This is a genomic window from Microbacterium commune, assembly GCF_014836945.1.
GTDB classification, from domain to species: Bacteria; Actinomycetota; Actinomycetes; order Actinomycetales; family Microbacteriaceae; genus Microbacterium; species Microbacterium commune.
In genome coordinates this window covers 1,026,630-1,082,141 of the sequence record NZ_JACSPX010000001.1, presented here as the reverse complement: position 1 = coordinate 1,082,141, position 55,512 = coordinate 1,026,630, and the positions used below count along the sequence as shown (strand labels likewise).

General features: G+C 70.0%; 55 protein-coding genes and 1 pseudogene (2 of these 56 running past the window's edge). 20 read left to right on the top strand and 36 right to left on the bottom strand.

Annotated elements, in window-relative coordinates:
- Positions 1–758, bottom strand: partial view of a SulP family inorganic anion transporter gene (locus H9633_RS04985; protein WP_191712309.1) — the 5' portion only. The gene continues 739 nt to the left of window position 1, outside the view; the window shows 758 of its 1,497 coding nt (coding positions 1–758); it begins with the start codon at positions 756–758; its stop codon lies beyond the left edge, outside the window.
- A 143-nt stretch (positions 759–901) separates the two neighbouring features.
- Positions 902–1,276, bottom strand: a complete 375-nt coding sequence (locus H9633_RS04980) for a DUF4186 domain-containing protein (RefSeq protein WP_191712308.1) — start codon at positions 1,274–1,276, stop codon at positions 902–904.
- Between the two features lie 95 nt (positions 1,277–1,371).
- On the opposite strand from H9633_RS04980, the gene H9633_RS04975 reads away from it, so the two are divergent.
- Entirely contained in the window at positions 1,372–1,608 is a 237-nt protein-coding gene (locus H9633_RS04975; protein ID WP_191712307.1) for a DUF3072 domain-containing protein, read from the top strand.
- Positions 1,609–1,647: 39 nt separating this feature from the next.
- Here the strand turns inward: H9633_RS04975 and H9633_RS04970 are convergent, their stop codons facing one another.
- The 4 genes from H9633_RS04970 to H9633_RS04955 form a co-directional block, all read right to left on the bottom strand.
- A complete protein-coding gene (locus H9633_RS04970; RefSeq protein ID WP_191712306.1) occupies positions 1,648–1,857 on the bottom strand; it encodes a hypothetical protein in 210 nt (69 codons plus the stop codon).
- 126 nt (positions 1,858–1,983) lie between these two features.
- Positions 1,984–2,205 (bottom strand): helix-turn-helix domain-containing protein, encoded by a 222-nt coding sequence (locus H9633_RS04965; protein ID WP_191712305.1) that lies wholly within the window; start codon positions 2,203–2,205, stop codon positions 1,984–1,986.
- On the bottom strand, positions 2,206–2,691 hold the full coding sequence (locus H9633_RS04960; RefSeq protein WP_191712304.1) for a DUF2975 domain-containing protein: 486 nt from the start codon (positions 2,689–2,691) through the stop codon (positions 2,206–2,208). It abuts the gene before it with no gap.
- A gap of 239 nt (positions 2,692–2,930) precedes the next feature.
- A complete protein-coding gene (locus H9633_RS04955) occupies positions 2,931–4,505 on the bottom strand; it encodes an SDR family oxidoreductase (RefSeq protein WP_191712303.1) in 1,575 nt (524 codons plus the stop codon).
- Positions 4,506–4,817: 312 nt separating this feature from the next.
- On the opposite strand from H9633_RS04955, the gene H9633_RS04950 reads away from it, so the two are divergent.
- A complete protein-coding gene (locus tag H9633_RS04950) occupies positions 4,818–5,936 on the top strand; it encodes a Fic family protein (protein WP_191712302.1) in 1,119 nt (372 codons plus the stop codon).
- Between the two features lie 109 nt (positions 5,937–6,045).
- On the opposite strand, the gene H9633_RS04945 is transcribed toward H9633_RS04950, so the two are convergent.
- The gene (locus H9633_RS04945; RefSeq protein WP_191712301.1) at positions 6,046–8,223 is read right to left on the bottom strand and encodes a malate synthase G; all 2,178 of its coding nucleotides are present in this window, start codon (positions 8,221–8,223) and stop codon (positions 6,046–6,048) included.
- Entirely contained in the window at positions 8,220–8,651 is a 432-nt protein-coding gene (locus H9633_RS04940; RefSeq protein ID WP_191712300.1) for a GlcG/HbpS family heme-binding protein, read from the bottom strand. Before H9633_RS04940 ends, H9633_RS04945 begins: the two co-directional genes overlap by 4 nt.
- A 154-nt stretch (positions 8,652–8,805) precedes the next feature.
- Between H9633_RS04940 and H9633_RS04935 the strand changes: the two genes are divergently transcribed.
- The 3 genes from H9633_RS04935 to H9633_RS04925 all read left to right on the top strand — a co-directional run bounded on the left by H9633_RS04935 (position 8,806) and on the right by H9633_RS04925 (position 11,881).
- Complete coding sequence (locus H9633_RS04935; protein ID WP_318247200.1) at positions 8,806–9,546, top strand: IclR family transcriptional regulator; 741 nt, start codon at positions 8,806–8,808, stop codon at positions 9,544–9,546.
- 74 nt (positions 9,547–9,620) lie between these two features.
- Positions 9,621–10,199, top strand: a complete 579-nt coding sequence (locus H9633_RS04930) for a PadR family transcriptional regulator (RefSeq protein WP_191712298.1) — start codon at positions 9,621–9,623, stop codon at positions 10,197–10,199.
- Positions 10,200–10,222: 23 nt separating this feature from the next.
- Positions 10,223–11,881 carry an ABC1 kinase family protein gene (locus tag H9633_RS04925; RefSeq protein WP_318247199.1) on the top strand — a complete coding sequence of 553 codons (1,659 nt, stop codon included), beginning with the start codon at positions 10,223–10,225 and terminating at the stop codon, positions 11,879–11,881.
- A 38-nt stretch (positions 11,882–11,919) separates the two neighbouring features.
- On the opposite strand, the gene H9633_RS04920 is transcribed toward H9633_RS04925, so the two are convergent.
- Together H9633_RS04920 and H9633_RS04915 are read right to left on the bottom strand one after the other, a co-directional pair.
- Entirely contained in the window at positions 11,920–12,915 is a 996-nt protein-coding gene (locus tag H9633_RS04920; protein ID WP_191712296.1) for a CNNM domain-containing protein, read from the bottom strand.
- Complete coding sequence (locus H9633_RS04915) at positions 12,912–14,303, bottom strand: hemolysin family protein (RefSeq protein ID WP_191712295.1); 1,392 nt, start codon at positions 14,301–14,303, stop codon at positions 12,912–12,914. The genes H9633_RS04920 and H9633_RS04915 overlap by 4 nt, the downstream gene beginning before the upstream one ends.
- Before the next feature lie 206 nt (positions 14,304–14,509).
- Between H9633_RS04915 and H9633_RS04910 the strand changes: the two genes are divergently transcribed.
- Both H9633_RS04910 and H9633_RS04905 read left to right on the top strand, forming a co-directional pair.
- Complete coding sequence (locus tag H9633_RS04910) at positions 14,510–14,887, top strand: ArsR/SmtB family transcription factor (RefSeq protein WP_191712294.1); 378 nt, start codon at positions 14,510–14,512, stop codon at positions 14,885–14,887.
- A gap of 1 nt (position 14,888) precedes the next feature.
- Entirely contained in the window at positions 14,889–15,869 is a 981-nt protein-coding gene (locus H9633_RS04905) for an SRPBCC family protein (RefSeq protein ID WP_191712293.1), read from the top strand.
- A gap of 21 nt (positions 15,870–15,890) precedes the next feature.
- On the opposite strand, the gene H9633_RS04900 is transcribed toward H9633_RS04905, so the two are convergent.
- Genes H9633_RS04900 through alr form a run of 3 tightly spaced genes read right to left on the bottom strand, consistent with a single transcriptional unit; the run spans position 15,891 to position 18,474 of the window.
- Positions 15,891–16,274, bottom strand: a complete 384-nt coding sequence (locus H9633_RS04900) for a DoxX family protein (protein ID WP_191712292.1) — start codon at positions 16,272–16,274, stop codon at positions 15,891–15,893.
- Positions 16,271–17,317, bottom strand: coding sequence for a D-alanine--D-alanine ligase family protein (locus H9633_RS04895; RefSeq protein ID WP_191712291.1), 1,047 nt, complete (start codon positions 17,315–17,317; stop codon positions 16,271–16,273). Before H9633_RS04895 ends, H9633_RS04900 begins: the two co-directional genes overlap by 4 nt.
- On the bottom strand, positions 17,314–18,474 hold the full coding sequence (gene alr, locus H9633_RS04890; RefSeq protein WP_191712290.1) for an alanine racemase: 1,161 nt from the start codon (positions 18,472–18,474) through the stop codon (positions 17,314–17,316). The genes H9633_RS04895 and alr overlap by 4 nt, the downstream gene beginning before the upstream one ends.
- Positions 18,475–18,641: 167 nt before the next feature.
- Between alr and H9633_RS04885 the strand changes: the two genes are divergently transcribed.
- Positions 18,642–19,673, top strand: a complete 1,032-nt coding sequence (locus tag H9633_RS04885; RefSeq protein ID WP_191712289.1) for a mechanosensitive ion channel family protein — start codon at positions 18,642–18,644, stop codon at positions 19,671–19,673.
- A gap of 3 nt (positions 19,674–19,676) precedes the next feature.
- On the opposite strand, the gene H9633_RS04880 is transcribed toward H9633_RS04885, so the two are convergent.
- The gene (locus tag H9633_RS04880) at positions 19,677–20,057 is read right to left on the bottom strand and encodes a DoxX family protein (RefSeq protein WP_191712288.1); all 381 of its coding nucleotides are present in this window, start codon (positions 20,055–20,057) and stop codon (positions 19,677–19,679) included.
- Between the two features lie 45 nt (positions 20,058–20,102).
- A complete protein-coding gene (locus H9633_RS04875; RefSeq protein WP_191712287.1) occupies positions 20,103–20,813 on the bottom strand; it encodes a ribonuclease H family protein in 711 nt (236 codons plus the stop codon).
- A 54-nt stretch (positions 20,814–20,867) separates the two neighbouring features.
- Between H9633_RS04875 and H9633_RS04870 the strand changes: the two genes are divergently transcribed.
- Entirely contained in the window at positions 20,868–21,176 is a 309-nt protein-coding gene (locus H9633_RS04870) for a hypothetical protein (protein WP_071643240.1), read from the top strand.
- Between the two features lie 22 nt (positions 21,177–21,198).
- On the opposite strand, the gene H9633_RS04865 is transcribed toward H9633_RS04870, so the two are convergent.
- The 4 genes from H9633_RS04865 to H9633_RS04850 are packed head-to-tail and all read right to left on the bottom strand — an operon-like array spanning position 21,199 to position 23,797.
- Entirely contained in the window at positions 21,199–21,429 is a 231-nt protein-coding gene (locus H9633_RS04865) for a hypothetical protein (RefSeq protein ID WP_071643242.1), read from the bottom strand.
- Between the two features lie 39 nt (positions 21,430–21,468).
- Complete coding sequence (locus H9633_RS04860; protein ID WP_191712286.1) at positions 21,469–22,371, bottom strand: VOC family protein; 903 nt, start codon at positions 22,369–22,371, stop codon at positions 21,469–21,471.
- 18 nt (positions 22,372–22,389) lie between these two features.
- Positions 22,390–22,743, bottom strand: coding sequence for a protealysin inhibitor emfourin (locus H9633_RS04855; RefSeq protein WP_191712285.1), 354 nt, complete (start codon positions 22,741–22,743; stop codon positions 22,390–22,392).
- A complete protein-coding gene (locus H9633_RS04850) occupies positions 22,718–23,797 on the bottom strand; it encodes a M4 family metallopeptidase (RefSeq protein WP_191712284.1) in 1,080 nt (359 codons plus the stop codon). The genes H9633_RS04855 and H9633_RS04850 overlap by 26 nt, the downstream gene beginning before the upstream one ends.
- 69 nt (positions 23,798–23,866) lie before the next feature.
- On the opposite strand from H9633_RS04850, the gene H9633_RS04845 reads away from it, so the two are divergent.
- Entirely contained in the window at positions 23,867–25,375 is a 1,509-nt protein-coding gene (locus tag H9633_RS04845; protein ID WP_191712283.1) for an SDR family NAD(P)-dependent oxidoreductase, read from the top strand.
- A gap of 49 nt (positions 25,376–25,424) precedes the next feature.
- Here H9633_RS04845 and H9633_RS04840 read toward each other — a convergent pair whose 3' ends face one another.
- From H9633_RS04840 to H9633_RS04825, 4 genes are read right to left on the bottom strand one after another with little or no spacing between them, the layout of a single operon-like run.
- On the bottom strand, positions 25,425–26,270 hold the full coding sequence (locus H9633_RS04840) for a galactosyltransferase-related protein (RefSeq protein ID WP_191712282.1): 846 nt from the start codon (positions 26,268–26,270) through the stop codon (positions 25,425–25,427).
- Positions 26,267–27,280 (bottom strand): glycosyltransferase, encoded by a 1,014-nt coding sequence (locus tag H9633_RS04835; RefSeq protein ID WP_191712281.1) that lies wholly within the window; start codon positions 27,278–27,280, stop codon positions 26,267–26,269. Before H9633_RS04835 ends, H9633_RS04840 begins: the two co-directional genes overlap by 4 nt.
- Complete coding sequence (locus H9633_RS04830; RefSeq protein WP_191712280.1) at positions 27,277–28,425, bottom strand: glycosyltransferase; 1,149 nt, start codon at positions 28,423–28,425, stop codon at positions 27,277–27,279. The genes H9633_RS04835 and H9633_RS04830 overlap by 4 nt, the downstream gene beginning before the upstream one ends.
- Positions 28,422–29,402, bottom strand: a complete 981-nt coding sequence (locus tag H9633_RS04825) for a glycosyltransferase (protein WP_404802964.1) — start codon at positions 29,400–29,402, stop codon at positions 28,422–28,424. The genes H9633_RS04830 and H9633_RS04825 overlap by 4 nt, the downstream gene beginning before the upstream one ends.
- A 197-nt stretch (positions 29,403–29,599) precedes the next feature.
- On the opposite strand from H9633_RS04825, the gene H9633_RS04820 reads away from it, so the two are divergent.
- Genes H9633_RS04820 through H9633_RS04810 form a run of 3 tightly spaced genes read left to right on the top strand, consistent with a single transcriptional unit; the run spans position 29,600 to position 32,846 of the window.
- The gene (locus H9633_RS04820; RefSeq protein ID WP_191712278.1) at positions 29,600–30,529 is read left to right on the top strand and encodes a WcbI family polysaccharide biosynthesis putative acetyltransferase; all 930 of its coding nucleotides are present in this window, start codon (positions 29,600–29,602) and stop codon (positions 30,527–30,529) included.
- Positions 30,526–31,497 carry a hypothetical protein gene (locus H9633_RS04815; protein ID WP_191712277.1) on the top strand — a complete coding sequence of 324 codons (972 nt, stop codon included), beginning with the start codon at positions 30,526–30,528 and terminating at the stop codon, positions 31,495–31,497. The genes H9633_RS04820 and H9633_RS04815 overlap by 4 nt, the downstream gene beginning before the upstream one ends.
- Complete coding sequence (locus tag H9633_RS04810; protein ID WP_191712276.1) at positions 31,494–32,846, top strand: glycosyltransferase family 2 protein; 1,353 nt, start codon at positions 31,494–31,496, stop codon at positions 32,844–32,846. Before H9633_RS04815 ends, H9633_RS04810 begins: the two co-directional genes overlap by 4 nt.
- A gap of 19 nt (positions 32,847–32,865) precedes the next feature.
- Here the strand turns inward: H9633_RS04810 and H9633_RS04805 are convergent, their stop codons facing one another.
- Together H9633_RS04805 and H9633_RS04800 are read right to left on the bottom strand one after the other, a co-directional pair.
- Entirely contained in the window at positions 32,866–35,358 is a 2,493-nt protein-coding gene (locus tag H9633_RS04805) for a DEAD/DEAH box helicase (protein WP_191712275.1), read from the bottom strand.
- 29 nt (positions 35,359–35,387) lie between these two features.
- On the bottom strand, positions 35,388–36,419 hold the full coding sequence (locus H9633_RS04800; RefSeq protein ID WP_191712274.1) for an FUSC family protein: 1,032 nt from the start codon (positions 36,417–36,419) through the stop codon (positions 35,388–35,390).
- A gap of 75 nt (positions 36,420–36,494) precedes the next feature.
- On the opposite strand from H9633_RS04800, the gene H9633_RS04795 reads away from it, so the two are divergent.
- Positions 36,495–37,541 (top strand): DUF998 domain-containing protein, encoded by a 1,047-nt coding sequence (locus tag H9633_RS04795; protein WP_191712273.1) that lies wholly within the window; start codon positions 36,495–36,497, stop codon positions 37,539–37,541.
- A 188-nt stretch (positions 37,542–37,729) separates the two neighbouring features.
- Here the strand turns inward: H9633_RS04795 and H9633_RS04790 are convergent, their stop codons facing one another.
- Entirely contained in the window at positions 37,730–38,758 is a 1,029-nt protein-coding gene (locus H9633_RS04790) for a LacI family DNA-binding transcriptional regulator (RefSeq protein WP_191712272.1), read from the bottom strand.
- Between the two features lie 98 nt (positions 38,759–38,856).
- Between H9633_RS04790 and H9633_RS04785 the strand changes: the two genes are divergently transcribed.
- Positions 38,857–40,617, top strand: coding sequence for a glycoside hydrolase family 35 protein (locus H9633_RS04785; protein WP_191712271.1), 1,761 nt, complete (start codon positions 38,857–38,859; stop codon positions 40,615–40,617).
- Between the two features lie 75 nt (positions 40,618–40,692).
- Here the strand turns inward: H9633_RS04785 and H9633_RS04780 are convergent, their stop codons facing one another.
- The 4 genes from H9633_RS04780 to H9633_RS04765 all read right to left on the bottom strand — a co-directional run bounded on the left by H9633_RS04780 (position 40,693) and on the right by H9633_RS04765 (position 44,910).
- Complete coding sequence (locus H9633_RS04780; protein WP_191712270.1) at positions 40,693–41,622, bottom strand: carbohydrate ABC transporter permease; 930 nt, start codon at positions 41,620–41,622, stop codon at positions 40,693–40,695.
- Positions 41,619–42,593 (bottom strand): carbohydrate ABC transporter permease, encoded by a 975-nt coding sequence (locus tag H9633_RS04775; protein ID WP_404802956.1) that lies wholly within the window; start codon positions 42,591–42,593, stop codon positions 41,619–41,621. Before H9633_RS04775 ends, H9633_RS04780 begins: the two co-directional genes overlap by 4 nt.
- 84 nt (positions 42,594–42,677) lie before the next feature.
- Positions 42,678–43,997, bottom strand: coding sequence for an ABC transporter substrate-binding protein (locus H9633_RS04770; protein ID WP_191712269.1), 1,320 nt, complete (start codon positions 43,995–43,997; stop codon positions 42,678–42,680).
- Between the two features lie 199 nt (positions 43,998–44,196).
- Entirely contained in the window at positions 44,197–44,910 is a 714-nt protein-coding gene (locus H9633_RS04765) for an EAL domain-containing protein (RefSeq protein ID WP_191712268.1), read from the bottom strand.
- 118 nt (positions 44,911–45,028) lie between these two features.
- Between H9633_RS04765 and H9633_RS13240 the strand changes: the two genes are divergently transcribed.
- From H9633_RS13240 to H9633_RS04750, 3 genes are all read left to right on the top strand, one after another.
- Entirely contained in the window at positions 45,029–46,057 is a 1,029-nt protein-coding gene (locus tag H9633_RS13240) for a GGDEF domain-containing protein (protein ID WP_191712267.1), read from the top strand.
- A gap of 103 nt (positions 46,058–46,160) precedes the next feature.
- The gene (locus H9633_RS04755) at positions 46,161–46,370 is read left to right on the top strand and encodes a heavy-metal-associated domain-containing protein (protein ID WP_071643274.1); all 210 of its coding nucleotides are present in this window, start codon (positions 46,161–46,163) and stop codon (positions 46,368–46,370) included.
- 90 nt (positions 46,371–46,460) lie between these two features.
- Positions 46,461–48,734 carry a heavy metal translocating P-type ATPase gene (locus H9633_RS04750; protein WP_191712937.1) on the top strand — a complete coding sequence of 758 codons (2,274 nt, stop codon included), beginning with the start codon at positions 46,461–46,463 and terminating at the stop codon, positions 48,732–48,734.
- A 33-nt stretch (positions 48,735–48,767) separates the two neighbouring features.
- Here the strand turns inward: H9633_RS04750 and H9633_RS04745 are convergent, their stop codons facing one another.
- Positions 48,768–48,953, bottom strand: a complete 186-nt coding sequence (locus tag H9633_RS04745; RefSeq protein ID WP_191712266.1) for a hypothetical protein — start codon at positions 48,951–48,953, stop codon at positions 48,768–48,770.
- An 11-nt stretch (positions 48,954–48,964) separates the two neighbouring features.
- Positions 48,965–49,570: pseudogene (locus H9633_RS04740) on the bottom strand (APC family permease); the annotation flags it as partial.
- Between the two features lie 110 nt (positions 49,571–49,680).
- On the opposite strand from H9633_RS04740, the gene H9633_RS04735 reads away from it, so the two are divergent.
- The gene (locus tag H9633_RS04735) at positions 49,681–50,349 is read left to right on the top strand and encodes a GTP pyrophosphokinase (RefSeq protein ID WP_191712265.1); all 669 of its coding nucleotides are present in this window, start codon (positions 49,681–49,683) and stop codon (positions 50,347–50,349) included.
- 12 nt (positions 50,350–50,361) lie between these two features.
- Here H9633_RS04735 and H9633_RS04730 read toward each other — a convergent pair whose 3' ends face one another.
- On the bottom strand, positions 50,362–51,594 hold the full coding sequence (locus H9633_RS04730) for an amidohydrolase (protein WP_191712264.1): 1,233 nt from the start codon (positions 51,592–51,594) through the stop codon (positions 50,362–50,364).
- A 292-nt stretch (positions 51,595–51,886) separates the two neighbouring features.
- Between H9633_RS04730 and H9633_RS04725 the strand changes: the two genes are divergently transcribed.
- Complete coding sequence (locus H9633_RS04725) at positions 51,887–52,090, top strand: cold-shock protein (RefSeq protein ID WP_071643350.1); 204 nt, start codon at positions 51,887–51,889, stop codon at positions 52,088–52,090.
- Between the two features lie 62 nt (positions 52,091–52,152).
- On the opposite strand, the gene nhaA is transcribed toward H9633_RS04725, so the two are convergent.
- From nhaA to H9633_RS04710, 3 genes are all read right to left on the bottom strand, one after another.
- A complete protein-coding gene (nhaA, locus tag H9633_RS04720; protein ID WP_191712263.1) occupies positions 52,153–53,430 on the bottom strand; it encodes a Na+/H+ antiporter NhaA in 1,278 nt (425 codons plus the stop codon).
- A gap of 122 nt (positions 53,431–53,552) precedes the next feature.
- Complete coding sequence (locus tag H9633_RS04715) at positions 53,553–55,013, bottom strand: alanine/glycine:cation symporter family protein (protein WP_191712262.1); 1,461 nt, start codon at positions 55,011–55,013, stop codon at positions 53,553–53,555.
- Between the two features lie 100 nt (positions 55,014–55,113).
- Positions 55,114–55,512 carry the 3' portion of a LacI family DNA-binding transcriptional regulator gene (locus H9633_RS04710; RefSeq protein ID WP_191712261.1) on the bottom strand. The gene runs 606 nt beyond the window's last position, so only the last 399 of its 1,005 coding nucleotides appear in the window; its start codon lies beyond the right edge, outside the window; the stop codon is at positions 55,114–55,116.

The following is a 55,512-nucleotide window of genomic DNA, read 5'->3' as shown; positions in this document are numbered from 1 at the left end:
GCGGTGAGCAGGGACTCCATCAGTCCGACCAGCGCCACCGCGAGCGCGAACGGCGCGATGATCGTGAACGTCTCCCAGGTCAGCGGCACGTTCGGGATGAACAGCGACGGCAGGCTGCGCGGCAGCTCACCCTGATCGCCCACGGTCGGCACGGCGATCGCGAACGAGAGCACGACGCCGGTCACGATCACCACCGAGACGAGCGGCGCGGGGATCACCCTGGTGATGCGCGGCATCACGATCATCACCGCGATTCCCAGCGCGACCAGCGGATATACCAGCCACGGCACGTCGATCAGCTGCGGGAACTGCGAGCTGAACACGAAGATCGCCAGCGAGTTCACGAACCCGACCATCACGCTGCGCGGGATGAACCGCATCAGCTTCGCCACCCCCAGCACGCCGAGGATCACCTGGAACACCCCGGCGAGGATCACCGTGGCGATGAAGTAGTCGATGCCGTACGTCGGCGCGACTGGTGCGATCACCAGCGCCACGGCACCCGTCGCCGCGGTCACCATCGCCGGTCGCCCGCCCAGGAACGCAATGGCGACCGCCATGATGAACGACGAGAACAGCCCCACCTTCGGATCGACCCCGGCGATCACCGAGAACGCGATCGCCTCCGGGATCAGCGCCAGCCCGACCACGAGACCCGCGAGCACCTCGCGGGTCAGCATCCGCGGGCTCTTCAGCGCGGTCAGCACCGACGGGTTCGGCCGGTAGCGGGCGGGATCATCGACGGATGCGGTGGACATGAGTGCTCCTGAAGGCGCCTCGAGAGGGGGATGAGGCAGACGTTCCAGAGTAGAGCGGATGCCCGGGGATCGGCGATCTCGGAGTCGGGAGGTGTGCAGGCGCGCTGGCCGGCAGCGCAGGTCGAGACGCTGAGCGGAGGGCATCACGCCGGCGGCATATTCGGCAGGTACTCCGCCACGATCCACCGGCTGATCGCCTCGACGACGTACTCGCGCTCGCCGTCGGTGAGCGCGTGCCCCTTGGGGATGCCGTGCCAGCGCGACAGGCAGGTGCGGCAGCAGGTGGCGGTCGCGTGCTGTGCGACGAAGACCGGATGCCCGCGGTACGGCGTCTGCTTGCCGTCGTTGCGCGGCTCGGCCGGCGCCAGCCGCTGATCGATGATCTCGCGGGCGTGACGACGGACGGTCTCGATGCCGCGCAGATCGACGATCGCACGGTCGCGTCCGTGCAGGTGGAATCGCGCCCGGAACGGATGCTGCCCGATCCGGCGCAGCCGGTCATCCAGATCATCACTCATTGCAGACATTGTGACGACAGGCGCCGACATTGGCCATCACCGCCGCGATTGTCAATCCCGCGCGCGGTCTGGCCGGCCCGGCGTACGCTTCCCGCATGTCCGACACACACGATTCCGAAGAGACCCTCGGCGCCGAAGACCCGCAGAACCCCGCGGCGAAAGATCCGTCCGACTGGGTCACGGGCGATGAGCCGATGACCGCGCCCCAGCGGAGCTACCTCGACACCCTCGCTCGCGAGGCCGGCGAGCAGCTGCCGGGTGACCTCAATAAGGCCCAGGCATCCGAGCAGATCGAACGGCTGCAGCAGAAGTCGGGCCGCGGCACGTCGTGAGGACGCCGGCGCACCATCTGTGCGCCGGCGACGCGGCCATCAGTCGATGTTCGTGTACTTCTCGCCGAAGTCCTGCTGCTGCGCCGCCGCGCGATCCTGCATCTGCTCGTCGTGCGTCGGCGCGCGGTCATCGGGGCGATCTTCAGCGGCGGCGTCGGACGACTCCCGCGAGTCGTCATCCTTGCTCATGTCGGGGTCGGTGCCCTCGGCCTTCATCGGGTCGGTCGGGAACGGCGTGGGATCGGACATCGTGGCTCCTGTCGGTCGATGAAGGCCCAGCGTGGCATCCGGCGAACGGCGACGGATGCCCGTTGACAAACCCCCTCCGTCCGCAAGCCGTTCCGGGCGAGCGCGCAGGTTTGGCCGCGACTGCGGTCAGGAACCCGACCCCTCATCCGGCTCCCAGCGCAGCAGATCGCCCGGTTGGCACTCGAGGGCCTGGCACAGGGCATCCAGCGTGGTGAAGCGCACCGCCTTCGCGCGGCCGTTCTTCAGCACCGCAAGGTTGGTCGGAGTGATGCCGATGCGCTCGGCGAGCTCGCCGACGCCCATCTTGCGGCGGGCGAGCATCACGTCGATGTCGACGATCACCGCCATTCAGATCACCTCGCCCAGCTCGTCGCGCAGCGTGCGCGCCTCGTCTTCGCGCTCGATCGCCTGACGCAGCAGTGCCTTCATCACCACGACCAGCAGCGCGAAGCCGGCGAGCACCAGCCCGGCGCCGCCGATCAGCCCGACCATTCCCGGGGCGACCTCGCCCGGCGCGAGCAGCGCGGCCAGCGCGAACGCCAGCACCGCGGCGGCCGAGATCGTGCCGACGATCACGTCGACATACCGGAACGACGACAGGTGGAAGATCGATCCACGGCGCACGCGAGTCAGCAGCATCCAGACGCACACCGCGAACACCTGCATGGTCAGGATGCCGAGCGTCGCGATGCTGACGAGGGTGATGCGTCCCCACAGTTCCTCTCCCTCGAGGTCGCGCCAGACGGCTGGCACGATCATCACCTGGACGACCAGTGAGCCGGCGAGCGCGAGCGCGATCACGACTTTCAGCAGAAGGATGGTGCCGGTGTTCATAGCGGACGCCTCTCGTTGATTAACGATGGGAATCTATCGTTAATCGTTGGGTGGCGCCAGGGGCGCGGAATACAAGGGCGCCGACCCGTCGGCGAGCCCGCGCCGGCGCAGGCGAACAACGCGAGGGAGGATGAATCTCGCCCGAAATCTCCTGCGCCCGCGCGTTCGCCTACGCTCGCGTGAGGCGTGTCTCCGGCCGCCGACGCGCGTCACCGCTGACGCGCGTCACCCCCCGCGCGTCAGCGTGCGGCCGCCACCCCGCCCTCCGCTTCGGCGGTGATGCGGGCGGCCATGCCCGTGAAGATGAAGCCGTGGAACGGCAGCACCGCCAGCCAGTACAACCGGCCGAGCAAGCCTCGCGGGAAAAACACCGCGCGCTGCTCGTAGCGGGTGCCGTCGGCATCCGGAACAGCCCGCAGCTCGAGCCAAGCCGAACCCGGCACGATCATCTCGGCTCGCAACCGCAGCAGACCGCCCCGCGAGCCGTCGCCCGACTCGAGCACGAGCGGCTCCTCCACCGCCTCGACGCGCCAGAAGTCGACCGCGTCACCCGGACGCAGAGTCGAGCGGCTGCGCCGACCCCGCCGCAGGCCCACCCCGCCGATCACGCGATCCATGACCCCGCGCACGGCCCAGAGGAACCGCGACGAGTACCAGCCGTTCTCGCCGCCGATCCCCGTGATCACGCGCCACACTTCGGCTACCGGCGCGGTGGTGTGCACGGATCTCTCATCGGTGAACACCGTGCGCCCTGCCCAATCCGGGTCGCTGGGCAGGGGGTCGCTCGGCGCGCCCGAGACCTCGGCATCCTGCCAGCTGGTCTCGACGCCGTCGGCATCCACCCGGCCCAGCGCCATCGCCACCGCCCGCCGATACGGGGTGAGGCCGCCCTCGGGCCGGGGGATCAGCTCGTCGATGGCGTGGTTCTTCATCACGCACTCGTTCTGCAGCGATTCGACCAGCGGTCGCGCGATCGATCGCGGCACTGGTGTGACGAGGTTGACCCAGTGCGATGCCAGCCGCGGAGTCAGCACCGGCAGCGACGCGATCGCCCGCTGTCGCAGCCCCGCCTCGAGGGCGTAGCCGTTCATCATCTGTCCGTACCGCAGCACGTCGGGGCCGCCGACGTCGGCCGCCGTGTTCACCGACGCGTCGACGCGCGCCGCACCCAGCAGGTAGTGCAGGACATCGCGGATCGAGATCGGCTGGATGTGGTTGCGCACCCACTTCGGCGCGGGCATGTACGGCAGCACATCGGTCAGGTGCCGGATCATCTCGAACGACGCCGACCCCGACCCGATCACCACGCCCGCCTGCAGCACCAGCGTCGGCACACCCGACTCGAGGAAGATCTCGCCGACCCGCACCCTCGAGCGCAGGTGCGGTGACAGTTCGGCATCGTCCGGATGCAGCCCGCCGAGGTACACGATCCGGCTCGCGCCGGCCGCGGCCGCGGCATCCGCCACCGCTTCCGCCGCCGCGGTGTCCTTCTCTTCGAAGTCCTTGCCGCCGGTCATCGAGTGCACCAGGTAGTAGACGACGTCGACATCGCGCATGGCCTCGGCCACGGCATCCCGATCCTGCGCCTCACCCTCGACGATCTCGACGTCGCGACCCCACGCGAACGACTCAGCGCGCGTGGCGTCGCGCGCCAGCACGCGCACGCGGTACCCGGCGTTAAGCAGTCGCGGGGTGAGGCGCCCGCCGATGTATCCGGTGGCGCCGAAGACCAGCACACGGGGCGCCGATCCGTCGTCACGGGGGATGGCGCGCAGCGCCGGTTCGCGCCCCGTCGGGGTGGTGAGCTCGCTCATGAGAAGAGAGTACGGGCGGATGCCGTGGCGCGGGGCACGGGTTGACGGCGGCGTCCGCGTCTGCCATCCCGCCGGCCGAGGCGCTCGCCGCTCATCCGAGGTAGGCGAACGACCCGAGGCAGGCCGAACCCGGCCGCGAATCTCCGACGCTGGCGCGGTCGCCTACCTCCGCGCGGCTCGCTCGCAGGCGATCTTGTATGCCGGTTCGCCACGCCTCCAGCACGTGTAAAGCGACATCACACATCCGTTAGACGTGTAAAGAATCGGCCCGATTTTTTGCACGTAACTGAGATCTGTCACTATCTTTGACACATGCCGTGGAAACCCGACGCTCCGTACAACGAGTTGCCGCTCTTGCCTCCCCGCGTCGACTTCGAGACAAGGCCGGTGCTCAAGGCAACCACGCGCGCTCGCGCTGCCTTGGCAGCCATGGACGAGGCAACCAAGCGGATGCCGAACCCCATGGTGCTGGTGAATTCGATCTCGCTTCTCGAAGCGCAGGCCAGTTCTGAGATCGAGAACATCGTCACGACGACAGACGAGTTGTTCCGATTCGCTCAGGAGGCAACGGACTCGGCTTCAGCAGAGACCAAGGAGACGTTGCGCTATCGCACTGCGCTCTTCGGCGGGTTGGAAGCGATCCGAAAGCGTCCGCTGTCGATCAACACGGCGATCGAGGTGTGCACCAACATCCACCGTCGCGATATGCGTGTGCGCGATCTGCCCGGTACATACATCGGCGACCCCAACACACGCAGCGCGATCTACACTCCACCTACCGGCGAGAGCGTGATCCTTCGCAAGCTCGACAACTGGGTCGACTTCGTGCACACCACAGCAGACATCGACCCGCTCGTGGTTATGGCGATCACCCATTACCAGTTCGAGGCGATCCACCCTTTCGCGGACGGCAATGGGCGCACAGGGCGCATTCTCAATGTGCTGCAACTCGTCGAGGCTGATCTTCTACGCGAGCCGATCCTCTATCTCTCGCGGTTCATCATCCGGAACAAGAGTGCTTACTACCGCCTCCTGCTGGGGGTGACGGCAGACGCCGCATGGGAAGAGTGGATTCTCTTCGTACTGCGGGGCATCGAAGAGACGGCGTTGCAGACGTTGTCGAAGATCGACCGAATCCAGGCGCTGCAGAACGTCATGCGAACGGAGATTCGTGAGCAAACCACGGCCGGGAGCAATGCAGATCTACTGGATGTGTTGTTCGAGAACCCGTACGCCCGTATCAACGACATCGTCCGACGGTGCGGCGTCTCGCGTCCCACCGCGACGAACTGGCTGAACGCGCTGGAGGCGATTGGCGCTCTGGTCGACCTACGCGTCGGGCGCGAACGGCTGTTCATCAATCAGCGCTTCATGCAGATCCTGTCAACTGATGAGACGCTACCGAGCGCAAGCGCAGATCGCTTGTTCTAAGCAGGGAGCGACGGTTGTGTTCATCCGCTCGCGTCTGAAGCTCTTCGCCTACTCAATCGACACAAAGGGGGCGGATGCCGCAGCATCCACACCCCAGAGCCAACCGGCCTCAGGCCGGCGCCTGCTCGGCCTTCTTCTCGCGACGCAGACCGTGCAGCAGCGGCTCGGTGTATCCGCTGGGCTGCGCGGCGCCCTCGACGATCAGGCGACGGGCCGCGGTGTACGCGATGCCCGGCTGCTCGCCCTCGGCGAAGGCGAGCTTCTCGTAGTTCGGGTCGCCGGCGTTCTGCTCGTCGACCACGACGGCGAGGCGACGCAGGCTGTCGTCGATCTGCTCTTCGGTGATCACGTCGTGCGTCAGCCAGTTGGCCAGCAGCTGGCTCGAGATGCGCAGGGTGGCGCGGTCCTCCATCAGCCCCACGTCGTGGATGTCGGGCACCTTCGAGACGCCGATGCCCTGGTCGATCCAGCGCACCACGTAGCCGAGGATCGACTGCACGTTGTTGTCGATCTCCTGCGCGACGACCTCCGGCGTGAGGTCGCCCTCGCCGGCGAGCGGCGGCACCAGCAGCCCGTCGAGCGCGTCGTCGCCGGTGGGGGTGAGCGTCGCGCGCACGGCGATCGGGTCGACCTGGTGGTAGTGCAGCGCGTGCAGGGTGCCGGCGGTGGGCGAGGGCACCCACGCGGTCGACGCCCCCGATTGCGGGTGCGCGATCTTCTTCTCGAGCATGTCGTGCATGAGGTCGGGCTCTGCCCACATGCCCTTGCCGATCTGCGCGTGTCCACCGAGGCCGCACTCCAGACCGATCGAGACGTTGCGGTCTTCGTACGCCTTCATGAACGGCTGCTGCTTGATGAGCGCCTTCGGCAGGAAGGGTCCGGCGTGCAGGGACGTGTGGATCTCGTCGCCGGTGCGGTCGAGGAATCCGGTGTTGATGAAGGCGACGCGGTCGGATGCCGCAGCGATCGCCGCCTTGAGGTTCGCCGACGTGCGGCGCTCCTCGTCCATGATGCCGATCTTCATGGTGCGCGCAGGCAGACCCAGCAGCTGCTCGGCGCGACCGAACAGCTCGGCGGCGAACGCGACCTCTTCGGGGCCGTGCATCTTCGGCTTCACGACGTACATCGATCCGGTGCGCGAGTTGGTGCCCCTGTTCTCGCCCTCGAGCTCGGGCAGCGAGCCCAGGGAGGTCATGATGGCGTCGAGGATGCCCTCGAACACCTCCTCGCCGTCGCGGTCGAGCACGGCGGGCGTGCGCATGAGGTGGCCGACGTTGCGGATGAACAGCACCGCGCGACCGGGCAGGGTGATCTCGCCGCCGTCCGCCGTCGTGTAGGTGCGGTCGGCGTTGGGCACGCGGGTGAAGGTGCGGCCGTTCTTGGTCACCGACTCGCTGATCGAGCCGTCCATGAAGGCGCGCCAGTTGCGGTAGCCGAGGGCCTTGTCCTCGCCGTCGACGGCGGCGACCGAGTCCTCCAGGTCGAGGATCGTCGTGATGGCGGATTCGAGGACGACGTCCTGCACGCCGGCGGCATCCGTCGAGCCGATCCGACCCGCGCGGTCGATGACGATCTCGGCGTGCAGGCCGTGGTGCACGAGAAGCACGGCGGTCGGGGCGTCCGCCTCGCCGGTGTATCCGACGAAGCCGGCCGGGTCGGCCATGCGCCGGTCGCCGTCTGCGGTTCGCACGATCAGGCCGTCGGCGTCGACGGCGTACCCGGTGGCATCGCGGTGCGAGCCCTCGGTGAGCGGGGCGATCTGGTCGAGCAGCTCGCGGCCGCGCTCGACGACCGCGGCGGCACGGGTGAAGTTGAACTCCGCGCCCGGTGCGAGGTCGCCGGTCTGGTCGATGGCGTCGGTGCCGTACAGGGCGTCGTACAGCGAACCCCAGCGGGCGTTGGCGGCGTTGATCGCGAAGCGGGCGTTCAGCAGCGGCACGACCAGCTGCGGGCCGGCCATCGTGGCGATCTCGGGGTCGACGTTCTCGGTGGTCACCGTCACGTTCTCGGGCTCGGGAACCAGGTAGCCGATGTCGGTGAGCAGGGCGCGATACGCGCCCTTCTCGGGCACGCCGGGGTTGGCGCGGTGGAAATCGTCGATCTTCTGCTGCAGCTCGTCGCGCTTCGCCAGCAGCTCGGCATTGCGCGGGCCGAGGTCGTGGATGATCGCACTGGCGCCGGCCCAGAACTCGTCGATGTCGCGCCCGCTCTCGGCGAGCGCCGCCTCGGCGAACTCGACGATGGGAGCAGCGACCGAGAGATCGGCGCGACTGAGGTGCGAGGTCATAGTTCCATTCCTTCTGTTCGAGCGCCGATGCGGCGCAGGGTCTCCAGGGCGATCTCCGCGTCCTGCGCGGGCGTGCCGCCGGCGACCCCGAGGCCACCGGCGTGCTCGTCGCCGAAGTAGATGGGCAGGCCGCCGTCGATCGTCGTGAGCAGGCCACCCGTGCCGAGCGGCAGCGCGACCGCGACGGCGTCGGGGATGAGGGCGGTGCGGCGACGGGTGGATGCCGCGGTCGCGGCCTTGCGGCGACTCGTCTCGACGCTGTGCGGCGTCGCCCCGTCGGCCATGCCGAAGGCGATCACGGTCATCGACGGGTCGGCCACCGACACCACCGGGCGGACGCCGCGTTCGGCGCCGATCTGCATAGCGAGGTCGACCGCCTGTGCCGCCGTGGCATAGGTGATGGCGACGATCCGGCGCGTGGTCGTCATGTCATTCCCCTCCAGAAGTGCAGTTCCAGATTAGGCACCCGTGCATCTTTTGGAGCGGCGATTTCATATGATGGAACTCATGGAGGGAACAGCTGCAAACCCAGGCCCACGCACCCCGGCGACCGGCGCGGCCCCGGCGGGAACCGTGCAATCCGTGGCGCGCGCCTTCTCGCTTCTCGAGGCGCTGTCGGCATCCGGAGGGGAGGCGTCGCTGGCATCCATCGCCGGCCGGACCGGACTCGCGGTGCCGACGGCGCACCGGCTGCTCGGCACGCTGCACCACCTCGGCTATGTGCGTCAGCTCGAAGACCGCCGCTACGCACTCGGCGCCAGCCTGATCTCACTCGGCAGGCACGCGGTGCCGCCGCTTGCCGATGCCGCCCAGCCGCTGCTGCGCCGGCTCGAGGACCGGTTCCACGAGACGGCGAACTTCGCCGTGCTCGACGGTGACCTCGTGCTGTACGCCGGGCAGGTCGCGTCGCGCCAGCGCATGCGCATGTTCACCGAGATCGGTCGCCGCGTGCTGCCGCACTCGACCGGCGTCGGCAAGGCGATGCTGTCGACCATGCCCGAGCGGCAGGTGCGCGCACTGATCACCCGCACCGGTCTGCCGCGCTTCACACCGCAGACGATCACCGACGAAGAGGCGTTCATCACCGACCTGCGCCGCGCGCGCGGGCGAGGGTTCGCCGCCGACGACAGCGAGCAGGAGGTCGGCGTGCGCTGCATCGCCGTCTCTGTGCAGGGGCTCGGGCAGCCTGCGGCCGTGTCGGTCTCGGGTCCTGCGGCGCGGATCACCGACGCGACCGTCGTCGAGGTGGTGCGCGCGCTGCGCGAGGCGGCCGCCGAGCTGACCGAGCTCGCCGCCGAGCGGGTCGGAGCCGACAAGGTCTGATCGGGTGAACAACCTCTTGCCGAACGACATTCAACGACATATCGTTAAGCATCGTTCAACAACAGGAGGTCATCATGAACGGATCGTTCCCCTCCAGTGGGTTCAACTTCGGCTCGAGCAACGGTGCGGGCAATCCGCTCGCCGGTGTGTGGGAGGCCGTCGAGCAGCTGCGCAGCGGATTCGAGCAGCGCACCGGCGGCTCGCGCATGGCACGAGGTGACGTGCGCGCGGCGGTCATCTCGCTGCTCGCCGAGCGGCCGATGCACGGCTACCAGATCATCAGCGAGATCAGCGAGCGCTCGGGCGGGGCGTGGAAGCCCAGCGCGGGCTCGGTCTACCCGACCCTGCAGCTGCTCGCCGACGAGGGTCTCATCAGCGCCGACGAGCAGGGCGGTCGCAAGACCTACTCGCTCACCGACGCCGGGATCGCCGAATCCGAGGCGCTGGCCGCGAAGCCGGCCCCCTGGGAGGGTGCGGGTCAGCGTGGTGGCAGCGGGTCGAGCCACCTCGGCGGCCTGCCGAAGGCGGGGATGGAGCTCGCCAGCGCGGCCGCGCAGCTGGGTCGCACCGGCACACCCGAGCAGGTGAAGGAGGGCGTCGAGATCCTCGAAGACGCCCGGCGTAGGCTGTACGCGATCCTCGCCGAGGGGTGATCTCGCGGGAAGGAGTCTCGGCAGTGCACGAGACCCGCTACCACCGCGCTCGCTATCGCCGGATCCTGCGCTTCGCGGCACGCGCGTTCGCGCAGATCTGGTGGTTCGAGCTCGTGCTGCCGCGCTTCGGGCTCGCTCGCGTCGCCGATCGCACGCGGGATGCCCGGATGCTGCGGCTAGCCAGGCGGTTCCGCGCGCTCGCCGTGGAGCTCGGCGGGCTCATGATCAAGGTCGGCCAGTTCATGTCGTCGCGCCTCGACGTGCTGCCGCCCGAGATCACCGCCGAGCTCGCCGACCTGCAGGACGAGGTGCCCGCCGAGCGGTTCGACGACATCCGTGCAGCTGCCGAGGCGGAACTCGGGATGCCCCTGGCTCAGGCGTTCGCGTCCTTCGACCCGGTGCCTGTCGCGGCGGCATCCCTCGGCCAGGCGCATCGCGCCACCCTGTCGGCGGCTGACGCGGCCGACACCGGCCTCGAGCGCGTGATCGTCAAAGTGCAGCGCCCCGGCATCGACGAGATCGTCGCGGTCGATCTCGCGGCGCTGCGCCGGGTGTCGCGCTGGGCGTCGCGCGTGCGTGCGGTGTCGTCGCGCGTCGATGCGCCCGCGCTCGTCGAGGAGTTCGCCGCGACCTGCCACGAGGAGATCGACTACCTGCACGAGGCGGCCAGCGCCGAGCGCTTCGCGTCGGATTTCGCTGCGGATGCCCGAGTAGGCGCGCCCGCCGTGGTCTGGGAGCGTTCGACGCGCCGCGTGCTCACGCTCGAAGACGTCACGGCGATCAAGATCAGCGACACCGCGGCGTTGCGCGCGGCCGGGATCGAGCCCGCCGACGTCGCCCACGTGTTCGCCCAAGTGATGCTCGACCAGGTCTTCACCCACTCGTTCGTGCACGCCGACCCGCATCCGGGCAACGTCTTCGTGACACCCCTCGACGACGGCGACTGGCGCTTGACCTTCATCGACTTCGGGATGATGGCTGAGGTGCCCGACGGCATCCGGGCGGGCCTGCGCACCCTCGTCATCGCTGTCGCGGCCCGCGACAGCCACGGCATGATCGTCGCCGCGCAGCAGATCGGCGTGCTGCTGCCCTCGACGAACACCGTCGAGCTCGAGCGCGCCCTCACCGTGCTGTTCGCGCGGTTCGGCGGCATGGGCTTCAACGAACTGCGCGACGTCGACCCGCGCGAGCTGCAGCGGTTCGGGTTGGAGTTCGGCGAGACCGTGCGGTCGCTGCCCGTGCAGTTCCCCGAGAAGCTGCTGCTGCTTCTGCGTGCGGTGTCGCTCACCTCGGGCATGTGCAGCGCGCTCGATCCGGCGTTCAACATCTGGGAGCCCGTCGAGCCGTATGCCACCAAGCTGCTGCGCGACGAGAGCGGCAACCTCATGCAGGACATGCGCGATCAGACGATGGCCAACGCCGCCACGCTGTGGCGGCTGCCCGCCCGCGTGGATGCGGCGCTGAACCGCCTCGACTCCGGATCGCTGACCTTCGACATCTCCAGTCTCGAGCTGCGCCTCGACCGGATCATCCGGGTCGCGTACCGCGCCGTCTCAGCCGTGCTGTTCGGCGGGATGCTGATCGGCGGCGTGCTGCTGCTCGAGCCCGCCTCGGGGTGGGGCGTCGGGCTGATGTGCGCGTCGGTGCTGCCGCTGCTGCACGCCATCTTCGGGAAGCGGTAGGCGCTTCGAAGACAGCGTGCGGTGCGGTCGCAGCCATGTCAGGCGGGCAGGACCTCCCGCAGCAGGTCGTCGAGGGTGACCACGCCCAGCAGGCGGCCCCCGTCGACCACGGTCGCCAACTGCACGCGATCGCGGCGCATCTGCGCCAGCGCGTCGTACGCCGACGCAGACGGCGCGAGCACGAGCGCGTCGCGGGCGATGGCATCGGCGCTCGTCAGCACGGGCACGGAGAGGGTGTCGCGAACGTGAACGACCCGCGAGGACGGCCCCTCGCCCACGAGGATGCGCAGATGGCCGGACTCGGCCGCGACGGCCTGCACCTCGGCGACGGTCGCCGTCGCGGGAACGGAGGTCGGTGAGCGGTCGGATCGGACGACGTCGCCGACGCGCAGGGCGCTCAGGTCGATCACGCTGGCGATCGGCTCGGAGTACTGGCCCTCGAGCGTTCCGGCTGCCTGCGAGTGAGTGACCAGCTTGCGGATCGTGTCGGCATCCTGACCACCGGCCGCAGCCTTCTCGACCGGCTCGACGCCGGATGCCTTCACGAGCCGATTCGCGATGCGGTTGATCCACAGAAGGAGGGGACGAAGCGGCCAGGTGAGCGCGCGCGCCGTGATGCCGGTCGCCTTCGCCGCGGTCTCCGGATGGGCGATCGCCCACGACTTGGGCGCCATCTCGCCGATCACCAGATGCAGGAAGGTGACCACGATCAGCGCGAGCATGAACGCGATGATGTCGGCGAGCATATACGACAGCCCCCATCGCTCCAGCAGCGGAGCGAGGGCGTAGTCGATCGCCGGCTTGGTGATCGCACCCAGCGCGAACGTGCAGGCGGTGATGCCCAGCTGGGCGAATGCGAGCATGACCGTGAGTTCGTTCACGCTGCGCAGCGCGGCGCGCGCCGACGCGCTGCGCTCGGCCTCTTCCTCCAGGCGGTGCCGGCGGGCGGCCAGCAACGCGAACTCCACGATCACGAAGAACGCGCTCGCGACGATCAGGGCGGCCGTGATGATCGTCACCATCCACCAGCTCATGACCTGGCCTCCTCGTCGGTCGAGGCGTGGTCGAGGTCGAGGTCGATCTCTCGCAGGCGCACCGCGAGACGCGAGGGCACAAGGCGGGCGACTTCGATCACCTGCACCTCGAGCCAGCGCTGCATCCGGATGCCTTGAATCGTCTCGGCCGCCTTCTCGGGGATGTCGATGCGCAGCGCCGTCCCCTCCGGCGGCAGATCGCCGTGCTCGCGGATCACGAGGCCCGCGATCGTCTCGTCGTCGTCGTGCGTGAGGTCGTGGCCGATCAATCGCTCGACTTCGTCGAGGTGCACGTCGCCTGGCAGAGTCCAGTGATGCTCGCCCTCGGTGACGACCCCGGGTGAGGGCAGGTCGTGCTCATCGGAGAGCTCGCCGATGACCTCCTCGGTCAGGTCCTCGATGGTGAGGATGCCGTCGAAGTTGCCGTACTCGTCGACGACGCAGGCGAGCTCGTTGCGGGTCTGCCGCATCCGGTGCAGCGCCGCCGGAAGCGGCATCGTGGTCGGAAGCACCACGGCATCCCTCATGATCGATGCGACCCGGGTGTCGTCGTCGTGACCGCCGCGCAGGACGTCGATGAGCTCGACGACGCCGATCGGGGCATTCTCCTCGTCGATCACCGGATAGCGGGTGTGACCGGTCGCCATCAGGGCCCGCACTTCGGCCACCGTCGTGTGCGGCGGGATGGAGTCGATCTGCGACCGCGGAACCATCGCGTGCTCGACATCCCGATGCGGGAAATCGAGGATGCGGTCGATGATGGTCGACAGGTCGTCGGGCAGGTCGCCGCTCGAGCGGGACTCGTCGATGATCGCCTCGAGGTCACGGGCGGTTGCGCTCTCGTCGACGTCTTCGAGGGGCTCGATGCGCACCAGGCGCAGCAGCGCGTTCGCGGCGACGTCGAAGACGGTGATGAGCCAGCCGAAGAGCAGCAGGTAGATGCGGGTGGGAACGGCCAGCGCCCTGGCCAGCGGCTCGGGATTCGCGATGGCGAGATTCTTCGGGTACAGCTCGCCGAAGATCATCGTGACGATCGTGGCGAGCAGCAGTGCGCCGATCGTTCCGATCGCGACGGATGCCGCGGGCTCGAGTCCCACACCGCCGAGCAGGGTGCCGATGGACTCGCCGATGAGAGGCTCGGCGACATACCCGATCAGCAGACCGGTCACGGTGATGCCCAGCTGGGCGCCCGACAGCATGAACGACGTGCGCTTCGTGATGGCGAGGACGCGTTTTGCCTGCGCATCGCCCTTCTCCGCCTTCGCCGCCAGCCGCGAGCGGTCGACCGACATGTATGCGAACTCCTGCGCCACGAAGAAGCCGCAGGCGGCGATGATCGCCAACGTCAGAAGGATTCCGACCAGCAGCGTCAGCGCTGCGGTCAGCATTCCGGATCACCCCCTCTCTCAGCGAGGGGGCCGGAAGATCGACCCTCCTGATCGGGGGAGGTTCGCGAAGTGCTCACGGGTGTTCTTTCTGTAGGGCACGGGTGGGCACTCGAAGGATATTGACCGGTCTTATCGGCAGGCTGGGAGTCGCGCAGCGAGGAAGAAGTTCTTGACACGGGCATCCACACGTTCTAACGTGCAACCAAATGGTTGTACGAACAGAGTTCAGCGAAGCGGAGATCGACCGTGTGTTCCATGCGCTCGCGATCTCGACCCGGCGCGACATCCTGCGCCGGACGATCGAGCGCGAGTGCTCCGTCTCCACCCTCGCGGGCGACTACGAGATGTCGTTCGCGGCGGTGCAGAAGCATGTCGCCGTCCTCGAAGAGGCCGGCCTCATCGTCAAGCGCGCCGAGGGACGCGAGCGGCTCGTCCGCGCGAACCCCGAGATGATCGCCCGTGCGCGGGCGCTCCTCGCCCGATACGAAGAGCTGTGGCGGGCACGCATCGCCCGGCTCGATGACCTGCTGGCCGAGAAGCCGACTGACTCGGCCGACTCGGACGAATCCAATGAAGGAGTCTGAAATGCCTGTCACCGACATCATCACCGACCACGAGAGCCTGACGATGACCGTGATCGCCGATCTCGCCGCACCCGTCGAGCGCGTCTGGGCCGCCTACAGCGACCCCGAGCAGCTCGGCCGGTTCTGGGGCCCGCCGAGCTGGCCGGCGACCTTCACGTCGTGGAACCACGAGGTCGGCGGACGCGCCACCTACACGATGCACGGACCGCGCGGCGAGAAGGCGTCGGGGTACTGGGAGTTCCTCGCCATCGAGCAGCCGCACCGCTTCGAGGTACTCGACGGCTTCGCCGACGAGCAGGGCAACCCGAACGACGACCTTCCCGCGATGCGCATGGAGTTCACCTTCGAGCCCACCGCCACCGGCACCCGGATGCGCAACACCAGCCACTTCGTCTCGCTCGAAGCGCTCGAGCAGATCGTCGCGATGGGCGCCGTCGAGGGCACCCGCATGGCGATGTCGCAGCTGGATGCCGTGCTGCAGGACCTGCGCGACTACGCCCAGGGCAAGGGCACGCGTGTTGAGCTGCTCGACGACACCCACGTGCGGATCACCCGCCTCGTGGAGGGCCCGCGCGAGCTGGTCTGGCGAGCGCACACCGAGCCCGGTCTCATCAGACAGTGGATGCTGGGCCCCGACGGCTGGGAGATGACGGAGTGCACCGTCGGAAACGAACCAGGCGAGAGCTACCGCAACTCGTGGGCACCCATCGGTGACACCGAGGGCGAGCCGTTCGGCTTCGAAGGCGAGACGCTGCTCGTCGACGCCCCGCGCCGCGCGGTGACGACCGAGCGGATGCAGGGCACCGACGGCCCCGAGACGCTGAACGACCTGAACCTGTACGAGGAGGACGGCGCGACCCTGATCACGGTGCTCATCGAGTACCCCGACAAGGAGACCCGCGACATGATCCTCGGCACCGGAATGGCCGACGGCATGGAGGCGTCGTACCAGCGGCTCGAATCCGCCGTCCTCACCGTCTGACCGGATCAGGGGCGGGCTCGATCAGCCGCGGCGGGTGCTCCACAGCGCGAGCCACACGAGCACCGGCTGGAAGAACAGTCGCGCGAAGCGCTTCATGTCGGTGTCGAGCCCGAACCCGTCACGGTGGTGCGTCCACTGCGACACGTTGCCGGGGAAGATCGCGACGAAGAACAGGGCGGTCAGCACTCCGACCAGCCGTCGACGGCGCCACGCGAACAGCAGCGCGGTGCCGAGACCGACCTCGACCAGACCGGATGCCACGACCGTGGCATCCGGATCGCCCGGCACCCAATCAGGCACCTGCGCCTGGAACTCCTTGCGCGCGACGGTGAGGTGGCTGACCCCGGCGAAGGTGAGGAACCCGCCGAGGGCGATACGGGCGAGCATGCGAGCGGGAGACGTCATGCCCCGATCGTACGCGCCGTGCGGATGCCGAGGCCGGTTCGTCGATCGCCGCCGACGCGCCCGGGGGCCCGAGCTGCTCGGCGCACGAGCGAGTCGAGCAGCTCGTCGTATTGAGTGCCCGCCGCCCTGACCAGGCGGGGGAAGTGGGATTCGCGTCGCAGCCCGGGCATCGTGTTGATCTCGTTGAGGACGACCCCGTCGGCCGTCACGAAGAAGTCGATCCTGGCCAGCCCCTCCACGCCCACCGCTTCGGCGACGCGCAGCGCCCCGGCCTGCAGGTCGCGCAGGATCGGCGCAGGGAATGCGGCGGGGATCTCCAGCCAGCCGCCCGCGCCGGCGTACTTGTGGTCGTAGCTGAACGCGGTCTCCCCGTCGGGCAGGTGCACAAGGGAGCCGCCGGTGGCCTGCAACCCGTGGGTGCTTCCGCTCCACACCCCGACGCTCACCTCGGCTCCGCGGACCAGCGGCTGCAGAAGCACCACCGGGTCGAGCGCGAAGGCGACCCCGAGCGCTGCCCGCAGCTCGTGCAGTGACGACACCACGGCGACTCCCACGCTCGATCCGCCCGCATCGGGCTTCACGATCAACGGCCAGTTCGCGACGCGGGCGAGAGCGGAGGTGAGCAGATCGGGGTCGGCGAGATACGACGACCGGTGCAGCACCCTGGTGGGGATCGTCGGCACGCCGCGGCGGGCGGCTGCGCGCGCCGTGGCGAGCTTCGACATGCCGATCCGGCAGGCGGCCGCAGAGCATCCGACATGGCGGATGCCTCTGATCTCGAGCTCGTGCTGCAGCCCGCCGTTCTCGCCCCACCCACCGTGCAGCACGGGGAAGACGACGTCGTCGGGTTCGAGCTCGTCGAGGATGTCGGCGGCGGTGAAGGCGGTGTCCATGCCCTCCATCCACCACATGCCCCCTCGATCGATCCGGATCGGCATCACGCGATGGTGGGCGGAGAGGGACTCCGCGACGTCGGCGCCGGATGCCAGCGAGACCTCGTGCTCGGTGCTGTCGCCGCCGGACAGGACGATGACCCGGCTCACGCGCCGACCACCCGAGCGACGCGCGGACCGATCGCCGTCAGCACCTCTTGCGGGATCGTGCCCACCGCAGATGACCATTCCGCCAGAGACGGCTCTCCCCGAGCCGGATCGCCCAGTAGGATCACCCGGTCGCCCGCGGTCACCGGGGCGTCGCCCACGTCGACCACCGACTGGTCCATCGAGACAGCGCCGATGAGAGGACAGCGCCGCCCGCCGACGGTCACCGTCATCGCGCGCCCACCTCCGGATGAGCGGCGCGAGATGCCGTCGGCATAGCCCACCGGGATCAGCGCCAGCCGGGTCGCCGACGTGATCGTGGTCTGCCCGTAGCCCACGCTCTCGCCGGCGCACACGTCGCGCGTCTGGCTCACCCGCGTCTGCCACCTCGCCACCGGAGCGAGACCCAGTGGTCGCTCGGGCGTCGGCTCGACGCCGAAGAGGCTGGCTCCCAGCCGCACCAGATCGAGATGGGTCCGCGGGTCCACTGCCGCGGGGAGAGACGCGGCCGCGTGCCTGCGCACGCGCAGCCCCGCCGCCCCGGCAAGGGCGACGGCGTCGTCGAGGTGCGCCAACGGCGCGGTGAACTGCGCGGGTGACGTGCCGGAGAGGTGGGTCCACACCCCGACGACCTGCAGCAGACCGGATGCCGAGGCCGTTGCCGCCGCCTCGAACAGGCGCGCCCAGTCCGCACGCGGGGTGCCGGAGCGGTTCATGCCGGTCTCCACCTCGATCTCCACCTCGGCCGCGACGCCGAGCGCGCCCGCTGCGGCGACGATGCGTCCCAGCTGGGGGACGGATGTCGGCGACAAACGCACGCCGGCGGCGACCGCCGCTCGCACGGGGGCGTCGTCGTGCAGCATCCACGCCAGGATCGGTGCATCGATGCCCGCCCGTCGCAGCTCGATCCCCTCGGCGCATGTCGCAACGCCCAGCTCCGTCGCGCCTCCCGCCAGGGCCGCGCGAGCCGCGCGTACGGCGCCGAGGCCGAACCCGCCGGCCTTGACGACGGCCATGACAGGCGCGGCACACACCTCGCGCATGCGCGAGGTGTTCGCCTGGATCGCCGCGGTCGACACCGCGACGATGGAGGGACTCGACCCCGTCGCGGTCGCCATGGGAAGCGCTGCGGGGTCGATTTCGGAGAGGACTGCTGGCATGCTCCCAGTCCACGTGATCGCCGATATCCGACGCATCGGCGCAGCGGCGTACTCGCGTCATCCGCTCGGATGATCTCGCCCGACGCCGACGCCGACGCCGACGCCGACGCCGACGGCCGGTCACCGGCCACACAGCTTCGCAACCGGACGCCGCCTACGGTTGAAGGATGCTCGATTGGACCTCGTGGACCGGAACCGCCATCGCCGTCGGCATCGCCCTGGTGGCCGCGATCGCCGCCGTACTCGCCCCGCACACCATCGCGTCGCTGCTGGGCCGCAGGGCCACCTGGGTGCGCGACCTCTCCCGCCGCGCGCGACGCCCGTGGGCGGTGGTCGTGCTCATCGTCGCGCTCTGGATCGCCGCATCCGTCACGCAGCCCGCGCGTGAGGAATGGTGGCCGGCGGTCTCGCACGTGCTGCTGATCGGCACGATCCTCGCCGGGGCCTGGCTGCTCGGCACGGTCACCTCGTTCGCGTTCGAAGGTCTGCTCACCCGCGAGAAGACGACGTTCACGGGTGCCGACCTGCGCCGCCGTCGCACGCAGATCCTCATCATCCAGCGGCTCACGGTCGTGCTCATCGCGGTGATCGCGGTGGGGATGGCACTGTTCTCGTTCCCGTCGCTGCGCGTGGTGGGAACCAGTGTGCTCGCGTCGGCTGGCATCGTCTCGGTGATCGCGGGGCTCGCGGCGCAGTCGATCTTCGGCAACCTCATCGCCGGCATCCAGATCGCCTTCACCGACTCGATCCGGGTGGGCGACGTCGTCGTCATCAACGGCGAGTTCGGCCGGATCGGTGAGCTGAACCTCTCGTACGTGGTCGTCTACGTCTGGGATGAGCGGCGCCTGGTCATCCCGTGCAGCTACTTCACGACCAACGTCATCGAGACGTGGACCCGCCGCTCGGATGCCATCCTCGGCACCGTCTACCTCGACCTCGACTGGCGGGTGCCGATGGATGCCGTGCGCGCCAAGTTCGACGAGATCATGGATGCCTCCGACGCCTGGGACCGCCGCAGCAGCGGCGTGGTGGTCACCGACTCGCAGGGCGGCTTCGTCACCGTGCGCTGCACCGTCTCGGCCAAGGACTCCGACGATCTGTGGACGCTGCGCTGCGCCGTCCGCGAGCAGATGATGACCTGGCTGCAGCAGGAGCATCCTGACGCCCTGCCGCGCACGCGCGTCTCGCTCGAGAGCTGAGCGTCAGTCGCGGGTCGCCCACAGGGCCAGCAGCACCAGCACCGGCTGCAGGAACAGGCGCCCGAACCGCTTCATCTCGGTGTCGAGTCCGGGGGCGCTGCGGTGATGCGTCCACTGCGACACGTTGCCGGGGAACACGGCGATGAAGAACAGCGCGACGAGCCGGCCGACGCCGCGTCGGCGCCGGCGGGCGAGCAGCAGCGCAGCGCCGAGCGCGATCTCGGCCCAGCCGGATGCGACGACCGTGGCATCCGGATCACCCGGCACCCACTCGGGCACCGCGACGCGGAACCCGCGCCGCGCGAACGTGAGATGCGCCACTCCGGTGAACAGCAGCAGCCCGCCGAGAGCGGAGCGGGTGATCGTCTGCGCAGTGGTCGCCATTCCGCGAGTGTACGCAGCCCGCCTCGGCGGTCGGGTCGCGCGAGCTCAGATCAGTCGGCGCAGGGCGTCTTCGAGGGAGATGCCCTGCGCGTCGGCGCGGTCGCGCAGTCGCGCGTGCTCGGTCGCGGTCAGCGAGACGGTGAGCTCGAGCGGGGCGGATTCCGCGGACTCGTCGAGTCCGTCGAGCAGATCCGCAGGCTCGGCCCAGAGCAGGGCGGCATCCTGCTCAGGGCGCGACGGAATCGAGGCGGAGACCGCCATCGCGCCGGCGAGTGCGGCCCCGGCATCTGACGCCGAGACGAAGCCGGGGCCACGACGCGGCTCCTGCTTCTGCTGATACGCCTTCGCGGCGGCGTTCGCGCGCTCGTCGGCGGCTTCGTTCAGCGGATGCCCGGCGTGTCCCTTCACCCATGTGAACTCGACGTCGCGGCCGCGCATCGCCTCATCGATGCCCTCGAGCAGCTCGCGGTTCAGCACCGGGCCGCCGTCGGACTTGCGCCAGCCGCGGCGCTTCCATCCCGGCATCCACTTGGTCACCGAGTCGATGACGTAGCGCGAATCGCACTCGATGACGAGCTTCTCGTCGACACCGGCGGTGGCGCGCAGCAGCTCGAGCACCGCCTGCAGCTCGCCCTGGTTGTTGGTGCCGTGCGGTGAGCCACCTGCGGCCCAGCGGTCGTCGTCGATGTACCAGGCCCAGCCGTTCGGACCCGGATTGCCGAGGGCGGAGCCATCGGCGGCGGCGGTGATCGTCATCCTTCCACCGTACGGCGTCGGTGGGACACAGCCCGAAGTCGGTACGCTCGAGGAGTGACCGGATTCGCGCTGAAGACCGTGATCATCGTGGTCGTGATCGCGCTGGTCGTGATCGTCATCGCGCGCATGTTCCACCGGCCGAGCCCCCAGACGTCGCGGTCGTCGGTCGCCACGCGACGGATACCTCTGCTCGCCTGGCTGGGAGCCGCGGTGCTGCTCACAGTGGGATTCCTCCTCGCGCTGGTGTCGTTCACCTCGCGCTACACCGACGAGCTGCTGCCTCTGCGGATCGCCGCTGTGGCGGCGCTGCTGGCCGGCGGCGTCGTGCTGTTCGTCGCTTCGCGGCGCGCCCGCAGGCGCTGAGCGCTGCTGACGGGTCGGCCGGCTACTCGCCTGCGTCCGGGACGTCCGCTGCGTCCGCCGGGGCGGCCGCCTCGGGCGCCGGCGCCTTCACGGGGAGGACGATCGTGGAGTACTGGGCGCTGAGCCCGACATCCAGCAGATCGAGCGACGGCGCCTCGTCGAGCCGCTCGGTCGGGTTCGTCTCGTCGAGCGGCTCACCGGGCAGTGCGGCCCACGCGCTGGGCTCCTGCGGCTTCTGTGTGAACAGTCCCATGTTCCTTATCCTCCTCCGCCTCCGGCCCGGGGGTCGACCTCAGAAGTCGGCGATGACCAGCTTCTTCATCCCCAGCATGCGCTGATAGGCCCCGGGCTTCGCCAGCAGCTCGTCCATGTTCTCGGGCACGACCTGCCAGCTCACGCCGTACCGGTCGACCAGCCAGCCGCACTGCTCGGCATCCGGCACCGCCGACAGAGCGTTCCAGAAGTGGTCGATCTCGGCCTGGTCCGCGCAGCGGATCTCGAGCGAGACACCGGGGGTGAAGCCGAAGTCGTGCCGCACGTTCGAGTCCATGAACGAGAACCACTGCTCGCCGATGCGGAACTCGCCGAACATGATGCTGCCGGCCGCGGCCGTGCCGGAGGCCTGCTCGTACGCGACGACGGTGCCGTACGCGGTGTCGTCGAACAGCGAGAGGTAGAGATCGACGGCCTCGCGCGCCCTGTCCTGCACGTCACCCGAGAACATGATCTGCGTGATCACGAACGGACGCGGGTCGCCGGTCGGGTCGGTCAGCATCAGCTGCCAGCTGACACCGAATCTGTCCTGCACCCAGCCGTAGTGCGGGCTGAACGGGTACTCGCCGAGCGGCATGAGCGCCTGTCCGCCGTCAGACAGCGCAGCCCAGGTCTCATCGAGTGCGGTGCGCGCGGCATCGGCGTCGCCGTCGAACAGCAGTGGGTCGAAGTTGAGCATGAACGAGATCGACGGAGTCGGACGGACAGTGTCATCGGAGTTGATCATCGTGATCCGGAACCCGGCGACGTCGAGGTCGACGACGACCGGCTCGCCCTCGAGGCCCTTCTGGAAATCGGGCAGCTCGTCGGGGTAGTGCATCGCGACGTGCGCGCTCGTCCGCGGCAGCGCCGTCGTGTAGAACTCGCCGGCCTCACCCGCGTTTCCGGCGAACCAGATGTTGGGAACGATCTTCTGCGTCATCTTCACTCCATCGTGCTGTCAGTGCTCGTCTTCGTCAGTGGCGGCATCGGCGCCGCGCACCGCGTCGACGAGCTCACGCCACGCGCCCTCGAGCCGCGTGTCGGGAACGACCTGCTCGAGCTGCTTGTCGCGCAGGCGGGCGTGGATGCTCCACACGTATCGATCGGCGCCACGGGCATCCGGATCGAGATGCTCGTCCCACGGACAGCGGTCGACGAGCTCGATCCAGGTCGGCGCCTGCTCGGGTGCCGGTTCCGCCCGCCAGCGGCGGCGGAGCCCGGCGATGCCGCCGCTGCGCACCACCGCAACGACGATGCGATCCTCCGCATCGTCCGTTCCCGCACCGTCAGCGGGGGTTTCGATCTCGTGCATCCTCGATCACTCCGACCGCGATCCACGCGTCGCGGACCGCTGACTCCACGGTAGACCCGATGCCGCTCGCCGCGGCGATCGTCTTCTCGGCGAACTCGGTGAAATCGGCCGTCGACGACAGATCGCCGGTGAGCGCGCGATACCAGGCGAGCCCCGCGCCCTGCCACGCGTGCCCGCCGATCGCGGTCGCCGCCAGCGCGAAGGCGCGGTTCGGGATGCCGGAGTTGATGTGCACGCCGCCGTTGTCCTCCACGGTCTGCACGTAGTCGCGCATGTGCGCCGGCTGCGGGTCCTTGCCCAGCTCATCGTCGTCGTACGCGGTGCCCGGCTCGAGCATCGAGCGCAGAGCACGCCCCTGCACCGCATCGGTGAAGATGCCCTCGCCGATCAGCCACGACGCCTGATCGGCGGTCTGACCGAGCAGATGCTGCTCGGTGAGCGCGCCCAGCACATCGGCGATCGACTCGTTGAGCGCGCCGGACTGGTCGCGGTAGACGAGCCCGGCCGTGCTCTGGATCACCCCGTGACCCAGCTCGTGGCCGATGACCGAGACCGACCGGGTGAAGCCGACGAACACCTCGCCGTCACCGTCGCCGAACACCATGCGCGAGCCGTCCCAGAAGGCGTTGTCGTAGTCCTCGCCGTAGTGCACGGTCGCGTTGAGAGGCGCCCCCGCGCCGTCGAGCGAGTCGCGCTCGAACGCGTCGAGCAGCATCTGGAAGGTCGCCCCCAGCCCCTCGAACGCCTCGTTGACCGTGTCGTCGGCCACCGGCTCGTCGTCTTCGGTGCGCACGATGAGCCCGGGCAGGGTCTCGGTGTTCTGCGCATCGAAGATCGTGCGGGTGGGGGCGGCCGCCACCTCGGCGACGAGATCACCGTTCTCATCGATCGACAGCTCGAGCGCCGCGTGGAACGCCGGCCGGCCCGCGATGAGAGTCTGCCGTGCGGCCTGGGCGGCGTGCGGGTAGCGCTCGGATCTCGCCAGGTGCGCCAGCAGATAGCCGGGGACGATGCCCTGGTGAGCGAACGTGTACGCAGCATCGAAGGTGCTCATGTGCCGACCCTACGCCGGGGTGCCGACAACGCCCAGGGGGTCTCAGCCGGGCCGCGTAGAATCGGCCCAATGACCGATGCCCCCTCGCTGCCCGCCTCCGGCATCGACCCCGACGACCTCGCCACCACCCTCCGGGTGCTCGCATCGCTCGACGAGGTCGATCAGCAGCATCCGGACTACCTGGCCGTCCGCCGTGCCACCGCCAACATGTTCAAGGCCGTCAAGCGCGCGCGTCGGAAGGAGATCCGGGATGCCATCGCCGAGGCCGACAAGGCCGTCGTCGCGCGCACTGCGACCGGCGCCCCCGACCGCATCGACGACGAGACGCGCGGACTCGACCTGGAGTCCAGCGTCGTCGACGCCCCGATCGCCGGCGAGCTGCTCAAGCCCCGCAACTGCTACATCTGCAAGCAGCCGTACACGCTCGTCGACGCGTTCTACCACCAGCTCTGCCCCGAGTGCGCCCGCTTCAGCCACGGCAAGCGCAATGCCCGCACCGACCTCGCAGGCCGACGCGCGCTGCTCACCGGCGGTCGGGCGAAGATCGGCATGCACATCGCGCTGCGCCTGCTGCGCGACGGAGCGCACCTGACCATCACGACCCGCTTCCCGCGCGACGCCGTGCGACGGTTCTCGTCGCTGCCGGATGCCGCCGACTGGCTGCACCGGCTGCGCGTCGTCGGCATCGACCTGCGCGACCCCGCCCAGGTGATCGGCCTCGCCGACTCGGTCGCGGCCCAGGGGCCGCTCGACATCCTCATCAACAACGCCGCGCAGACCGTGCGGCGCTCGCCGGGGGCGTACTCGCTGCTGGCGGATGCCGAACTGCAGCCGCTGCCCGACGGCCCGCTGCCCGAGATGGAGACCTTCGGGCACACCGCAGACCCGCATCCGCAGGCGCTGCAGGCCTCGGTCGACGCGCACCCGCTGCTGTCGGTCGCGGCGCTCGGCGGCACGGTCGCCGAGCAGGGCGGACAGGCGCTCACGGCGGAGGACCTGGCACGCCTCGCCATGGCGCCCGGCTCGTCGTCGCTGGTCAAGCACGCCGACGGCACGGCGATCGACGCGGGCGGGCTGGTGCCCGACGTCAACCGGGTGAACAGCTGGGTGCAGTCGGTCGAGCAGGTCGATCCGCTCGAGATGCTCGAGGTGCAGCTGTGCAACACCACAGCGCCCTTCCTGCTGATCAGCCGGCTGCGCGCGTCGATGGCCGCGTCGAGCGCCCGGCGCAAGTACATCGTCAACGTCTCGGCGATGGAGGGGCAGTTCTCACGCCGGTACAAGGGGCCGGGGCATCCGCACACCAACATGGCCAAGGCCGCGCTGAACATGCTCACCCGCACGAGTGCCGGCGAGATGCTCGAGACCGACGGCATCCTGATGACCGCCGTCGACACCGGCTGGATCACCGACGAGCGCCCGCACTTCACGAAGGTGCGCCTCGCCGAAGAGGGCTTCCACGCCCCGCTCGACCTCGTCGACGGTGCCGCGCGCGTGTACGACCCGATCGTGCAGGGTGAGGCCGGCGTCGACCTGCAGGGCGTGTTCCTGAAGGACTATCAGCCCAGCCCCTGGTGACCCGGCGGAGCGGTTGTGCAGGCGCGGCGGACTGGGCGAGAACGCGGCGTCACGGCTCCTGGACTGCCGGGGCGCGCACGGTCCGGCGGTATCCGCCGTCGTGGGGTTCGATCGCCCCCGCCACGACGAACGCGTCGATCCAGCCGCCCATCGGCCACTCGCCCCACCGCTCGGCGAACAGGGCGCCGTTGCGCAGGATGTCGTCGAGGTGGCGCCACGGCGGAGTGCCGGCCGGATGCCACTGGTGATAGGCGTGTGCACCGCCGACCCACAGCAGAGGGATGCCCAGTGAGCGGGCTCGCCGGCCCAGGTCGGTGTCTTCCGCGCCGTACCCCTCGTACCTCTCGTCGAAGCCGCCCAGCCGCGCCCACGTCGCAGGCGTCACCGCGAACGACAGCGACCAGAACAGGTCGTACTCGGCCGGACCCGCGGTCTCGACGACGCCGGTCGCCGGGTTCGGGCGCACCGGATGGGGTCGGGTCATCGCATCCAGCTCTTCGGCGGATGATGGCCGCTGCACGCTCTCCAGGTACGTGACCGGCCCGCACAGCAGACCGTCGGGGTGCGACCGCGCCGCCTCGACGTACCGGGCGAGCAGCTCGGGCCCCGGCAGGCAGTCCACGTCGAGGAACACGAGCAGATCGACGCCCTGAGCGACCGCCAGCTCGGCAGCGGCGTTGCGAGCGGCGCCGACGCGCATGCCGTCGCGCCCGGGCGGAACATGCACGTGCAGGGCGCCGTCGAACGGGGGCGGGGGCTCGCTGTCGAGCCACGCCTCGATGCGCACCACCTCGTGCTCGGGCCGCGCGACTGCGTCGAGGAAACGACGCTGGCGGTGCAGGTGCGCGAGGCGATTCTGCGACGCGGGCGTGATCACACCGATCCGTGCGGTCATGAGGCGACCTCCTGTATGGCGTGGGCCGCCCGGGCTGCGGCGCCACGGGCACCCCAGCCGGTCCAGTCCGGGGTCGAGGCGGCGGCCCGCTCGACGAGCGCGGCGATGTGCTCCGGCGACGAGTCGGCGGGCGCCGTGTGGGCGAAGCCGGCGGACTGCAGCACGCGCGCGGTGTGCTCCTGCTCGCCGAACGGCCTGTCCTGGGGCAGCACCACCGCGCGTGCCCCGGCGGCAGCCAGGTCGGCCACGCCGTTCAGGCCGGCGGCGCTGACCACCACGGTCGCCCGGCAGAGCATCGGCCACACGTCGTCGACCCGATCGTCGTCGCGTGCGCCGGCGGTCTCGACCACCCAGCCCCGCGCGGTCAGCTGCTCGGTGGTCTGCTCGAGCTGCGGCGGATCGAAGGTGCGGCTGAGGAAGAGCACGCGGCGCGCGTCTCCATCGGCGCCCGGGTGCCGATCCCGCCCGTCGTGCCGCGAGATCGCCCCGACGTGACGCACCCGCTCGCGGCGGTCCGACAGCCCCGCCGCATCGAAGAGGCCCTCGGCCCACGGCGCGACGATGCGATCCGCCAGGTCGTGGCCGAGACGGTGCGGGGCGTCAGAGCGATCGCCGGGCTGGGCGAACACCACGGTCGGCACGCCCAGAAGCCGCACGAAGGCGGTGACCTCGACGCTGACGTCGACGACGAACGCCGAGACCGGGGTGCGGGCGATCCAGTCGGCGATCATCGCCAGTCGCGTCTGATGTCCGTCGTGTCCGATCGGCGCCCAGTGCAGCGCGCCGCCGGCGGTGACGTCGCCGAGCTCGTGCGCCTCGCGGCGGATTCCGTCGGCACCTACGACGGGATCGGCGTCGGCGGGCAGGCGGATCCACGTGGTGCCGCTGTCGAGCGTCGCCGGGGCGGGGAGGCTCGAGAACACGGTGACGTCCTCGTCGAGGTGGCGCCGGATCGCCTGCATCCGGGTGCGGTGTCCCCATCCGTGGTGGTGCACGTACCAGCCGATCATGCGCCGACCGCCTCCGCGACCCTCGCCTCGTCCACGAGCGCGGCCGGGGTCTGGGCGGCGATGCCGAGCACGCGCTCCACCTCGCGATGACGCCGGGCGAGCGAATGCCGGGCGGATGCCGCAGCGCGAACCCGATCACGGAATGTGCCCGACGCCGACTCGGCGGCGAGGCTGACGGCGGCCCGAGCAAGGGCGCTCACATCGCGGGCGCGCACGACAGCGCATCCGGGCAGCCCGGCGAGCACTTCGCGCGCCCCGCCGGCGTCGAACGCGACGACCGGCGTGCCGGTCATCAGCGCCTCGGCCAGCACCAGACCGAACGGCTCCGACCAGACCGGGGTGACCAGCGCGACCGACGACGCGCCGACCAGAGCGCACAGCTCGGGCTGACGCAGCGGTCCGACGTACTCCGCGCCGTCACCCAGGAGCGGCGCGACCTCACGGTCGAAATACACCGGGTCGCCGATGCGACCGGCGATCCGGATGCGTGCACCGGCGAGCAGTGCGGCCCTGATCGCGAGGTGCGGTGCCTTCTCGGGCACGATGCGGCCGAACCACACCCAGTGATCCCCGCCCGCTCCTCGTCGCCATTCGGTGCTGTCGACGCCGTTGGGGAAGACGAAGGCGTCCACGCCCTCCGCGGACCACGAGCGGGCGGTGTACTGGCTGACCGCGAGAAAGCGATGCGGGGCCGACGACGGAAGTGATCGCGCGGCGCGCACCATGTCGGGGAGGGGCGGCGTGTGCAGGGTCGTCACGACCGGAACGCCCAGGTCGCGGCTCCACAGGATCGGGTCGCCGTGCAGGCTGTGGTTGTCGACGACGTCGACACCGTCGAGCGGGTCGGTCAGTCGCGAGCGCACGCGTGCGAAGGCATCCGCCATCCGCCCGCGGTGGCCGGCCGGGTTCTCCGTGTCGGACGCGTCGTGCGTGCGATGCCAGCGCGGGCTCGGCAGGTGCAGGTCGGGGTCGGAGCCGAGGAAATCCGACCCGGCGGCGGCGCACAGGTCGACGCGGTGTCCGCGTCGGCGCAGCCACCGCACCCGATTCCACACCACCGCCTCGAGCCCACCCGCATGCGGCTGGCGCAGAGCATGCCGTTCGGGCGCGACGACCAGCACGCGCAGGCGCTGACCCGCGCTCACGCCTGCACTCCGGCGATGACGTCGCGGTAGAGGCGGGCGTGCGCGTCGCGCACGGCGCGTCTCTGATCGCGTCGCTGCGCACGCCGGCTCGCGACCACCTCGTCTGCCGACGGGGAGTCGTCGCGGGCCCACGTCACCGCGGCGGCCACCGTTCGCGGATCGTCGAGATCGACCACGCGGAAATCGGACGGATGCTGCGACCGGATGTGTCCGACGTCGGTTCCGGCCACCCGAACGCCGAGGTCGTAGCAGAGCTCGACCCATCCGGAGTGCGTTCCGTGCCGGTAGGGCAGCACGAAAAGATCGAGCCCGCCGAGCCACTGCTCGATCTCCGCATCGGTGAGATACGGCGTCCGCCGCACCCGCACGGCGGCATGCCCGTCGGCTGCGGCGACCACCCGGTCGGCGGTGCGATCGTCGCGCACGTTCTCGTTCAGCAGCACCTCGATCTCGACCGCCGGGCCCGACCGCTCGAGCAGCCGCGCGGCGTGCACCGCCGCGCGGACCGCGTTCTCCGCGTCGATGTTCGGGCGCAGGTCGCGCAGGTGGATGCCGACGCGCACGGTCTCGCCGTCGGTGACGCGTCCGGGGTCTGCGGCCTCGTCGAGAAGCGTCGGGTGGGCGAGCACCACGCTCGGGCGACCCCACCGACGCTCGATCTCCGCAGCGGCGGACGGCGTGAGCGTGATCAGTCGATCGGCGGCCGGGACGATCACGTCGAGCAGCGCTCGGTAAGGATCCTGATCGACGATCTGCGGATTGTCGAGGTCATGCACCGTGAACACCACAGGGCGGCCCGCGCGGGCGGCCGCATCGAGACCGTCGCGCAGCTCATCCGCCGTGAACGACTCCAACCCGAAGTGCACGTGCAGCACGTCGAACTCGGCGGCGTTCTCGCTGAGCCATCGCGCGGTCATCGCGACCGGTGGCCACCACTGCTCGGGCGGGGCGCCCGGCACCGGAGGGTCGGGCAGCAGCGCGACCCGGTGCGGATCGGTGATGGCCTGGATGTAGGGGTGGGCGGACGGGATGGAGGCGACCCGGATGGGCGCGGAGGCTGTACCGATGGTTCCTCCTCGAGTGGCTGAGCGGTCTGAGTGCGCAGATCGCAGGGATGGATGCGTGAAAAATCAACGGGGTCAAGCGGAAAAAGACAGAGGTATACCTTCGAAGCATGGACCCCTCCTCTCCCGACGTCACCACCGTTGCGCCCGCCGAGGCGGCGGTGCTAGGACGGCGTCGGCACTACGAGGAGTTCTACGGTCTGGCCCCTCTGCCCGAGAGCTTCGGCGTCGTGCTCGGCAACTGCCAGGCCGAGTCGCTGCGGCTCGTGATCGACACCGCGGATCGCCGCTTCATCCGAACCCCGCCGGTGCACGAGCTGACGGCCGACGATGCGCGGCGTCTGCACGACGTGGTGGCGGCCGCGCACACGGTGGTCACCCAGCCGGTGCGCGACGACTACCACGACCTGCCTCTCGGCACGCGCCAGGTGGCCGCGGCGACCTCGGCTCGGGTGCTCACGGTGCCGCCCGTGCGGTTCGCGGGGCTGCATCCGTTCCAGGCGGCGATCCGGGTGCCGGGGATCGATGAGGATCCGCCGGTCGTGGCGTACCACGACGTGCGCACCCTCGCGACGGCCGCCGGACTGCCGGTGTCGTCGTCCCTGCCGCCGGATGCCGTGCGGGCCGTCGCCCGCTCGTCTGTCGAGGTTCTGCGCGCGCGCGAAGCGGTGACCGACATCCCGGTCTCCGACCTCTTCGACACGGTCACGGCCGACCACATGCGCACGGTGAACCACCCCGGGAACGCGGTCTGGATGCCGCTCGGCGCCCGCATCCTCGAGGCGCTGGGCGCGGCAGACGGACCGGTCGACCCCGGACGTCCGCTGCTCGACTCGGTGCGCGCCCCGCTCGCCCCGGAGGTGGTCGAGGCATGGGGGCTGGCCGAGGAACCGCGTGCGGAGTGGATCGTGGAGGGACGGATCGTCGACGACGCGGCGGTGCGCGATGCCCACCTGGCCTGGTACGCCGCTCATCCCGAGTTCGTCGCCGCAGCCGTCGAGCGTCTGGCGCCGCTGCTGACCGTCTGGCGGACGGCATGACCGGCACGCCCCTGCTGCTCGTGCACCCCGGCGACCATGGCGTCGCCGTGTACGCCCGTGACATGGCGGCCGCGGTCGGCGCGCTCGGGGACGCGCGCACCGTCGACGCGGGCGAGGTCGGGCAGCTGCCGGAGGGAACGGCCGTGCACACGCACTTCACCGACCGGCTCTGGGGCGCGTCGCCCGAGGATGCCTCTCGCGTGTTCGCCGATCTCGCGTCCCGCGTGCGCCTGAGTGTGACCCTGCACGACGTGCCGCAGGCATCCGACGGAGAGCAGAACCGGCCCCGACGCCGGGCGGCGTACGCGCGGGTGGCGGCCGCGGCCCGCGCCGTCGTCGTGAACAGCGAGCACGAGCGGGCGCTGCTGCGCGAGGAGGACGTGTGGTCGGGTGCGGTCTCCGTCATCCCCCTGCCCGTCGAGCTCGAGGCGGATGCCGGGAGGGGCCGCCCGGACGGATCCGTCGGCGTGCTCGGCTTCTTCTACCCGGGCAAGGGCCACGACGAGGCAGCGGATGCGGCGGCCGCGGCGGGGATCAGCAGGCTCACCGTGCTCGGGCGCGCGTCGGACGGGCATGCGGCCGAGCTCGAGACCTTCGTGCGGCGCGCGGCCGGCCTCGGCGTCGAGGTCGAGGTCACGGGGTGGCTGGATGACGCCGAGATCGCCCGACGCGGCCGAGCGGTGAGCGTGCCGGTGATCGCGCACCGGCACATCTCGGCATCCGGCTCGCTGGCCTCATGGATCGGCTGGGGCCGGCGCCCGGTCGCGGTGCGCAACCGCTACATCGACGAGATGGCGGCGCTGCGCCCCGGCACGATCACCCCCGTCGCCGAGACCGACCTGGCCGATGCGCTGCGGCACGCGATCGCGCACCCCGACACGACCTGGCACGGGCTTGCGCGCCTGCCGCTCTCGCGCGCCGACGTGGCGAGCGCGTACCTGCGGCTGTGGGACGGACTGGACTCGTGACGGCGCCGGGGTCCGCCGGAAGGCAGGGGTCCGCCGGAAGGCAGGGGTTCGCCGGACGGCAGTGGGTCGTCGGCAACCGGTGGGACTCGTTCGACGGCATCCAGCCCGACCCGCTGCCCCGGGTGTCGGTGATCGTCTCGCACTACGATCAGCCCGCGGAGCTCGCCCGCACCCTGCACGCGCTCGCTGCGCAGGACTACCCGCCGCAGCTGCTGGAGGTCATCGTCGCCGACGACGGATCGCCCGGTGAGGTCGAGGTGCCCGACGACGTGATCCTCGTGCGTCAGGACGATCAGGGGTTCCGCCTCGCCGCCGTGCGCAACCTCGGCGTGCGCGCGAGCACCGGCGAGGTGCTGTGCTTCCTCGATGCCGACACGTCGCCGGAGCCCGGGTACGTGCGCGCGCTCAGCAGGCTCCCCGCGCTGCTGCCCGAAGCCGTCGTCGCCGGACGCCGCCGGCACGCCGACTTCTCGGGCATCCCGCCCGAGGTGCCGGTGACCGAGGCCGCCGCCGGGCGAGAACTGCCGGAACCCGTCTGGCTGGCGGAGGAGTACGTGCGCAGCCGAGCGCTGCTCGACGCCGACGACCGCTCGTACCGGTTCGTGATCGGCGCGGTCATCGGCTGCTCGCGCAGCCTGTTCGACGAGGTCGGCGGATTCGACGAGACGTTCACGTCGTACGGCGGCGAGGACTGGGAGTGGGCGCACCGCATGTGGCAGGCGGGTGCGGTGTTCGCTCACGTCCCCGACGCGGTCGCCTGGCACGACGGCCCGGAGTGGGCCGACCGCGAGGGGTCGGGGATGGATCGGGCCAACGCCCAGACCCTGCGGATGCAGTCGTCCATCCCGGTGCCGGGCTCGTCGCCGCGGGCGCTGTGGCCCGGTGCCGCGGACCTCGTGGTTCGCATGCGCGGAGAGCACTCCCCGGCGGCACTGTTCGTCATGGCGGATTCGCTGTTCGCGGCGTTCCCGCGCGCCCGGCTGCTGCTCGACGACATCCCCGCGGCGCTCGATGAGGACCCTCGCGTCGCTCCGGCGCGCGACGACGTCGACGCCAGGGTCGTCTGGGAGATGAGCCGTCCCGTCGTCGTGCTCGATGCGACGTGGATCGTCGACCTCGTGCACGGCCTCGGCACCGGCGACGTGGGCACGGTCCAGCTCGTCGACGACGACGGCTCGTCGCTCGGGTCGCTGCGCGCCCGGAGGGCGGCCCGTCGAGCCGAACGGTGGGGTCACGAGGATGGGTTCCGGACTCGGCGGATGACGGCCGTCGGGACGCACGCGCTGAGACCCGACCCGCGGGTGGAAGCGTGGGTCGGCGGGTGGGGCGGCGTCGAGTCGTTCCGCTGACGGGTCGCGCCCGCCGCAGCTACAGTCTGGTCACGCCGGTCACGGCCACGACCGCCTCACCCGCCTCGTCGGACGCGCCGAGGTCGATCGTCGCGGAGATGCCCCAGTCGTGGTCGCCGGCCGGGTCGTCGAGGATCTGCCGCACGGTCCACTGCTGCGCGTCCTGCTCGATGAGCAGCAGCTGCGGGCTGCGGGCATCCGCACCGGTGCGGATCTCGTCGTGCTCGGCGAAATACGCGTCGAGGGCGTCGTTCCAGCCGTCGGCGCCGAAGTCGGCGTCGAGCGATGCCAGGGATTCGACGTCTTCGCGGGCGGCGAGCAGCACGCGGCGGAACATCTCGTTGCGCACCAGCACGCGGAAGGCGCGGGTGTTGGCGGTGAGACGCTTCGGCGCGGGCGGCACGACCGGTTCGTCGTGGCGGTCGACCACGCCGTTGTCGGTGCCCGCCATGAGCTCTTCCCACTCGTCCAGCAGGCTCGAGTCGACCTGACGCACGAGCTCGCCGAGCCACTCGATGAGGTCGCGCAGCTCGTCGGTCTTCAGCTGCTCGGGGATGGTCTGCGAGGCCGCGCGATAGGCATCCGACAGGTAGCGCAGCACAACCCCCTCCGACCGGGCCACCTTGTAATAGGCGACGTACTCCCCGAACGACATGGCCCGCTCGTACATGTCGCGCACCACCGACTTGGGGTGCAGCTCGAAGTCGCGGATCCACGGCTGCGACGAGCTGAAGGTCTCGAACGCCGCGCTCAGCAGCTCGTCGAGTGGCTTGGGGTAGGTGATCTGCTCGAGCAGCTCCATGCGCTCGTCGTACTCGATGCCCTCCGCCTTCATCGCGCCGACAGCCTCGCCGCGCGCCTGGAACTCCTGCTGACTGAGGATCGCGCGCGGGTCGTCGAGGGTGGCCTCGACGATCGAGATCATGTCGAGGGCGAACGTCGGCGACTCGGGCTCGAGCAGCTCGAAGGCCGCCAGAGCGAACGGGGAGAGCGGCTGGTTGAGCGCGAAGTCGGGCTGCAGATCGACGGTGAGGCGCACGGTGCCGTCTGCCCGCTCCACGACGCCGGACTGCAGCAGGGTGCGGTAGATGCCGAGCGCCCGCAGGGCCAGCAGCCGCTGCGCGGCTCGCGACTCGTGGTTGTCGTATACCAGGGAGCGCATATTCGCGAAGACGTCGCCGCCGCGGGCGATCACGTTGAGCATCATCGCGCTGGTGATCTGCATGTGCGACGTCAGCGTCTCGGGCTCCGAGCCGATGAGCTTCTGGAACGACGGCTCGCCCCAGGACACGAACCCGTCGGGCGCCTTCTTGCGGATGATCTTGCGCTTCTTCTTCGGGTCGTCGCCCGCCTTCTTCACCGCGGCGATGTTGTCGCTCTCGTGCTCGGGTGCCTGCGCCACCACCGTCCCTGCGGTGTCGTAGCCCGCGCGCCCGGCGCGCCCGGCGATCTGGTGGAACTCGCGGGCGTTCAGCTGACGCATCCGCGTGCCGTCGAACTTCGTCAGCGCGGTGAGCAGCACCGTGCGGATCGGCACGTTGATGCCCACGCCGAGCGTGTCGGTGCCGCAGATCACCCGCAGCATGCCGCGCTGCGCGAGCTGCTCGACGAGGCGACGGTATTTCGGCAGCATCCCGGCGTGGTGTACGCCGATGCCGAGCCGCAGCAGCCGCGACAGCGTCTTGCCGAACGCGGTCGTGAACCGGAATCCGCCGATCAGCTCGGCGATGGCATCCCGCTGCTCACGGGTGGCGACCTTCGCGCTCGCCAGCGCCTGCGCGCGCTCCATCGCCGCCGCCTGCGAGAAGTGCACGATGTACACCGGCGCCTGCCCGGTGGAGAGCAGCTCGTCGATCGTCTCGTGGATCGGCGTCGTCTCGTAGTAGAAGTGCAGCGGCACCGGACGCTCGACACCCGTGACCACCGCCGTCTCGCGACCGGTGCGACGGGTGAGGTCGGCGGCGAGCTCGGTGACATCGCCCAGGGTCGCCGACATCAGCACGAACTGCGCCTGCGGCAGCTCGAGCAGCGGCACCTGCCACGCCCAGCCGCGGTCGGGATCGCCGTAGAAGTGGAATTCGTCCATCACGACCTGGCCCACGTCGGCGTCCGCACCCTCGCGCAGCGCGCGGTTGGCGAGGATCTCGGCCGTGCAGCAGATGATCGGCGCGTCGGCGTTCACCGATGAGTCCCCGGTGATCATGCCGACGCTCTCCGCGCCGAACACCTCGACCAGCGCGAAGAACTTCTCGCTGACCAGCGCCTTGATCGGGGCGGTGTAGAACGTGCGGCGATCATCGGCGAGGGCCGCGAGATGCGCTCCGATGGCGACCAGCGACTTGCCGGTGCCGGTCGGAGTCGACAGGATCAGGTTCTTGCCCGACACGATCTCGATGACCGCCTCGTCCTGCGCGGGGTACAGGCTGATGCCGGTCGACTCCGCCCACTCGACGAAGGCGAGATAGAGGGAATCCGGGTCGGCGCCGCGCACCGGAGAGGGATCGAGAGGCATGATGCTTCGATCCTTTCACGCCCGCCGGGTCAGGTCTCGTCTCGCAGCTCGCCGTGGATGCGCCGCAGGTCCTCCATCAGCGATCCGACGAGGATCCAGTGATCGGATGCCGGAGGGCGCACCACCAGAGGTGTGGTGAGGGCCGGCACGGGTGCGGTGCGGGCATCCGGAAGGCGCTCCGCCGACTGCACCGCCAGCCGCACGTCGTGCCCCGCGCGGTGCAGCTGCTCGGCGATCGCCCGCACCGTCGGGTCGGTGGCGAGCGAATCCTCGTAGTGGTCGATGTACGCGCGCGTCATCCCGATCACCTGCGTGACCACGGGGGAGAGCCGATCGAACACGTCCTGCAGCTGGTCGAGATCCTCGCGGTGGCGCCCGCGGCGGGGGTTGAGGGCGAGCGACTCCTCGGCTGCCGTCAAGGATGCCTCGGCTGCCTCCTTCATGGGGCGCAGCAGCCGCGCTTCGAGCATCAGCTCGTAGAGCTGCGCGGCGCTGCGGGTGATGGGCAGCGCGTCGGCGAGACGGTCGAGGGACGCGGCGAGCTCGCGACCGAGCATCCCGATGTCGCGCCGGGCCGGCGCGGAGAGAACCGGCGGGACGACGGCGACGTTCACGACGAATCCGACGGCGGCGCCGATGAGCGTCTCCAGGATCCGATCCAGCGCGTAGTCGGGGTTCGATGACCCGAGAGCCAGCACCAGCACGGCCGAGATCGCCACCTGATTGCCCGTGCCCGTTGACGCGCGCAGCGCCCAGGCGATCAGCAGCGCGACGACCACCGCGGCCAGCACCACCCAGCTCTGCCCGCCGAGCAGCAGGCTCAGCAGCACGGCGATGACGACACCGAGGATGACCCCGGCGCTGCGCTCGAGCGCCTTCGCCAGCGACTGGTTGACGCTCGGCTGCACGACCAGCAGCGCGGCGATGGCGGCGAACACGGGCAGCGGTCCGGGGATCAGCCAGCCGGCGATCAGCCACGCCGCGATCGTCGCCGCGGCCGACTTCAGCACCTGCAGCAGGGGAGCCCGGCGTGCGGCACGGATCGCGGCGGGGAAGCGCATGGGTCAACGGTAGCGCCGGCACGCGTGTGCGCGTCGGGCCTCGGCGGTGTCGGCCGGGAGTGGTTCGATGGGGGCATGGAGACCGGTCTGCACGATCTGGAGAGGAAGCTGTGGGCCACCGCGGTCTGCTTCACGTCGGGCGCCGTCATCGGCACCGCGGTGCTGTGGGGTGCTGCCCGGCCGTTCAGCGGAGACGGGTCGGTCATCATCCCGATCGCGCTCGTCGCCGCCGTGATCGCGGCGGTCGCCTTCATCGTCAGCACCCGGATGCACCGCGCCGGCGAGACCGCCCCCATGCCGCCGTGGCAGGCCGCCGTGTCGCACATCAGCGCGGCCGCGGTGACCGTCGCGATCGCCGGCGTCTCGGGCCTCGGCGTGCTGCTCGCTGGCGAGGTGCTCGCGACCGGACTGGAGGGACTGACGCTGCCCGCCGTCGCCGGCGGGGTGTTCACCGGTGTCGCGTCGGCACTCGGCGGCCGACTGGCCTTCCGCATGGGCGTGCGCCTGAGCACGCAGGACATCGCGGCGCTGCTGACGGCGTTCCTCGTGGTCGGCACCCTGTTCGCGATGCTGACCGCCGCGGATGCCGCGTGGTGGGAGCGCAGCTTCTCCGAACTCGGCATCGGAGCCCGCGGATGGGCGTTCAACGGCACGGTGATCGTGGCGGGACTGCTGATCGCCACCACCGGCTCCTACCTCGGCCGCGATCTGCACCGGATGCTCGGTGACGGCGCCCTGGCGTCGATCGCCGCCATCGTGCTCACCTGGGCAGGAGCGGGAGTCGCGCTCGCCGCGGTCGGGCTGCTGCCGCTCGACAGGGTTCCCGTCGCGCACGCGATCGCCGCCTTCTCGATGCTCGCGTTGATCCTCGTCGCGGCCGCGCTGACGACGCTGCTGCTGCGCGACGTCGCGGCGCTGCGGATGTTGACCATCGCTCTCGTCGGCATCGTGGTGATCGTGACGGTGATCGCCTTCGGTTTCCGGATGCTGTCGGTCGCAGCCCTCGAGGGGGTCGTGGTCGGGCTCGTGCTGCTGTGGCTCACGACGCTGGTGCAGCTGCTCGCCGTGCTCGCGCCCGAGACGTCGCGCCCGTCCGCCCGCCGTTCGCCGCTGCGTGCCTGAGCCACGTCGCTGCTGTCGGCTGGGCATCACCCTCCGTCTTCCGGTATGAGTTCGTGCCGCCTGGAACGGGTCCAGGCGGCACGAACTCATACCGGAGCGAGATCGGGACGTGCGGGGCGGGGCGAGCGCTCAGCCGAGGCGGCCCTTCGGAACCTGCGGGCGGGCGTCGGCTGCCCTGTGCGCCTGCGTCAGCGCGCGAGCGGAGCAGCCGTGGATGAGCGGATGATGAGTTCCGGATGCAGGTCGGGCTCGTCACCGGCATCCGTCCCCTCGATGTGCGAGATGAGTCGCTGCGCCGCCGCGCGACCCATCTCCTCGAACGGCTGACGCACGGTGGTGAGAGCGGGGGAGGCGTACGCGGCGAGGGCGATGTCGTCGACGCTGACCACCGAGACGTCCTCGGGTACCCGTCGGCCGGCCTCGTGCAGGGCGCGGATCAGGCCGAAGGCCATCTCGTCGCTCGAGACGAAGACGGCGGTCGCGTCGGGAATCGCGGCGATCGTGCGGCCGGCACGGTAGCCCGACTCGGGGGTCCACTCGCCGGGGATCAGCGGCGGCGGCTCGATGCCGCGCTCGTGCAGCACCTGCTCCCACGCCTCGCGGCGGTGGCGCCCCTCGATCCAGTACTCGTCGCCGCCGACGTGCCATACGGTGCGATGGCCGAGGTCGAGCAGATGCTCGACGGCGAGCCGGCCGATCACATGCTGGTCGACGACCAGCGGTGCGTCGGGCTGCAGCGAGGCGACCTGGCTGCGTGTCGACGGTGTGCGCTCGGTGCGCAGCTGCATCTCGGGGCTGTCGAGTTCGACCGGGACATTGAGTACGACTCCCTCGGCACCCTGCCGCTCCAGGCGATCGAAAGCCTCGAGGAAGGCGGATGTCGACGCGTGATCCGAGACCGAGGCGGTCGTGACCGTGTAGCCGTTGGCGGCGGCGGTCGTCTCGACGCCGGCGCCGAGCGCCGCTGACGCGTACCGGTCGTTCGAGACGACGATCATCCCGATGATGCGGGTGCGACCGGATGCCAGTGACGCGGCCGCCGCGTGGATGCGGTAGCCCAGCGAGTCGATGGCCGCATGAACGCGGTGTGCGGTGTCGGGGCGCACGTTGGGGTGGCCGGCCAGCACGCGCGACACGGTCTGGGCGCTGACTCCCGCGGCGCGCGCGACGTCCATCTGATTCGGTGCGCGATCCGGACTCGGGCGACGGGGTGACATCTGGCAATGATAGCGGTGCGGCCGCGCGAATCCAGGCCTTTTCCCGAGCCCGAAGTGAGGTAATGTGAGCGCAAACATTCCTTTCGATCGGGAGCTGTATGTCCACCCCCACCCTCACCTGGCGTGACGGCCAGATCCTCCGTGACGGAGCGCCGCACCGCATCCTCTCCGGCGCCGTGCACTACTTCCGCGTGCATCCCGACCAGTGGGAGGACCGCCTGCGCCGGCTGGCTGCCATGGGCGCGAACACCGTGGACACGTACATCGCCTGGAACTTCCACGAGCGAGTCGAGGGTGAATACGACTTCACCGGCTGGCGCGATGTCGCGCGCTTCATCCGCATCGCGGGCGAGGTGGGCCTGGACGTGTTCGTGCGGCCGAGCCCGTACATCTGCGCGGAGTGGTCGAACGGCGGCATCCCGTTCTGGCTGAGCGGCCGCACCCGCGCGCTGCGCACCGCCGACGCCGACTTCCTCGCCGCGGTCGACGCCTGGTACGACCAGCTGATCCCGCAGCTCGTGCCGCTGCAGGCGGCGCACGGCGGGCCGATCCGTCTGATCCAGGTCGAGAACGAGTACGGCTCGTACGGCACGGATGCCGAGTACCTCGCACACCTGCGCGACGGGCTGCGCTCGCGCGGCATGGTCGAGATGCTCACCACGGCCGACGGCATCACTTCCGACATGATCGAGCACGGCAGCGTGCCCGGCGCCATGAGCACGTTCACGTTCGGCACCGGGGTGCCGCGTGCGATCGAGCTGCAGCGCGACGGCGAGCACCTGATGTGCAGCGAGCTGTGGGGAGGCTGGTTCGACCACTGGGGTGAGCAGCACCACATCCGCTCGGCCGCGAGCATGCTCGGCACCGTCGACGAGCTGCTCGACGCAGGCGGGTCGGTGAGCCTGTACATGGCGCACGGCGGCACGAACTTCGGGCTGTGGAACGGCTCGAACCACGACGGCGTCATCCAGCCGACCGTCACGAGCTACGACTCCGACGCCCCGATCGGCGAGGACGGCACCCTGGGCGAGAAGTTCCACGCGCTGCGAGAGCGCTTCGCGCGCTTCCACGACGGCGACCTGCCGCCGGTTCCGGCTGCCCCGCGCCGGCAGCCCGCGGCATCCGCCGACCTGCAGGTCGACGCCGCGCTGCTCGACGTGATCGCCGCGACGCCTGTGCGCGCCGAGTCGCCGCAGCCGCTGAGCTTCGAGGAGCTCGGCGCGGAGGACGGCCTGGTCGCGTACGAGAGCGACATGCTCTTCCCCGCGGGGGCGACCCTGGGCATCCTGCAGCTGCACGATCGCGCGACGATCTTCTTCGACGGCGAGCGTCTCGGGACCCTCGAGCACGATGGCGAGCACACCCTCCCGCTGCCCGCCGCCGGCGGCCGGGGACGCGTCGTGATCGTCGTCGAGAGCCTCGGGCGCATCAACTACGGGCCCCTCACCGGCCAGGGCAAGGGCATCCTCGGCGGCGTCGTGATCGACGGGCGCCGCTACCAGCACGGCTGGACCCACCGGGTGCTCGGCGACGGCATCCCGACGGTCGACGCTCCGGAGCACGCCGCGACGAGCGCCGCCGATCCTGCCGGACTCGCCTCCGCCACGCTCGAGGTGGCCGACCCGCTGGATGCCTGGCTCGCCTTCCCCGAGGGTGCGAAGGGCATGGTCTGGCTGAACGGATTCCTGCTCGGCCGCTACTGGGAGCGCGGTCCGCAGGAGACGCTGTACGCGCCCGCACCGCTCTGGCGCGCGGGCGAGAACGAGGTCGTCGTGCTCGACACCGATCGTCTGCCCTCGCGCGTCGAGATCCGCGAGCAGCCCGCGTTCGGGCCGACCGAGGAGTTCATCGGCACCTGATCGCCCGCCCCCGAACAAGAACCTCCCCCGCGCAGCAGCACGGGGGAGGTTCTTCTTCTTGTTCGGAGAGCGTGATCAGCCCTTGACGGCGCCGGCGGCCAGGCCAGAGCGCCAGTAGCGCTGGAGGGTGAAGAACAGGATGATCAGCGGCACGACGCCCAGCAGGGCGCCGAGCATGACCGCGCCCTTGTCGGGCGAGAAGTAGCTCATCATCCCGTACAGGCCGAGCGTCACGGGCTTCAGCTCGGCGCTGGAGACCATCAGCAGCGGCAGCAGGAAGTTGTTCCACGTCGCGACGAAGATGAACAGGAAGATGGTCACCATCGCAGGCCCCAGCAGGCGCAGCACGATCGTGAAGAAGATGCGGATCTCGCCCGCACCGTCGATCCGGGCGGCCTCGAGTAGCTCGGTGGGAACCGACGACTGCGCGAAGACCATCCCGAGGAAGACGCCGAACGGCGACACCGCAGACGGGATGATGATCGCCCAGATCGTGTTGGTCAGCCCCAGCGCGTGGAACTCGATGTACAGCGGCACGGTGAGCAGGGCCACCGGCAGCAGCAGCCCGCCCATGATCACGCCGACCGCGATCCGCCTGCCGGGGAAGGCGAACTTCGCGATCGCGTAGCCCGCCATCACCGCGACGAGCGTGCCGATGACGCCCGCGCTGACCGAATACAGGATCGAGTTCGCGACCCAGCGCCAGAACAGGCCCTGTGTCCAGCCCATGAGGCTCTCGTAGTTCGCCCCGAGATTCCACTCGGCGAACCAGAAGCCGAATGTCGAGGTGAGATCGGCGTTGTTCTTCGTCGACGCCACGATCAGCCAGAACACCGGCACGAGGAAGTACAGCGCGGCGATGACCAGCGCGATGATCCCGAAGATGCGGGCTACCGGGCCCGGGGCGACCGACCGAGGGGGCAGGTCCGTCGCCGGTTCGCGACGTCGGCGCGGGCGCCGAGCGGTCGCGGGCTCGGCGGCGAGCAGAGTTGTCGTGGCGGTCATGCGTCCCCCTTGCGGCGCTGCAGCAGCGCGTAGACGATCGCGAGCACGCCGGCGATCACGGCCATGAGCAGCGAGTAGGCGGATGCCGGGCCGCTGCCCGACGGCGAGATCTCGCCCATCATCGAGTTGTAGGTCAGCATCATCGGCGTGAAGTCCTTGCCCATCCACTGGTTCTGGCTCTCGAGCACCACCGGCTCGTTGAACAGCTGGATGGTGCCGATGATCGACAGCAGCACGGCGAGCAGCGCCGCCCCGCGCATCATCGGCACCTTGATGCGGGTCGCGACCTGCCACCCGCTGGCGCCGTCGATGCGCGCGGCTTCGTACAGATCGCGCGGGATGGCCTGCAGGGCCGACAGGAAGATCAGCATGTTGTACCCGGTGTACGTCCACGTGGTCATGTTCGCCATCGACAGCAGGATTGTGCCGGGTGCGAGGAAGTCCGTGCCCTCGGGGAGGAACTCGAGGAAGGGCGAGACCCTCGGGGTGTACAGGTAGAGCCACATCATCGCCGCGATGACGCCTGGCACCGCGTAGGGCAGGAAGAACGCCAGGCGGAACAGGCCGGGACGGCGGACGATGAACGAGTCCAGCAGCAGGGCGAGGGCGAGGGCGGCGATGATCATCACCGGAATCTGGAACGCGGCGTAGAGCACGACGCGGCCCATGCCCGCCCAGAAGGCGCTGTTGCCGATCGCGAGGGCGAAGTTGTCGAATCCGACGAAGGTGTCGACCAGCTCGCCACCGCCGTAGAGGCCGCCACCGCTGGGAAGCTGCGCGAAGAACGACGCGCGGATCGACACCAGGATCGGCACGAGGAAGACGATCGCGAAGAGGATCGCGAACGGGGCGAGGAACATCCAGCCCGTGAGTCCCTCGCGGCGGATGCCGCGTCTTCTGCGCGTGACCGGTCGCTCCGGTCGGGAGCGCCGGGCTTGCGCGGTGCGCGCTCTGATGGCTGTGTCTGTCACGGCTCTGTCCTCCTGATCCAGAACGACGGCGGAGAGCACCCGGTGCTCTCCGCCGTCGGCGTCATACGGTGTCGTGCTCGCCGGTCACTCGGCGACCGGCAGGCCGAGGTCCTTGAGCGACGCGACTGCGGTCTTCTGGGCGGTGGCGAAGACGTCGGCGACCGACGCGGAACCGCTCGCCGCGCCGGCGGCGACCTCGTTCATCTTCGACAGCGTCGAGAAACCGGGTGCGTAGGGGAAGTCCGGGTTGAGGTTCTCGGTGGCCGTGGCCAGCTCGGCGAGCACGTCCTGACCGCCGAACTGGCGCTCCATCTTCTCCGGCGTCTTCACGGCGCCCTTGGCCGCGACGACGAGCCCCTGCGAGGCCAGGTCGTCGACCTGCGTGTTGAACCAGGCGTTGAACTTCATCGCCTCGGCCGGGTGCTCGCAGCCCTTGAGCACCGAGACGCCGGATCCGCCGTCGGGGCCGCTCATCTGCCCCGCACCGAAGTCGGGCAGCTGGGCGACGCGCCACTGGCCCTCTGCGGGGGTTCCGTCGAGCGAGTCGAGCAGGAAGCCCGCCTCCCACGCGGCGCCCACGTGTCCGATCAGGCTGCCGTCGTTGAGGGCGGCCGTGAAGCCCTCCCCCCAGCGCTCGGTGGTGAGGGTCTGCTTGCTGTCGATGAGGTTCTGCCAGAAGCCGGCGACGCGCTGAGCGCCTTCGCCCTCGGTCTCGACCTTCCACTTGTCTCCGGTGCTGGAGAACCACGTGTCGCCGGCTGCGGCCGCCTGAGCGGAGAGCCAGTTCGACGCCTCGTCGGGGGTGAAGGCGGTGACGAACTTGCCCGCGGCTGCAGCGGTCGCGCTGTCGGCGGTCAGGTCGTCGAGCGTGGCCGGCACATCGAGGCCGAGCTCGGTGAACGACCCCTCGTTGTAGAAGTAGACCAGGGGGCCGGTGTCCTGCGGCAGCCCGACGACGGCGTCGCCGACCTTCATGCCGCTGAAGGCGCCCGCCGAGAAATCGTCCTCGTACTTCTTCGCCTCGTCGGCGACGTCCTGCAGCATGCCCTTGACGAAGAGCTGGGGCACCTCGGAGTAGGAGGTCTGCGCGAGGCAGGGCGCGGTGCCGGCCTTCACGTCGGTCTCGAGCTTGAGGATCATGTCGCTGGCGGCGCCGTCGAACTTCGTCGTCTTCACCTGGATGTCGGGGTTCTCGTCGTTCCAGCGCTGGACGATGTCCTTGACGGCGGTCATGTCCTTGCCGTCGGGCAGGCGGTGCATGTAGTCGATCGTGACGGTGTCGCCGGCGGAGGCGCTGTCGCCCCCGGCGGAGTCGGCGCTGCTGCAGGCGGCCAGGCCGAAGGCCGATACGGCGCCGACGGCGATGACGGCGGCGGTGCGGATGGTGCGGGACGTGGATGCCATGCTGTGCTCCCCGTTGAGGTCAGTTGAGTGGGCTGAGGCCGCAGGGATGAGGCCTCGGAGCCATTAAAGCGCAGGATGTTTGCGCTCACAACCCGGAGGCGTCTGTGTTTAAAGCAGTCAACGACGAACCGCGGGTAGCGCTACCATTCTCGACCGTCCGCGGTGGTCGTGATCCGCGCGCGGCGCAGCGGGCTGCAGGTCAGAGGCCCGACGCGTCCACTCCGACACGACGCCGCAGGTCGACCAGCATCTCCGCCACGCCGTCGACCGGGGTCGGTCGGCCCAGGTGGTACCCCTGGGCGAGGCCGACCTCGAGTGCGCGCACGGCCTCGAGCTGCGTCTCGTCCTCGACGCCCTCGACGAGGGCGCGGGCGTCGACCTCATCGGCCGCCCCGAGGATGCTCTCGACGCGATGGCGCCCGTCGTCGTCCGCAAGAGAGTGCCAGAACACGGCACGATCGATCTTCACGATGTCCGGCCGCAGCTGACGCACCCGTTCCTCGTCGGCGAAGTCCACTCCCGCATCGTCGATGAGCAGGAAGCCGCCGAGCTCGTCGACCTGCTGGCGAATCGCCAGGCACTCCTCCGGCTCGGCGCCCTCGAACAGCTCGAGCCCCCACGAGCGGTCGCAGCGGCGAAGCGCCTCGGCCAGCCGCGGGAAGCCCATCGTGCGTCCGGAGACGTTCAGGGTGATGAATCCGTCCGCAGGCAGAGTCGTCGCCGCGTCGACGGCGCTCTCGATCAGCTGCAGCTCAAGCTGCGCACGCTGGCCGCGGTCCTCCGCCACGCGCAGATGATCGAGTGGCGAGCCGCCGTCGTCGAAGCGGGCGAGTGCTTCGAAGCCGACGACGCGCATGGCGCGCACGTCGACGATGGGCTGGAAGAAGGCTCGCGCCTTCGGCAGTTCAGACATACGGCTCCGGTCACTGAGAAACTTCAGTGTATTCCTCGCGGAACAGGGCGCCGGGGGCGGCGTTTCGCGGCTAGCCTGAATGCCGGGCAGCGCCGCCGGTGGCGAAAGGGGGGCACACGTGGGTCAGCAGGACGTCCGCCAGGCCGATTCCGCTGAGCTCGGCTGGCTGAACGCCTCCTGGCTGATGCGGATCCGCAGACGCACATCGACCTACTCGATCGTCACAGCGATCATGTGCGCGTTCTTCTCGATCCTGCTGCTCATCGAACTGCTCGAGCGCGACATGTCGCCCGTCGAGGTCGGGTTCTCGGCGGCCCTCATGGCCGCGGGCTTCGTGCCCGCGGCGGCCGTGCTCCTGTTCGGTCGACGCATTCCGCGGTACTGGGGCCTGATCCTGGTGCTCGTGCATGCGGCGGTGTCGGTCTACTACATCGGGTTCTCGAGCGGACGACAGAACGCCGTCGCGAACGTGCAGGAGCTGCCGGTCATGGCGATGTACCTGGCCTGGTTCTACGGAGCGCGGATCGGCCGGCCGGTCGAGATCGCGATCCTCGCCGCCGTCGGCACGGCGATGGTGTTCGGCCCGTTCGGCGGCGACCCGATCCCCGGCGCAGCAGCGGCGGGGCTGTTCGGAGCGGCGAACGTGTTCGGCCTGGTCGTCATGAGCTGGATCTGCCTCGAGATCGGCTTCTTCGTCCGGCACCGGGTGCGGGTCGAGGCGCAGACGGATCCGCTCACCGGTGCGCTCAACCGTCGCGGCCTGGTGCGGCAGATGAGCGAGGCGCTCCGCCGTGCGTCGCGCACCGGCCGCCCGCTGACGATCGCGCTGATCGATCTCGACGACTTCAAGGCGGTGAACGACGAGGAGGGCCACGAGGCCGGTGATGCCGTTCTCAAGGAGCTCGTGAGGCAGTGGGTGTCGCTGTCGCGAGTCGGCGACCGCGTGGCCCGTCTGGGTGGCGACGAGTTCGTGATGCTGCTGCCGGACACGCCGCAGTCGGGAGCGGCGGCGATGCTCGAGCGGATGCACGAGCTGACCTCGCACCCGTGGTCGTGGGGAGCGGTTCAGGTGCAGGAGGACGAGACGCTCGAAGACGCGCTGCGGCGGGCGGATGCCGAGATGTACCGCCACAAACGCGGCCGGTGAGCACCAGCCGCGCGTGCTCGCCGCGCGGGGGAATACCCCTCGGGGGTATTCGGTAGTACTCTGAGTAGATACCCCTCTCGGGTATCCCAGCGAAGGAGGAGCGATGAGCACCACTGAATTCCAGGTGAGCGGAATGACCTGCGGTCACTGCGAGATGTCCGTACGCGAAGAGGTTGAGAAGATCCCCGGCGTCGAGAGCATCGAGGTCAGCGCCCAGACCGGCCGTCTCGTCGTCGGCTCGGCCACCGCCGTCGATGCCGATGCGGTCATCGCCGCCGTCGACGAAGCAGGGTACCGCGCAGTCGTGTCCTGACGCGGACCGGATCTCAGGGAGCAGATCGTGACCAGCGAGCCGACACCCGCCGGCGCCGAGCAGACCCGCGTCGACCTCGACATCGGCGGGATGACCTGCGCATCCTGCGCGATGCGCATCGAGAAGAAGCTCAACCGGCTCGACGGCGTCAGCGCGAGCGTCAACTACGCGACCGAGAGGGCTCAGGTTCTCGTCGACGGCCCCGTCGACACGGCCGCGCTCATCGCCGAGGTCGAGAACGCGGGGTACTCGGCGGCGGTGCCCGCGCCGCCCGCCGTCGCGGGTGCGGAGCCGGATGCCGAGTCGGCCGCCGACCACGAGCTGCGCCCGCTTCGGGAGCGGCTGATCGGCTCGGTCGTGCTGTCGATCCCGGTCATCCTGCTCGCGATGATCCCCGCACTGCAGTTCACCTACTGGCAGTGGGCGTCGCTCGCGCTGGCGGCGCCGGTCGTCGTGTGGGCGGCCTGGCCGTTCCACCGCGCGGCGTGGATCAACCTGCGCCACGGCGCGGCCACCATGGACACCCTGATCAGCCTCGGCACGTCGGCCGCGTTCCTCTGGTCGCTGTACGCGCTGTTCCTGGGCACGGCGGGCATGCCGGGCATGACGCACGGCTTCTCGTTCGCCATCACCCGCAGCGACGGTGCCGGCAACATCTACCTCGAGGTGGCGGCAGGGGTGACGATGTTCGTTCTCGCCGGCCGGTACTTCGAGAAGCGCGCCAAGCGCCAGGCGGGAGCCGCGCTGCGCGCGCTGATGGAGCTGGGCGCCAAAGACGTCGCGGTGCTGCGCGACGGCCGCGAGTCGAGCATCCCGATCGACGATCTGCGCGTCGGCGACGAGTTCGTCGTGCGCCCCGGCGAGAAGATCGCCACCGACGGCGTCGTCGTCTCGGGGACGTCGGCGGTGGATCAGTCGATGATCACCGGCGAATCCGTGCCCGTCGAGGTCGCGCCGGGGGATGCCGTGACCGGAGCGACCGTGAACGCCGGCGGCCGGCTCGTGGTGCGCGCGACGCGGGTGGGCGCCGACACGCAGCTCGCGCAGATGGCGCGCATGGTCGAGGACGCGCAGACGGGCAAGGCGGAGGTGCAGCGTCTGGCCGACCGCATCTCGGGTGTGTTCGTCCCGATCGTCATCGCGGTCGCGCTCGTCACGCTCGTCGCCTGGCTGGTGCTCGGCTTCCCGGCATCCGTCGCCTTCACCGCCGCTGTCGCGGTGCTCATCATCGCCTGCCCCTGCGCCCTGGGCCTGGCGACGCCCACCGCCCTGCTCGTGGGGACGGGGCGCGGTGCGCAGCTGGGCATCCTGATCAAGGGACCGGAGGTGCTCGAATCGACCCGCCGGGTCGACACGGTCGTGCTCGACAAGACCGGAACGGTCACCGAGGGACGCATGTCGGTCTCCGCGGTCGTGCCGGAGCACGGGGTGGATGCCGACCGTCTGCTGCTCCTCGCCGGAGCCATCGAGCACGCCAGCGAGCATCCGATCGCGCGAGCCGTCACGTCCGCCGCGTCCGAGATCTCGGATGACCCGGATGCCGCGCGGCGAGCCGCCGTGCGACCCGCCGTCGAGGGTGCGGATGCGGAGACGACGTCGACCCCGAGGCGGTCGCTGCCGGCGGTCGAGTCGTTCCAGAACCACGACGGGCGGGGCGTCACCGGCGTCGTCGAGGGGCACGCGATGGTGGTCGGGCGGCTCTCGCTGCTCGAGGACTGGTCCATCCACCCGTCCGCGCAGCTGCTCGAGGCGAAGGGGGATGCCGAGGCCGCGGGCCAGACGGCCATCCTCGTCGGGTGGGACGGCGCCGCGGCGGGCATGATCGTCGTCGCAGACGAGGTCAAGGCGACGAGCGCCGAGGCGATCGCATCTCTCCTGGCGCTCGGGCTGCGCCCGGTGCTGCTGACCGGCGACAACGAAGCCGCCGCCCGGCACATCGCCGGCCAGGTGGGCATCGACGAGGTCATCGCCGAGGTGCTGCCGGCGGACAAGGTCGCGGTCGTGTCGCGCCTGCAGGCCGAGGGGCGGGTCGTGGCGATGGTGGGCGACGGCGTGAACGACGCGCCGGCGCTGGCGCAGGCCGACCTGGGCATGGCGATGGGCACGGGCACGGACGTCGCGATCGAGGCATCCGACATCACGCTCGTGCGGGGCGACCTGCGCGCCGCGGCCGACGCCATCCGGCTCTCCCGGCGCACGCTCGGCACGATCAAGGGCAACCTGTTCTGGGCGTTCGCGTACAACGTCGCGGCGATCCCGCTCGCCGCGCTCGGGCTGCTGAACCCCATGCTCGCGGGGGCGGCGATGGCGTTCTCGAGCGTGTTCGTCGTGGGCAACAGCCTGCGGCTGCGCGGCTTCCGCTGATCCGCGAGGATCGACGGCGAGAACGCGCCGGCCTCAACCCTCGTCGGGCGGACCCGCCGGCCGCTGCACGCGCCGCCCCCGCGGTGGCGCACCGTACAGCGCCACCGGACGACCCGCGCGCTCCTGCCCGGGCACGGGCCGCGAGCGGCGGCCGTAGATCAGCTCGGACGAGTCGAGCAGCCACGGCACGAGCGTGATCGTCACGCCGTGCACGAGCATCAGCTGCCAGGATCGCCGAGGAAGGTGCGGATCAGGCCGGTGCCGATCATCAGCACCACCGAGCCGATGAAGACGTAGGTCGGGATGGCGAACACGGTCGACGCCTCGCGCACGCCGCGCAGGTTGACGATCACGATGAGGATGACGAAGCCCACCGCCAGCTCGACGCGCCACGGGTCGAGCGAGGGCACGGCCGAGATGATGTTGTCGACGCCCGACGCGATCGACACGGCGACGGTGAGCACGTAGTCGACGAGCAGCGCAGCCGCGACGACGACGCCGGGGATCTCGCCGAGGTTGGTCGAGGCCACCTCGTAGTCGCCACCGCCCGACGGGTACGCCTTGATCAGCTGGCGGTAGCTGAGCACCACGACGATCAGCAGCAGCACGACGGCGGCCGCCACCCACGGGCTCAGCGTCAGGAACGACACCCCGCCGATCAGCATGATCATCAGCATCTCCTGAGGCCCGTACGCGACGGAGCTCAGTGCGTCGGACGCGAAGATGGGCAGCGCCATGCGCTTGGGGAGCAGCTGGTCGTTGACCTGCTGGGTGGTGAGGGGTTCGCCGAGAAAGATGCGCTTCGCGTGCAGCGGGGCGTCCGCGCTCTCACGCATTTCGTTTGCCACGAGCGGCGACACTACGCCTGCTGACACCCCCGCACAACACGTGACGTTCGGCCGCCACCCCCAGGGGATTCCGAAGGCGAGCGCGTAGCGTCGAGGACATGACGATTCTCCCGATCGACGACGCCGCGATCGCCGAGGCGAAGCAGCTGCGCGACGCATTCCAGCGGTTCCTGCGCGAGTACGAGTTCGGGATGCGCGAGGTCGAGACGAAGATCTCGATCCTGCGCGACGAGTTCACGCACATGCACGCGTACAACCCGATCGAGCATGTCAAGAGCCGCGTCAAGACCCCGGACAGCATCGTCGAGAAGATCGCGCGAAAGGGCATCGAACCGGATTTCGAGGTGATCCGTCGGGAGATCACCGACATCGCCGGTGTGCGCGTCACCTGCAGCTTCGTCAGCGACGTGTACCGCCTATTCGACCTTCTCACGCAGCAGGACGACGTGACCATGCGCACGGTGAAGGACTACATCGCGACGCCCAAACCCAACGGCTACCGCAGCCTGCACACGATCGTCGACGTGCCGGTGTTCCTCTCCACCGGACCGATCGCGATCCCCGTCGAGGTGCAGTTCCGCACCATCGCGATGGACTTCTGGGCGAGCCTCGAGCACAAGATCCACTACAAGTTCGCCGGTCGCGTGCCTGCGCACCTCGTGCAGAGCCTGACCGACGCGGCCGAGGCGGCGGGTGAGCTCGACGTGCGCATGGAGCGACTGCACCGTGAGGCGCACGAGAGCAACCAGCGCGTCATCGAGGTCTGAGGCGCCCGCGCCTCAGTCGAGGAACTCCCGGGCCGCCGTGGCCATCGCCGTGACGCCGACCTCGATCGTGGGGTGGATCACCGGGGCGTAGAACGGCGAGTGGTTGGTCGGGACGTCGCTGTCGACGGTGCCGTTCGCCACGGCGTCCGCGTACAGCTGCGGGTCGACCCCGCCCCAGAACCAGAACACCAGGGGCACTCCCGCGTCGCGGGCGAACCACGACACGTCCTCGCTGCCGGTGAACAGCCCCGGATCGATCACCGACTGCTCGCCGAAGACGCCGCGGAAGGCCGAGACGACCCGCTCGGTGGCATCCGCGTCGTTGATCGTGGCCGGCAGTCGGTGCAGGGTCGAGATCTCGGGCTCGCGCTCGGCGCCGGATGCCGTCGCCTCCGCGCGGATGACGCGCTCGACTCTCTCGAGCACCTTCTCGCGCAGCTGCTCGTCGGGGTAGCGCAGGCTGAGCTGCAGGGTGGCATCCGCGGGGATGATGTTGTTCTTGGTGCCGGCGTGGATCGCGCCGACCGTCACGACGGCGAGGTCGCGCGGATCGACCTCCCGCGAGACGACCGTCTGCAGCCGCATGATCGTCGCCGCGGCCATGACGATCGGGTCGATCGTCGAGTGCGGGCGCGACCCGTGGCCGCCACGACCGTGCAGCACGACCTGGATGCCGTCGGAGGCCGACATCTGCGGACCCGGTCGCACGCCGATGGTGCCCGCGGGCAGGGGGGTGACGTGCTGGCCGAGCACCACATCGGGGCGCGGGAAGCGGTCGAGCGCACCGTCATCGAGCATCGCCCTGGCGCCGGCGCCGTACTCCTCGGCGGGCTGGATCACCACCACGACCGTCCCGCTCCACTGGTCGCGCTCGGCGACCAGTCGCTCGACCGCGCCGATCATGGCGGTCACATGCATGTCGTGGCCGCAGGCGTGCATCACCCCGACGGTGCTGCCGCCCGGATCGACACCGGTCGCGGTCGACGCATACGCGAGTCCGGTCTCCTCGACGACGGGCAGCGCGTCCATGTCGGCGCGCAGCCAGACCACGGGGCCGGGCTCGCCCGAGCTCGCCGACGGGTTCGACAGCACACCCACCACGCCGGTGATGCCGACGCCCTCGTGCACCTCGAGCCCGAGCTCGCGCAGATGAGCTGCGGCGATGCCGGCGGTGCGCGTCTCCTGGAACGACAGCTCGGGATGCTTGTGCAGGTCGATGTAGAGGGCTTCGAGGTCGACGGTCATGCGATGAGCCTAGCCCTGGGGTATCCGTCGATCGGGGCGCAGGCCGCCGCCGCGTGCTAGTGTTGTCGTGTCCCTCCGCCGGAGGCTTCACTCTCAACAGCTGAGCGTCTCTCGCTCCAGCCATCACCCCGATCCCGACCCGCGTGTGAGTGCCGCGGATCCGGATCACCCCGATCCCGTCGAGCCATGCGCCCCGCGCCGCTCGGTCGGCATCGTCATATCGTGCACGCCGGACAATTCAGCGTGGCACCCCGGTCGCATCAGCGGCCAGATCAACAGAAAGCAGAAGCACATGGCCACTGGCACTGTGAAATGGTTCAACTCCGAAAAGGGCTTCGGCTTCATCGCTCCCGATGACGGCTCCGACGACCTCTTCGCGCACTTCTCGGCAATCGAGGGCAACGGCTACAAGGAGCTCACCGAGAACCAGAAGGTGGAGTTCGAGCCCGAGCGTGGCCCCAAGGGCATGCAGGCGGCGAAGATCCGCGCGCTCTGATCTGAGCGTCGACAGAACCGGCCGGGACCCACGTGGTTCCCGGCCGGTTCTTTTGCGTCTGGTCAGGTCGCCGCGTTCTTCCGGTAGCGGCGGTTGCGCAGCCCCAGCAGGGCGGATGCCAGCAGCGCGGCGCCCACCGACGCGGTGAGGATCGCCACCTTCGCCTGATCGTGATGCGGGTCCGCGACGTCGAAGCTGAGCTCGGCGACGAGCAGCGAGACCGTGAACCCGATGCCGGCGAGCAGACCCACGCCGATGATGTCGATCCACTGCAGGGATGGATCGAGGTCGATGCGGCGCACTCGGGTGACGGCCCAGGTCGCGAGGGCGATCCCGACGGGCTTGCCCACGATCAGGCCGAGGATGATGCCCAGCACCACCGGGTCGCCGAGCGCCGAGAGCCACCCCTCGGTGCCGCCGACGGCCACGCCGGCTGAGAAGAACGCGAACACCGGCACGGCGATCCCGCTGGAGAGCGGGCGGAACCGATGCTCGAACACCTCGGCGAGGCCGGGGCCGCTCTGCTTCTCGGTCGCCGGCCGGCGGTGCAGCACGGGGATCGTGAAGCCCAGCAGCACACCCGCGATCGTCGCGTGGATGCCGGACGCGTGCACGAGCGCCCAGGCGGCGAAGCCGATCGGCAGCAGGATCAGCCACGCCGCCGACGGGCGCAGGCGGAAGAACTGACGGTACCGCTGCGCGATCAGGCCGTACGCGGTGATCGCGAGCAGCGCCAGCACGAGCGGCATGATCTCGATGGTGTCGGTGTAGAACACCGCGATGATGGCGATCGCGACGAGGTCGTCGACCACGGCGAGAGTCAGCAGGAAGATGCGCAGCGCGCTGGGCAGGTGCGAGCCGATGATGGCCAGCACCGCCACCGCGAACGCGATGTCGGTGGCGGTGGGGATCGCCCACCCTCTCGCCGCACCGGGCGCCCCGCTCGTGACCGCGACGTAGACGAGGGCGGGCACCGCCACACCGCCGAGGGCCGCCACCACCGGCACGACGGCGGTGCTGAAGCGTCGCAGGTCGCCGGCGACGAACTCGCGTTTGAGCTCGAGGCCCACCAGGAAGAAGAAGACTGCGAGCAGACCGTCGGCCGCCCACTGCCCCAGGGTCAGATCCAGATGCCACGGCTCGTAGCCGACCCGCAGATCGCGCAGCGCGAAGTAGCCGTCGGCCCACGGCGAGTTCGCCCACAGTAGTGCGAGAGCGGCGGCGACGACGAGCAGGATGCCGCCCGTGGTCTCGGTGCGGAGGATCTCGCCGATGCGCCGGGACTCGGCGCGGGACGATGTCGGGAACAGCGGGCGCAGGAGAGAGGAGAAGCGCGGCATGCGGGCCTTCCGGGTCGACGGACGATGACGTCGACCAGGCTTCCCGACACTCCTCTTCCACCCTATCCCGCCGCTGAGCCGGCGCTGAGGGCGGATGCCCGGCATCCGCCCTCAGCGCCGGCTCAGCGCCTGCGGCCCGAGACGGGGATCGGCCCGGTGACGCTCAGCTCGTCCTCCCAGCACTGGATGCCGGTCAGCTCGGGCATCCGCTCCCGGGTGAAGACTGGGTCGAGGCCCGCACGACGCTGGTCGAGGTAGTCGCGCAGCAGCTTGAAGGCGACGCCGGAGAGCAGCGCGATGGCGATGAGGTTGACGATCGCCATGATCCCCATGATGCTGTCGGCGGTGTTCCAGATCAGGTCGGCCGAGGCGATCGACCCGAGGAAGACCACGAGCACGACCAGGGCGCGGTAGCCCTGCAGCACCCCGCGGTGGGCGCGGATGAACTCGATGTTGGATTCGCCGTAGTAGTAGTTGCCGAGGATCGAGCTGAACGCGAGCAGGAAGATGATCACGCTCAGGGCCACGTTCGACCAGGAGCCGAGCGAGCTGACCAGCGCGTTCTGGGTGAGCGCGATGCCCTGCTCGGCGTTCGCGAGGTCGGGAGTGGCGACGAGCACGATGAACGCGGTGATCGAGCACACCAGGAACGTGTCGAAGTAGACGCCGAGCGTCTGCACGAGACCCTGTTTGACGGGGTGTGTGACGGCGGCGGTGGCGCCGGCGTTGGGAGCCGAGCCGAGACCCGCCTCGTTCGAGAACATGCCGCGCTTGGCGCCGACCATGATGATCGTGCCCAGGGCGCCGCCGGCGACCTCCTTCGTGCCCCACGCCTGTGTGTAGATGGACGCGAACACCTCGGGCAGCCGCTCGATGTGGATAGCGACGATCACCAGGCCCAGCAGCAGGTACACCAGCGCCATCAGAGGCACGACCTTCGACGACACCGAGGCGATGCGCCGCACGCCGCCGAAGATGACGAGCGCGGTGAGCGTCGCGAGGACCGCGCCGACCACCCACGGGATCCACGCGACGTCGCCGCCGAAGCTGCCCGAGATGGTGGCGCTGATCGTGTTGGCCTGCAGCGAGTTGAACGAGAACGGGAAGCACAGGATGAGGATGACGGCGAACACGATGCCCATCCACCGCGCCTTCAGGCCGTACTGCATGTAGTACGCCGGTCCGCCGCGGAAGCCGTCCTGGTCGCGCACCTTGAACGTCTGGCCGAGCGTCGATTCGATGAAGCTGGATGCGCCGCCGATGAACGCCATCGTCCACATCCAGAACACCGCTCCGGGACCGCCGATCGCGATCGCGGTGCCGACACCGGCGATGTTGCCGACGCCCACCCGGGAGGCCGCCGAGATCGTGAACGCCTGGAAGGCCGACACCGACTGCGGCCTGCCCTCGGCATCCGTCGGGGTGCGGTCGGTGAGCGTGCGGAACATCTCGGGGATCAAGCGGAACTGCACGACACCGGAGCGGAACGTGAAGTAGAGGCCGAGCAGCACCAGGATGGGCAGCACCGCCCAGGACCAGAGCTTGTCGCCGAAGAAGAGCACGAAGTCGTTGAGCGCGTCCATCCGTCCAGTATTCAGTGCCGCGGCGTGGGATCGAGACAGCGCCGAGCGGATCCGGCACACCCGGGGGTCCGGCTCATCTCCCGCCGGATGCGGGCGGATGCTATACGGGTGCGGTCGTGCCGCGCGTGATGAGCTCGTACGGCAGGTCGGCCACGGCCTCGGCATCCGAGGCGCCCTCGAGCTGCGCGAGAATCGCCGACGCCGCCCGCTCGCCCTGCGCGAGCGGGAACTGATCGACCGTCGTCAGCCCGAAGAACTCACCGAGCTCGTGACCGTCGATACCGACGATCGAGAGGTCCTGCGGCACGCGGATGCCGAGGTCGCGGGCGGCGACCAGCGCGCCGATGGCCATCTCGTCCGAGGCGGCGAAGATCGCAGACGGCCGGGGCCCGGTGCCGCCGAGCAGCCGTCTGGCGGCACGGTATCCGCCGTCGACGGTGAAGTCCGCCGGCTCGAAGAGCGCCGGATCCGGGGTGATCCCCGCCTGCGCGAGCGCCTG

What these genes read in the sequence shown, in the direction of transcription:
- H9633_RS04980 (WP_191712308.1), bottom strand. Translation starts at nt 1,276, where the DNA reads ATGAGTGATGATCTGGATGACCGGCTGCGCCGGATCGGGCAGCATCCG.
- H9633_RS04975 (WP_191712307.1), top strand. Translation starts at nt 1,372, where the DNA reads ATGTCCGACACACACGATTCCGAAGAGACCCTCGGCGCCGAAGACCCG.
- H9633_RS04970 (WP_191712306.1), bottom strand. Translation starts at nt 1,857, where the DNA reads ATGTCCGATCCCACGCCGTTCCCGACCGACCCGATGAAGGCCGAGGGC.
- H9633_RS04965 (WP_191712305.1), bottom strand. Translation starts at nt 2,205, where the DNA reads ATGGCGGTGATCGTCGACATCGACGTGATGCTCGCCCGCCGCAAGATG.
- H9633_RS04960 (WP_191712304.1), bottom strand. Translation starts at nt 2,691, where the DNA reads ATGAACACCGGCACCATCCTTCTGCTGAAAGTCGTGATCGCGCTCGCG.
- H9633_RS04955 (WP_191712303.1), bottom strand. Translation starts at nt 4,505, where the DNA reads ATGAGCGAGCTCACCACCCCGACGGGGCGCGAACCGGCGCTGCGCGCC.
- H9633_RS04950 (WP_191712302.1), top strand. Translation starts at nt 4,818, where the DNA reads ATGCCGTGGAAACCCGACGCTCCGTACAACGAGTTGCCGCTCTTGCCT.
- H9633_RS04945 (WP_191712301.1), bottom strand. Translation starts at nt 8,223, where the DNA reads ATGACCTCGCACCTCAGTCGCGCCGATCTCTCGGTCGCTGCTCCCATC.
- H9633_RS04940 (WP_191712300.1), bottom strand. Translation starts at nt 8,651, where the DNA reads ATGACGACCACGCGCCGGATCGTCGCCATCACCTATGCCACGGCGGCA.
- H9633_RS04930 (WP_191712298.1), top strand. Translation starts at nt 9,621, where the DNA reads ATGAACGGATCGTTCCCCTCCAGTGGGTTCAACTTCGGCTCGAGCAAC.
- H9633_RS04920 (WP_191712296.1), bottom strand. Translation starts at nt 12,915, where the DNA reads ATGAGCTGGTGGATGGTGACGATCATCACGGCCGCCCTGATCGTCGCG.
- H9633_RS04915 (WP_191712295.1), bottom strand. Translation starts at nt 14,303, where the DNA reads ATGCTGACCGCAGCGCTGACGCTGCTGGTCGGAATCCTTCTGACGTTG.
- H9633_RS04910 (WP_191712294.1), top strand. Translation starts at nt 14,510, where the DNA reads ATGGTTGTACGAACAGAGTTCAGCGAAGCGGAGATCGACCGTGTGTTC.
- H9633_RS04905 (WP_191712293.1), top strand. Translation starts at nt 14,889, where the DNA reads ATGCCTGTCACCGACATCATCACCGACCACGAGAGCCTGACGATGACC.
- H9633_RS04900 (WP_191712292.1), bottom strand. Translation starts at nt 16,274, where the DNA reads ATGACGTCTCCCGCTCGCATGCTCGCCCGTATCGCCCTCGGCGGGTTC.
- alr (WP_191712290.1), bottom strand. Translation starts at nt 18,474, where the DNA reads ATGCCAGCAGTCCTCTCCGAAATCGACCCCGCAGCGCTTCCCATGGCG.
- H9633_RS04885 (WP_191712289.1), top strand. Translation starts at nt 18,642, where the DNA reads ATGCTCGATTGGACCTCGTGGACCGGAACCGCCATCGCCGTCGGCATC.
- H9633_RS04880 (WP_191712288.1), bottom strand. Translation starts at nt 20,057, where the DNA reads ATGGCGACCACTGCGCAGACGATCACCCGCTCCGCTCTCGGCGGGCTG.
- H9633_RS04875 (WP_191712287.1), bottom strand. Translation starts at nt 20,813, where the DNA reads ATGACGATCACCGCCGCCGCCGATGGCTCCGCCCTCGGCAATCCGGGT.
- H9633_RS04865 (WP_071643242.1), bottom strand. Translation starts at nt 21,429, where the DNA reads ATGGGACTGTTCACACAGAAGCCGCAGGAGCCCAGCGCGTGGGCCGCA.
- H9633_RS04860 (WP_191712286.1), bottom strand. Translation starts at nt 22,371, where the DNA reads ATGACGCAGAAGATCGTTCCCAACATCTGGTTCGCCGGAAACGCGGGT.
- H9633_RS04855 (WP_191712285.1), bottom strand. Translation starts at nt 22,743, where the DNA reads ATGCACGAGATCGAAACCCCCGCTGACGGTGCGGGAACGGACGATGCG.
- H9633_RS04850 (WP_191712284.1), bottom strand. Translation starts at nt 23,797, where the DNA reads ATGAGCACCTTCGATGCTGCGTACACGTTCGCTCACCAGGGCATCGTC.
- H9633_RS04845 (WP_191712283.1), top strand. Translation starts at nt 23,867, where the DNA reads ATGACCGATGCCCCCTCGCTGCCCGCCTCCGGCATCGACCCCGACGAC.
- H9633_RS04840 (WP_191712282.1), bottom strand. Translation starts at nt 26,270, where the DNA reads ATGACCGCACGGATCGGTGTGATCACGCCCGCGTCGCAGAATCGCCTC.
- H9633_RS04835 (WP_191712281.1), bottom strand. Translation starts at nt 27,280, where the DNA reads ATGATCGGCTGGTACGTGCACCACCACGGATGGGGACACCGCACCCGG.
- H9633_RS04820 (WP_191712278.1), top strand. Translation starts at nt 29,600, where the DNA reads ATGGACCCCTCCTCTCCCGACGTCACCACCGTTGCGCCCGCCGAGGCG.
- H9633_RS04815 (WP_191712277.1), top strand. Translation starts at nt 30,526, where the DNA reads ATGACCGGCACGCCCCTGCTGCTCGTGCACCCCGGCGACCATGGCGTC.
- H9633_RS04805 (WP_191712275.1), bottom strand. Translation starts at nt 35,358, where the DNA reads ATGCCTCTCGATCCCTCTCCGGTGCGCGGCGCCGACCCGGATTCCCTC.
- H9633_RS04800 (WP_191712274.1), bottom strand. Translation starts at nt 36,419, where the DNA reads ATGCGCTTCCCCGCCGCGATCCGTGCCGCACGCCGGGCTCCCCTGCTG.
- H9633_RS04795 (WP_191712273.1), top strand. Translation starts at nt 36,495, where the DNA reads ATGGAGACCGGTCTGCACGATCTGGAGAGGAAGCTGTGGGCCACCGCG.
- H9633_RS04790 (WP_191712272.1), bottom strand. Translation starts at nt 38,758, where the DNA reads ATGTCACCCCGTCGCCCGAGTCCGGATCGCGCACCGAATCAGATGGAC.
- H9633_RS04785 (WP_191712271.1), top strand. Translation starts at nt 38,857, where the DNA reads ATGTCCACCCCCACCCTCACCTGGCGTGACGGCCAGATCCTCCGTGAC.
- H9633_RS04780 (WP_191712270.1), bottom strand. Translation starts at nt 41,622, where the DNA reads ATGACCGCCACGACAACTCTGCTCGCCGCCGAGCCCGCGACCGCTCGG.
- H9633_RS04770 (WP_191712269.1), bottom strand. Translation starts at nt 43,997, where the DNA reads ATGGCATCCACGTCCCGCACCATCCGCACCGCCGCCGTCATCGCCGTC.
- H9633_RS04765 (WP_191712268.1), bottom strand. Translation starts at nt 44,910, where the DNA reads ATGTCTGAACTGCCGAAGGCGCGAGCCTTCTTCCAGCCCATCGTCGAC.
- H9633_RS04755 (WP_071643274.1), top strand. Translation starts at nt 46,161, where the DNA reads ATGAGCACCACTGAATTCCAGGTGAGCGGAATGACCTGCGGTCACTGC.
- H9633_RS04750 (WP_191712937.1), top strand. Translation starts at nt 46,461, where the DNA reads ATGACCTGCGCATCCTGCGCGATGCGCATCGAGAAGAAGCTCAACCGG.
- H9633_RS04745 (WP_191712266.1), bottom strand. Translation starts at nt 48,953, where the DNA reads ATGCTCGTGCACGGCGTGACGATCACGCTCGTGCCGTGGCTGCTCGAC.
- H9633_RS04735 (WP_191712265.1), top strand. Translation starts at nt 49,681, where the DNA reads ATGACGATTCTCCCGATCGACGACGCCGCGATCGCCGAGGCGAAGCAG.
- H9633_RS04730 (WP_191712264.1), bottom strand. Translation starts at nt 51,594, where the DNA reads ATGACCGTCGACCTCGAAGCCCTCTACATCGACCTGCACAAGCATCCC.
- H9633_RS04725 (WP_071643350.1), top strand. Translation starts at nt 51,887, where the DNA reads ATGGCCACTGGCACTGTGAAATGGTTCAACTCCGAAAAGGGCTTCGGC.
- nhaA (WP_191712263.1), bottom strand. Translation starts at nt 53,430, where the DNA reads ATGCCGCGCTTCTCCTCTCTCCTGCGCCCGCTGTTCCCGACATCGTCC.
- H9633_RS04715 (WP_191712262.1), bottom strand. Translation starts at nt 55,013, where the DNA reads ATGGACGCGCTCAACGACTTCGTGCTCTTCTTCGGCGACAAGCTCTGG.